Source organism: Burkholderia sp. AU45251 (genome assembly GCF_030482905.1).
In the GTDB taxonomy this organism is placed as follows: Bacteria; Pseudomonadota; Gammaproteobacteria; order Burkholderiales; family Burkholderiaceae; genus Burkholderia; species Burkholderia aenigmatica.
Genome location: NZ_JAUJQH010000027.1, coordinates 1 through 56,759 on the forward strand (window position 1 = coordinate 1; position 56,759 = coordinate 56,759).

The 56,759-nt window shown below is 66.3% G+C and carries 52 protein-coding genes and 2 pseudogenes (1 of these 54 running past the window's edge); 29 read left to right on the plus strand and 25 right to left on the minus strand.

The window, feature by feature from the left end; translation table 11 throughout:
• The 5 genes and pseudogenes from QZM67_RS33225 to QZM67_RS33245 form a co-directional block, all read right to left on the minus strand.
• Positions 1-134, minus strand: a pseudogene (locus QZM67_RS33225) (AMP-dependent synthetase); the annotation flags it as partial.
• A 247-nt stretch (positions 135-381) separates the two neighbouring features.
• Positions 382-2,289, minus strand: a complete 1,908-nt coding sequence (locus QZM67_RS33230) for a sigma-70 family RNA polymerase sigma factor (RefSeq protein ID WP_301809890.1) — start codon at positions 2,287-2,289, stop codon at positions 382-384.
• Positions 2,273-2,587, minus strand: a complete 315-nt coding sequence (locus QZM67_RS33235; RefSeq protein ID WP_301809892.1) for a high-potential iron-sulfur protein — start codon at positions 2,585-2,587, stop codon at positions 2,273-2,275. Before QZM67_RS33235 ends, QZM67_RS33230 begins: the two co-directional genes overlap by 17 nt.
• Before the next feature lie 98 nt (positions 2,588-2,685).
• The gene (locus QZM67_RS33240; protein ID WP_301809894.1) at positions 2,686-3,894 is read right to left on the minus strand and encodes a c-type cytochrome; all 1,209 of its coding nucleotides are present in this window, start codon (positions 3,892-3,894) and stop codon (positions 2,686-2,688) included.
• 80 nt (positions 3,895-3,974) lie between these two features.
• Entirely contained in the window at positions 3,975-5,696 is a 1,722-nt protein-coding gene (locus tag QZM67_RS33245) for a methanol/ethanol family PQQ-dependent dehydrogenase (RefSeq protein ID WP_175021162.1), read from the minus strand.
• A gap of 414 nt (positions 5,697-6,110) precedes the next feature.
• On the opposite strand from QZM67_RS33245, the gene QZM67_RS33250 reads away from it, so the two are divergent.
• Positions 6,111-8,456 (plus strand): TonB-dependent receptor, encoded by a 2,346-nt coding sequence (locus QZM67_RS33250; RefSeq protein ID WP_301809899.1) that lies wholly within the window; start codon positions 6,111-6,113, stop codon positions 8,454-8,456.
• 69 nt (positions 8,457-8,525) lie between these two features.
• Here the strand turns inward: QZM67_RS33250 and QZM67_RS33255 are convergent, their stop codons facing one another.
• The gene (locus tag QZM67_RS33255) at positions 8,526-9,542 is read right to left on the minus strand and encodes an alpha/beta fold hydrolase (protein WP_301809903.1); all 1,017 of its coding nucleotides are present in this window, start codon (positions 9,540-9,542) and stop codon (positions 8,526-8,528) included.
• 314 nt (positions 9,543-9,856) lie between these two features.
• Here QZM67_RS33255 and QZM67_RS33260 point away from each other — a divergent pair, with 314 nt between their 5' ends.
• From QZM67_RS33260 to pqqE, 6 genes are all read left to right on the plus strand, one after another.
• Positions 9,857-11,884 carry a sigma-54-dependent Fis family transcriptional regulator gene (locus tag QZM67_RS33260; protein ID WP_301809905.1) on the plus strand — a complete coding sequence of 676 codons (2,028 nt, stop codon included), beginning with the start codon at positions 9,857-9,859 and terminating at the stop codon, positions 11,882-11,884.
• Between the two features lie 321 nt (positions 11,885-12,205).
• Positions 12,206-12,280 carry a pyrroloquinoline quinone precursor peptide PqqA gene (pqqA, locus tag QZM67_RS33265; RefSeq protein ID WP_175021319.1) on the plus strand — a complete coding sequence of 25 codons (75 nt, stop codon included), beginning with the start codon at positions 12,206-12,208 and terminating at the stop codon, positions 12,278-12,280.
• Between the two features lie 60 nt (positions 12,281-12,340).
• Complete coding sequence (pqqB, locus tag QZM67_RS33270) at positions 12,341-13,264, plus strand: pyrroloquinoline quinone biosynthesis protein PqqB (RefSeq protein WP_175021166.1); 924 nt, start codon at positions 12,341-12,343, stop codon at positions 13,262-13,264.
• A gap of 2 nt (positions 13,265-13,266) precedes the next feature.
• On the plus strand, positions 13,267-13,986 hold the full coding sequence (gene pqqC / locus QZM67_RS33275) for a pyrroloquinoline-quinone synthase PqqC (RefSeq protein WP_301809909.1): 720 nt from the start codon (positions 13,267-13,269) through the stop codon (positions 13,984-13,986).
• Positions 13,983-14,264: a pyrroloquinoline quinone biosynthesis peptide chaperone PqqD gene (gene pqqD / locus QZM67_RS33280; RefSeq protein WP_039369440.1), complete on the plus strand. Its 282-nt coding sequence runs from the start codon at positions 13,983-13,985 to the stop codon at positions 14,262-14,264. The genes pqqC and pqqD overlap by 4 nt, the downstream gene beginning before the upstream one ends.
• 1 nt (position 14,265) lies before the next feature.
• The gene (gene pqqE / locus QZM67_RS33285; protein ID WP_175021168.1) at positions 14,266-15,402 is read left to right on the plus strand and encodes a pyrroloquinoline quinone biosynthesis protein PqqE; all 1,137 of its coding nucleotides are present in this window, start codon (positions 14,266-14,268) and stop codon (positions 15,400-15,402) included.
• Between the two features lie 363 nt (positions 15,403-15,765).
• Here pqqE and QZM67_RS33290 read toward each other — a convergent pair.
• A pseudogene (locus QZM67_RS33290) lies at positions 15,766-15,849 on the minus strand (XRE family transcriptional regulator); the annotation flags it as partial.
• 83 nt (positions 15,850-15,932) lie between these two features.
• Positions 15,933-17,147 carry an MFS transporter gene (locus QZM67_RS33295; protein WP_301809911.1) on the minus strand — a complete coding sequence of 405 codons (1,215 nt, stop codon included), beginning with the start codon at positions 17,145-17,147 and terminating at the stop codon, positions 15,933-15,935.
• A 289-nt stretch (positions 17,148-17,436) separates the two neighbouring features.
• Here QZM67_RS33295 and QZM67_RS33300 point away from each other — a divergent pair, with 289 nt between their 5' ends.
• A complete protein-coding gene (locus QZM67_RS33300; RefSeq protein ID WP_301809913.1) occupies positions 17,437-18,126 on the plus strand; it encodes an alpha/beta fold hydrolase in 690 nt (229 codons plus the stop codon).
• 126 nt (positions 18,127-18,252) lie between these two features.
• A complete protein-coding gene (locus QZM67_RS33305) occupies positions 18,253-19,062 on the plus strand; it encodes a hypothetical protein (RefSeq protein ID WP_301809914.1) in 810 nt (269 codons plus the stop codon).
• A gap of 239 nt (positions 19,063-19,301) precedes the next feature.
• Here QZM67_RS33305 and QZM67_RS33310 read toward each other — a convergent pair whose 3' ends face one another.
• The gene (locus tag QZM67_RS33310; RefSeq protein ID WP_043180557.1) at positions 19,302-19,640 is read right to left on the minus strand and encodes a helix-turn-helix transcriptional regulator; all 339 of its coding nucleotides are present in this window, start codon (positions 19,638-19,640) and stop codon (positions 19,302-19,304) included.
• Positions 19,641-19,718: 78 nt separating this feature from the next.
• On the opposite strand from QZM67_RS33310, the gene QZM67_RS33315 reads away from it, so the two are divergent.
• Positions 19,719-20,618, plus strand: a complete 900-nt coding sequence (locus QZM67_RS33315; RefSeq protein ID WP_043180554.1) for a hypothetical protein — start codon at positions 19,719-19,721, stop codon at positions 20,616-20,618.
• Between the two features lie 207 nt (positions 20,619-20,825).
• Positions 20,826-21,059, plus strand: coding sequence for a hypothetical protein (locus QZM67_RS33320; RefSeq protein ID WP_043180552.1), 234 nt, complete (start codon positions 20,826-20,828; stop codon positions 21,057-21,059).
• A 97-nt stretch (positions 21,060-21,156) separates the two neighbouring features.
• Here the strand turns inward: QZM67_RS33320 and QZM67_RS33325 are convergent, their stop codons facing one another.
• The 7 genes from QZM67_RS33325 to QZM67_RS33355 all read right to left on the minus strand — a co-directional run bounded on the left by QZM67_RS33325 (position 21,157) and on the right by QZM67_RS33355 (position 26,861).
• On the minus strand, positions 21,157-22,164 hold the full coding sequence (locus QZM67_RS33325) for an aldo/keto reductase (RefSeq protein WP_301809918.1): 1,008 nt from the start codon (positions 22,162-22,164) through the stop codon (positions 21,157-21,159).
• A gap of 55 nt (positions 22,165-22,219) precedes the next feature.
• On the minus strand, positions 22,220-22,546 hold the full coding sequence (locus QZM67_RS33330; RefSeq protein WP_301809921.1) for a carboxymuconolactone decarboxylase family protein: 327 nt from the start codon (positions 22,544-22,546) through the stop codon (positions 22,220-22,222).
• A gap of 132 nt (positions 22,547-22,678) precedes the next feature.
• A complete protein-coding gene (locus QZM67_RS33335) occupies positions 22,679-23,572 on the minus strand; it encodes a LysR family transcriptional regulator (RefSeq protein ID WP_175021174.1) in 894 nt (297 codons plus the stop codon).
• A gap of 74 nt (positions 23,573-23,646) precedes the next feature.
• On the minus strand, positions 23,647-24,525 hold the full coding sequence (locus tag QZM67_RS33340; protein ID WP_301810053.1) for an alpha/beta hydrolase family protein: 879 nt from the start codon (positions 24,523-24,525) through the stop codon (positions 23,647-23,649).
• A gap of 109 nt (positions 24,526-24,634) precedes the next feature.
• On the minus strand, positions 24,635-25,375 hold the full coding sequence (locus QZM67_RS33345; protein ID WP_301809924.1) for an alpha/beta fold hydrolase: 741 nt from the start codon (positions 25,373-25,375) through the stop codon (positions 24,635-24,637).
• On the minus strand, positions 25,372-26,178 hold the full coding sequence (locus tag QZM67_RS33350) for a DinB family protein (protein WP_175021177.1): 807 nt from the start codon (positions 26,176-26,178) through the stop codon (positions 25,372-25,374). Before QZM67_RS33350 ends, QZM67_RS33345 begins: the two co-directional genes overlap by 4 nt.
• Positions 26,179-26,429: 251 nt before the next feature.
• Positions 26,430-26,861, minus strand: coding sequence for a YciI family protein (locus QZM67_RS33355; protein ID WP_175021178.1), 432 nt, complete (start codon positions 26,859-26,861; stop codon positions 26,430-26,432).
• Between the two features lie 283 nt (positions 26,862-27,144).
• On the opposite strand from QZM67_RS33355, the gene QZM67_RS33360 reads away from it, so the two are divergent.
• From QZM67_RS33360 to QZM67_RS33380, 5 genes are all read left to right on the plus strand, one after another.
• Positions 27,145-28,308 carry an aromatic ring-hydroxylating dioxygenase subunit alpha gene (locus QZM67_RS33360; RefSeq protein WP_175021179.1) on the plus strand — a complete coding sequence of 388 codons (1,164 nt, stop codon included), beginning with the start codon at positions 27,145-27,147 and terminating at the stop codon, positions 28,306-28,308.
• Positions 28,309-28,415: 107 nt separating this feature from the next.
• Positions 28,416-30,101: a choline dehydrogenase gene (locus tag QZM67_RS33365; RefSeq protein WP_301809932.1), complete on the plus strand. Its 1,686-nt coding sequence runs from the start codon at positions 28,416-28,418 to the stop codon at positions 30,099-30,101.
• A 5-nt stretch (positions 30,102-30,106) separates the two neighbouring features.
• Positions 30,107-31,090: a PDR/VanB family oxidoreductase gene (locus QZM67_RS33370; RefSeq protein ID WP_301809935.1), complete on the plus strand. Its 984-nt coding sequence runs from the start codon at positions 30,107-30,109 to the stop codon at positions 31,088-31,090.
• A gap of 30 nt (positions 31,091-31,120) precedes the next feature.
• Entirely contained in the window at positions 31,121-32,065 is a 945-nt protein-coding gene (locus QZM67_RS33375; RefSeq protein ID WP_301809937.1) for a choline ABC transporter substrate-binding protein, read from the plus strand.
• Between the two features lie 104 nt (positions 32,066-32,169).
• Entirely contained in the window at positions 32,170-32,943 is a 774-nt protein-coding gene (locus QZM67_RS33380) for an SDR family oxidoreductase (protein ID WP_175021183.1), read from the plus strand.
• A 122-nt stretch (positions 32,944-33,065) separates the two neighbouring features.
• Here QZM67_RS33380 and QZM67_RS33385 read toward each other — a convergent pair whose 3' ends face one another.
• Both QZM67_RS33385 and QZM67_RS33390 read right to left on the minus strand, forming a co-directional pair.
• Entirely contained in the window at positions 33,066-33,815 is a 750-nt protein-coding gene (locus tag QZM67_RS33385; protein WP_301809941.1) for a class II aldolase and adducin N-terminal domain-containing protein, read from the minus strand.
• A 24-nt stretch (positions 33,816-33,839) separates the two neighbouring features.
• Positions 33,840-35,303 carry an aldehyde dehydrogenase family protein gene (locus tag QZM67_RS33390; RefSeq protein WP_301809943.1) on the minus strand — a complete coding sequence of 488 codons (1,464 nt, stop codon included), beginning with the start codon at positions 35,301-35,303 and terminating at the stop codon, positions 33,840-33,842.
• Between the two features lie 306 nt (positions 35,304-35,609).
• Here QZM67_RS33390 and QZM67_RS33395 point away from each other — a divergent pair, with 306 nt between their 5' ends.
• Entirely contained in the window at positions 35,610-36,629 is a 1,020-nt protein-coding gene (locus tag QZM67_RS33395) for a GlxA family transcriptional regulator (RefSeq protein WP_301809947.1), read from the plus strand.
• Between the two features lie 119 nt (positions 36,630-36,748).
• Positions 36,749-36,979: a hypothetical protein gene (locus tag QZM67_RS33400; protein WP_041493471.1), complete on the plus strand. Its 231-nt coding sequence runs from the start codon at positions 36,749-36,751 to the stop codon at positions 36,977-36,979.
• 125 nt (positions 36,980-37,104) lie between these two features.
• Here the strand turns inward: QZM67_RS33400 and QZM67_RS33405 are convergent, their stop codons facing one another.
• From QZM67_RS33405 to QZM67_RS33420, 4 genes are all read right to left on the minus strand, one after another.
• A complete protein-coding gene (locus QZM67_RS33405) occupies positions 37,105-37,806 on the minus strand; it encodes an MBL fold metallo-hydrolase (RefSeq protein ID WP_301809950.1) in 702 nt (233 codons plus the stop codon).
• A gap of 206 nt (positions 37,807-38,012) precedes the next feature.
• The gene (locus QZM67_RS33410) at positions 38,013-39,431 is read right to left on the minus strand and encodes an MFS transporter (RefSeq protein ID WP_089451978.1); all 1,419 of its coding nucleotides are present in this window, start codon (positions 39,429-39,431) and stop codon (positions 38,013-38,015) included.
• A gap of 150 nt (positions 39,432-39,581) precedes the next feature.
• Positions 39,582-40,343 carry an ABC transporter permease gene (locus tag QZM67_RS33415; RefSeq protein ID WP_011354149.1) on the minus strand — a complete coding sequence of 254 codons (762 nt, stop codon included), beginning with the start codon at positions 40,341-40,343 and terminating at the stop codon, positions 39,582-39,584.
• Between the two features lie 3 nt (positions 40,344-40,346).
• Positions 40,347-41,294 carry an ABC transporter ATP-binding protein gene (locus QZM67_RS33420; protein ID WP_175021187.1) on the minus strand — a complete coding sequence of 316 codons (948 nt, stop codon included), beginning with the start codon at positions 41,292-41,294 and terminating at the stop codon, positions 40,347-40,349.
• A 423-nt stretch (positions 41,295-41,717) separates the two neighbouring features.
• Here QZM67_RS33420 and QZM67_RS33425 point away from each other — a divergent pair, with 423 nt between their 5' ends.
• From QZM67_RS33425 to QZM67_RS33470, 10 genes are all read left to right on the plus strand, one after another.
• Positions 41,718-42,014: a cupin domain-containing protein gene (locus QZM67_RS33425; RefSeq protein WP_011354152.1), complete on the plus strand. Its 297-nt coding sequence runs from the start codon at positions 41,718-41,720 to the stop codon at positions 42,012-42,014.
• A gap of 617 nt (positions 42,015-42,631) precedes the next feature.
• A complete protein-coding gene (locus tag QZM67_RS33430) occupies positions 42,632-44,245 on the plus strand; it encodes a DUF2957 domain-containing protein (protein ID WP_301809955.1) in 1,614 nt (537 codons plus the stop codon).
• Positions 44,246-44,316: 71 nt separating this feature from the next.
• On the plus strand, positions 44,317-45,570 hold the full coding sequence (locus tag QZM67_RS33435) for a DUF2957 domain-containing protein (protein WP_175021189.1): 1,254 nt from the start codon (positions 44,317-44,319) through the stop codon (positions 45,568-45,570).
• Positions 45,571-45,643: 73 nt separating this feature from the next.
• A complete protein-coding gene (locus QZM67_RS33440; protein ID WP_301809957.1) occupies positions 45,644-46,468 on the plus strand; it encodes an OmpW family protein in 825 nt (274 codons plus the stop codon).
• Positions 46,469-46,589: 121 nt separating this feature from the next.
• Complete coding sequence (locus QZM67_RS33445) at positions 46,590-47,093, plus strand: hypothetical protein (RefSeq protein WP_043180516.1); 504 nt, start codon at positions 46,590-46,592, stop codon at positions 47,091-47,093.
• Between the two features lie 181 nt (positions 47,094-47,274).
• Positions 47,275-47,778 carry an activator protein gene (locus QZM67_RS33450; RefSeq protein WP_175021190.1) on the plus strand — a complete coding sequence of 168 codons (504 nt, stop codon included), beginning with the start codon at positions 47,275-47,277 and terminating at the stop codon, positions 47,776-47,778.
• Between the two features lie 233 nt (positions 47,779-48,011).
• Positions 48,012-49,103: a hypothetical protein gene (locus QZM67_RS33455; RefSeq protein WP_301809960.1), complete on the plus strand. Its 1,092-nt coding sequence runs from the start codon at positions 48,012-48,014 to the stop codon at positions 49,101-49,103.
• Positions 49,104-49,515: 412 nt separating this feature from the next.
• Positions 49,516-50,658 (plus strand): glycosyltransferase, encoded by a 1,143-nt coding sequence (locus tag QZM67_RS33460; RefSeq protein ID WP_043180510.1) that lies wholly within the window; start codon positions 49,516-49,518, stop codon positions 50,656-50,658.
• Positions 50,655-51,149, plus strand: a complete 495-nt coding sequence (locus tag QZM67_RS33465) for a hypothetical protein (RefSeq protein WP_175021193.1) — start codon at positions 50,655-50,657, stop codon at positions 51,147-51,149. Before QZM67_RS33460 ends, QZM67_RS33465 begins: the two co-directional genes overlap by 4 nt.
• 6 nt (positions 51,150-51,155) lie before the next feature.
• Entirely contained in the window at positions 51,156-51,740 is a 585-nt protein-coding gene (locus tag QZM67_RS33470) for a dual specificity protein phosphatase family protein (RefSeq protein ID WP_301809963.1), read from the plus strand.
• Between the two features lie 84 nt (positions 51,741-51,824).
• On the opposite strand, the gene betA is transcribed toward QZM67_RS33470, so the two are convergent.
• The 3 genes from betA to betI are packed head-to-tail and all read right to left on the minus strand — an operon-like array spanning position 51,825 to position 55,637.
• Entirely contained in the window at positions 51,825-53,525 is a 1,701-nt protein-coding gene (betA, locus tag QZM67_RS33475) for a choline dehydrogenase (protein ID WP_301809966.1), read from the minus strand.
• Positions 53,526-53,550: 25 nt separating this feature from the next.
• The gene (betB, locus tag QZM67_RS33480; RefSeq protein WP_301809969.1) at positions 53,551-55,020 is read right to left on the minus strand and encodes a betaine-aldehyde dehydrogenase; all 1,470 of its coding nucleotides are present in this window, start codon (positions 55,018-55,020) and stop codon (positions 53,551-53,553) included.
• A gap of 32 nt (positions 55,021-55,052) precedes the next feature.
• Positions 55,053-55,637: a transcriptional regulator BetI gene (gene betI / locus QZM67_RS33485; protein WP_043180498.1), complete on the minus strand. Its 585-nt coding sequence runs from the start codon at positions 55,635-55,637 to the stop codon at positions 55,053-55,055.
• 720 nt (positions 55,638-56,357) lie between these two features.
• Between betI and QZM67_RS33490 the strand changes: the two genes are divergently transcribed.
• On the plus strand, positions 56,358-56,759 hold the beginning of the coding sequence (locus QZM67_RS33490; RefSeq protein WP_175021196.1) for an alpha/beta fold hydrolase. Its footprint extends 501 nt past the window's final position; only the first 402 of its 903 coding nucleotides appear in the window; it begins with the start codon at positions 56,358-56,360; its stop codon lies beyond the right edge, outside the window.

The following is a 56,759-nucleotide window of genomic DNA, read 5'->3' on the forward strand; positions in this document are numbered from 1 at the left end:
CCTTCGTAATCGTTCTCGGCTTCGGCGGCGAGCGCACGGTAGGCCGGCATGCCGGAAATGGTCGCCGCCTGCTCGAGCGCCGCGGGCGGCGCAAACTGGCGGGTTTCGTGAAGAACCGATTCAATCGTGGACAAACGTGTCTCCTTGCGTTCGTGTGGTGCCTGACGGCGTTCGGGAAAATGCAACATGCATGCCAGTATTGATGTTCGATGCACGCATGTGGCGACAGCCTCGGCAGCCGGGCGCGTGCCGATCGATCCGTTCGAACGGGCGACGTCCCGAACGGTAGCGCGAGGCGGCGGGGCGTTCAGAAATGCAGCACGGTGTGTTGCAGTCCTGAGCAGATGGCGTTCGGCTCGAAAGGCGGCTGAGGCGGTCGCGTCAGGCGAGCAGCGATCGCAGTGCCGGTGCGTGCCTGAATTGCCGGATTCGTTCGAGCGCCGACACCTCTATCTGACGAACGCGTTCGGCCGACAGGTTCAGTTGCCGGCCGATCTCACGCAGCGAATATTCGCTTTCGACATCGATGCCGTACCTCAGACGAAGAATCCACGCTTCGCGTGCGGGCAGGCTGTCGATCAGCGTCGCCACCGCGGTACGAAGCTGGCCGGCGCTCGCGGATTCTTCCGGGGTTGGCGCATCGGGGTCGATCGTGACGTCGCATAACGTGAGGTCGTGATCGGGCGAAATGGGTGAGTCCGCGGAGACGGGCTCGCGCACGATGCTCATCAGTTCGCGTATCTTGTCGACGGGCAGCTGCATCTGTGTGGAGAGTGCGGGCGCGTCGGCGACATCGCCGGTTCGTTGCCGGTGCGTTCGCGCGAGCCGCGAGAGCTTGTTGAGCGAGTCGACCGTATGCGCGGGCACGCGTATCGTGCGGCCCTGATCGGCGAGCGCATGCGTGATGGCCTGTCGGACCCACCAGGTCGCATAGGTCGAGAACTTGAAGCCGCGCCGGTGATCGTAGCGATCGACGGCCTTCAACAAGCCGATATTGCCCTCCTGGATCAGATCGAGGAATGGCAGGCCGCGATCGGGATACCGTTTGGCGACCGATACGACGAGCCGAAGATTGCTCCGGAACAGCTTCGTTCTCGCGGGTTGCATCGCGCGGTCGATCCGCGACAGCCGTGCATCGAGCGCGACCGCGATGTCGAGCGGCAGGGGCGACTGGCCGGCGAGACGGGCGAGTGCGAGACGGGCGTCGATCAGTGCCGGCGCGTGGCGGGCGAGGGCGGCGGCGCATGCCGGATGCGCGGCGATGCATTCCTGCAGCCATGCGCGCGCGTCGTCGCACGGTGCGAAGCGGTCGCGGCACGTGGATCCGGTACGCATGCCCGACTCGACCAGGGTATCGACGAGCCGTTTTTCGATCTGGCGTGCCTGGGTGGCGCGTTCGCCGATCGCATGACCGATACGCTCGATTGCGCGGGAGGTAAAGCGGATTCTGCCGGTCAACGCGGCAGCCTCGCGAATCAGCGCGCGATAACCGGCCGAGGCGAACCCGTCGACGTTCAATGCGAGTCGCATCGCCGGTGCGAGCGCACCGGCGCGCGCGAGCGATCCGGCGACCGCATCGCGCCACGCCGGGCTGTCCGGGGCGAGGCCCGTGCTGCCTTCCGGCGCCGGCGACGCCATGGTCGGATCGGGCGCCGCGTCGTTCCCGGGCGAATCGTGGGGCAGCATCGCCGGCGCTTGGGCGAGCGATTCCGCATCGTCGGCGAACCCCGTCACGTAGACCGATGCCGCGACCTTGCCGGAGCGGACGTCGTCCGCCATCGCCGCGATGCCGGCGAGCGCAGTCGGATCCCGGCTCAACGCGTCGATGCACGCCGCCCGCCCGCGCTCCAGATGGAGCGCGAGCGCGATCTCGTCGTCGCGTTCGAGGAGCGGCGTCGCGCTCATGTCCCGCAGATAGAGCCGGACCGGATCGTTGGTTCGGCCCAGGAGCAGATCGTCGGCCGCGAGCGGCGTCGATGTGTCGGCGAGCGGTAACGTGACGTCCGGCGCCTGCTCAAAATGACGGTCGAGTGTCCACGCAGTACGCGAGCCGGCATGCTCGCGTACCTCGATACCGAGCTCGCGGAGCATCGACGCGGCCGCATTCACATCCGCGTCTTCGGCGGCATCGTCGGGCAACGCGTCGGCGATTTCGCCGTGCGTCACGTATCCGCGATCGATGCTCAGCGCGATCAGCGCATGCAGATGCGCCGCGCGTTCGGTGTCCGTGCCGCGGCGCGGTGCGCTGTCGCGTCCGCGCGCGGGGCCGGGATCAAGCAAGCTTTGCATAGACGTTGCACCAGCCTTCGGCGGCAACCACCTTGCCCGCGAACATCGGACACGTGCCGGAGGATTCGCCTGCGGCGGCCTTGTAGAACCGGCAGTTCGAACAGGTCTGGCCAGCCTGGTACTTCGGGAACTTGCCCGCGTCGACGGTTGTGGCCTTTGCGCGGTAGCCGAGCGTCTTCGCGGCCGCGTCGTTTTCGTCGACGGGCGGTGCGGCCGCGAATGCGCGGGTGCCGGCCGCGAGTGTGGCGCACAGGCTGGCCGCGTGGACGAGGAAGGTTCTGCGATTGGGGGAGGTCATGGCGTTATCCGGCGTGAAATGAAAAGATGAAGTCCGGCCCGCGCGCCGGGCATGCTTCCCGGTGCGGGGGGCGGTCGAAACGAAAGCGGGCGGGAAAGTTACTTGCGCGGTCCGGCGATGAGCGGCGCCTTCGACGCAGTGGCGATATCGGCGGTCAGCTTGTGCTTGGACGCATCGTAGCCATTCGAGTAAAGCAGGAATGCCATCACATCCTCGTATTCCTGTGCCGTCATCTTGCCGGGGCGATCGGCCGGCATGTTGTTCGACAGGTACTGGAAGATGCCGCCGACCGTGATGTGCGACTTGCCCTCCGGGGCGAAGGCTTCTCCGCTCAAGGCGGGGGCGGTATTGCCTTCGAGCTGGTCGCCGTGACATTTCGCGCAGGCGTCGGCATAGAGCTTCTTGCCATGCTGTACCTGTGCCTCGTCGAACGACGGTATCTCGTCACCTTCGCTGGCTGAAACCTTGACGAAGCCGCTCTTTGCCGGGCGCTGTTGTGCGGATGCGACCGCGCCGTCGAGAAACCGGCCGGTTGCACGCGCAGCGGTGGCCTGCGTGACGGTGTCCGGAAGCGCCCACGCGCGCGTGAGCGAAGCGAGGCGGCCATCGCCGTTCATTCGAGACAACGTTGCGTCGACGCGCTTTTGCAATGCGTCCTTGCCCGGGCCGAATGCGAACGACAGTTGCCAATTGGAGTACGGCGACGAAGTCGCCGCAACCTGGAACCGTTGGTGCGGGTGCGCATGCTCGTATGCGACGACGCTCGGATACCAGACGATTGCGCGCTGGGCACGGCCCGCGGCGACCGCGCCGATCGTTTTCTCGCTCGTATTTTCGAGGTCGAAGCGGGCGTTCGGCTGCTGTGCGGCGATCAGCTGCGACGGGCTGCCGTACGTGGCCGCGATCGTTTCCTTTGCACCTGACGAGGCCTGCGTGTCGCGCAACGACACGCTGACGTATCCGGAGCGCAGATAGCCCTGCGAGAACGTCATTCTGGATCCCGACGCATCGGCGATTTCCGAGCGCGGAAAACCCGCGATCACATCACAGTCGCGTTCGAGCGATTTCTTCAGCTCGCTGGCGGAGATGCCGTCGTCGCCGCCATCGTCGTCGACGCCACGCCTGTTGAACGTTGCGGCGATGCCTGCGGTGCGGAAGACTTCGCGCGCAACGGATCGGTCGAGCGCCGTGGTCGGGCTGCCGGGCAGCGTGCAAATGCGCACGCCGGCCGACGCGGCTGCCGGTGTCAGCGCCACGCCCACGGCGAGCAGACTGGCAACGGTAACGGAAGTGAGGCGAGTATTCATGGTCGTGTGTCCGGTTGAAGCGGGTAGGGCGTCGCGCCCACATCGGGCGCATGCGGGCGCGACTCGGGCCTGATGCCTGTTCAGTCGAGCGCGAACACGTAGAGCGTGCCGCCGCGCGGAACGTCCTTGGCGATGTCGGCCATCGGGCCACCCCAGATCGGGTTCGCGCCGCCATAGCCGGCGAGCACGGCGACATATTCCTTGCCGTCGACCTCATACACCGACGGCTGGGAAATGATGCCGCTCGCGAGTTGCGGGCTCTCCCAGAGCACCTTGCCGGTTGCCGTGTCGAACGCATACAGGTGGCCGTCGAGCGAGCCGCTGAACGCGAGACCGCTCGCGGTGGTCGCGACGCCGCCGTTCCAGGGCTTCTTCGACCAGTGGCTCCACAGCTTCTTGCCGGTGTTGACGTCGATTGCCGTCAGTTCGCCGTAGCCCTCGCTGCCCGGTTCGGGCTTGATCTCGAAACCTTCGCCGAGATACGGCAGGCCTTCCATGTAGCTGACCGACTTGCCGGTAAGGCTCATGCACGCATGCAGCGCTGGCACGACCGCGATGTTGCGTTCCTGGTCGTACGAGATCGACCACCAGTTCTTGCCGCCGAGGAAGCTCGGGCACGTTTCAATCGTCGTGCCGGCCTTCGGGAACTTCGATTCGTCCTGGATCGGCTTGCCGTCGGCCGTGTAACCGGTGACTGACAGCGCTTTCACGAACGGCGTCGCATAAATCAATTTGCCGGTCGTGCGGTCGATCGCGTGGAAGAAGCCGTTTCGATCCGCGTGGATGATCGCGTCGTAGTCTTTGCCTTTGTACTTGATGTCCGCGAGGACAGCCGCGTTCACGCCGTCGTAGTCCCACGTATCGTTGTTCGTGTACTGGTAGTGCCACTTCAGATTGCCGTTCTTCGCATCGAGCGCGAGCAGCGAGTCGGAATACAGGTTGTCGCCGGGGCGCAGCGCCGCGAGCCACGGGCCCGGGTTGCCGACACCCCAGTAAAGCGTGCGGGACGCGGCGTCGTACGTGCCGGTGAGCCAGGCCGCGCCACCGCCATGGCTCTGCATGCCGTCGGGCCAGGTTTCCGCGCCCTTTTCTCCGGAAGCTGGGATCGTGTAGCGTTTCCAGACTTCGGAGCCGTTCTCCGGATTCAGCGCGGCGATGTAGCCGCGAATACCGTATTCGCCGCCGGACGTGCCGACGACGATCGCACCATCGATCGCGAGCGGTGCAAGCGAGAACGCGTAGCCGAGGCCCGGCTCGAACATCTGCTTCTTCCACACGAGATTGCCGGTCTGCGCGTCGAGCGCGGCGACTTCGCCACTCAGCATCGCGACGTAGACGTTCTTGCCGTACAGCGCGACGCCGCGATTCACGACGTCGCAGCACGCGGTCTTGAACGACGCGGCGCCGAGCTTCGGCTCGTATTTCCACAGCTGCTTGCCCGTCTTGGCATCGAATGCGTAGACGTTGTCCTTCGGCGTCGTCACGAACAGATAGTCGCCGTTGACGATCGGCGTGGCCTCGAAGCCCTGCTTCAGGTCGGCGGGGAACTTGTAGGCCCACACCTGCTTGAGATCCTTCGCGTTCGACGTGTCGATCTGCTTGAGCGGCGAATGCGAGCGGCCGTCGTAGGTGCGGTAGTAGGTCAGCCAGCCCGGATCGGTGTGCGCATCGGTCAGCCGCTGGTAGGTCACGGCCGGGTAGTCCGCGGCCGCTTCCACGAGGCCGGGGTTCAGCGCGACGGCGGCCGCCACCGCGATTCCGATCGTCGCCAGCCGGCTCGCTGAAGCCGAGAGTTTCTTCATGGTTGTCTCCTGAGTCATTGTGATCGCACCGCCGCGAACGGTTCGTCGCGCCGGCACGGTTGGGATTCCGGGCCGAGTGCACTGCCGGTTACGCAAGTCGCATGCCATCGCGGCGCGAAGCTGGCGCGGCGCGGCACACCGGCGTACTGCGCGTGATGCGCTGTCGGACGCGTCGCGCCATGGCATCCACGAAGGTGTTGCATTCAGGTACACCGCCGCACATGAAGTGTTGCCAAACATGACAGGTGGTGCAGTACGCGGGACAGGCGGGCCGTCGCGCGCTTCCGCGCCGCCGGGAATCGGGGCGCGGCGCAGGCAGCGCTGGCACAGTTCTCGCACGTGCGCTTCGCGACACCACATCGCCGTGCGGTGCATTGCATGAGCCGGCGGAATACAAGCGCGGAGACAAAGGAAATGATCAGGAGGCCATATGCATCCGGGTGGCGCTGTGCGATGCGAGGCGGCCGGCGTGTACGACGCGTCGGCACGGCCCTCGGCACGCTCGCGCTGGTCGGCTTGCCGCCCAGTGGCGCGCATGCGCAGCAGCAGGCGGACGGCGCCGTGCCACCGGCCGCGGTCATCGTGCCGCAAACGTCGGCCGTCATGTTGCCTGCCATCGTCGTCGTCGGTACGACGCCGCTGCTCGGAATCGGCGCGCCGCTGTCGGAGGTGCCGGGGAACGTGCAGACGGTGCGTGGCGCGGAACTCGACCGACAGCATCGTGCGACGCTGACCGACTACTTTGCCGCGAACCTGCAGAGCGTGACGATCTCGGAGGCGCAGGGCAACCCGTACCAGACGGACGTCAACTATCGTGGTTTCACGGCGTCGCCGCTGCTGGGCACGCCGCAGGGGATGTCGGTGTTCGTCGACGGCGTGCGCGTGAACGAGCCGTTCGGCGACGTCGTGAACTGGGACATCCTGCCCGAGCAGGCGATCGATCGGGTGCAACTGATTCCCGGATCCAATCCTGTCTACGGACGCAATACGCTCGGCGGCGCACTCGCGATCACGACGAAGAACGGCAGGTCGAGCCCGGGCGGAGAAGCGGAGGTGTCGGGCGGCTCGTGGGGGCGCAAGACCGTCGGCATCGAGCAGGGCGGGACGATCGGCTCGAACCTCGACTACTATGCAACCGCTAACGTCGCAAACGACGGCGGCTGGGCGGACCATAACGCGAGCCGCGTGCGGCAGGCGTTCGGCAAGCTGCGCTACGTCGATGCGGACACGACGCTGTCGATCGCCGGCGGCGGCGCGGACAACACGCTATACGGCACCCAGACGATTCCGCGCTCATTCCTCGGTAATCCGAAGCAGGCATACACGTATCCGGATCTGAACCGCAACAGCGCCGGGTACCTGACGCTGTCGGGCGACCGGTTTTTCGGTGAAAACGTCGAGCTGAGCGGCAACGCGTACTACCGGCACCTGAGAAACGCCAATACGAGCAGCAACAACAATACGGACTATGGATCCGCCGGCGAGGATGGTGTAGTCGACACGGTACAAGGCAGCAATGCGCAATCGACGATCGTCACCGACAGCTATGGCGGCAGCGTGCAGCTCACGCTGCTCGGCAAGCTCGGCGGGATGGCCAACCGTCTGATCGCGGGCGGCGCGGTCGATATCGCGAACTCGAGCTACGTCGCGTCGTCGCAGGACGCGTACTTCACCGACACCCGCGCGGCGGTCGGCGTCGGCGATTTCGTCCAGCAGACCCGCGCGAAGACGCGCAACGCGAACCTCGGCGTATACCTGAGCGACGCGTTGTCGCTGACGCCGCACTGGACGCTGACGCTGTCGGGCCGCTATGACTGGTCGAAAGCGCAGATCGGCGACGAGAGCGGCGTGCAGCCGCTGCTCGACGGCAGCCATACGTTCTCGCGCTTCAACCCTGCGGTCGGGCTCAACTGGAACCCGGTCGCGGGCTTCACCGCGTATGCGGCGTACAACGAAGGGATGCGCTCTCCGACCGCGATCGAGCTCGCCTGCGCGGACCCATCCGCCCCGTGTTCGCTGCCGAACGACTTCATCGCTGATCCGGCACTCAGGCCGGTGATCTCGAAGACGTTCGAAGCCGGCTTGCGCGGCCGCATCGGCGCGGCGACGACCTGGAGCGCCGCGGCCTACCGCACGACACTGACCGACGACATCCAGTTCATCAGCAGTCCGGCAAGCGCGCAGGGCTATTTCCGCAATGTCGGCGATACGCGGCGGCAGGGTCTCGAACTTGCGGGTCGCACGCGGCTTGGCCCGCTCGCTGTCGGCTTGTCGTACAGCTATGTCGATGCGACCTACCGTTCGTCGTGGACCGAACACAGCCCGGCGAATTCGGCGGCCGACGCGGACGGCAACGTGAAGGTCAAGCCGGGCGACCGCATTCCCGGCATTCCCGCGCACACGGTGAAGCTGAGGCTCGACTACGCGGCGACGCACGCATGGGATATCGGCGCGAACGTCACGTGGCGCAGCGGCGTGTACGCGCGCGGCGACGAGAACAACCAGGACGTGAACGGCAGGATCGCGGGCTACGTGCTCGTCGATCTCGACATGCGCTACCGGATCACGAAACGGTTCGAGGTGTTCGCGAGCGTGACGAACCTGTTCGATAAACGCTACGCGAGCTTCGGCGCGCTCGGCCAGAACTTCTTCAACGGACCGAACCACACGTTCGACGGCACCAGTCCGGTGAACGAACAGTTCGTCGGGCCGGGTGCGCCGCGCGGTGCGTGGGCCGGTGTGCGCTATGCATGGGATTGAGTGTGATGCGGTCGCGCCTGTTGTCGCGTCATGACGTGAGCAGGCGCCGGATTGCGCCCGGCATGAGCGTCACGTACACGGGACAGTAGCGAACATCGCAGCCGCGGCGCGTGCGACGCTGCGTGCCAACGCCGGGTCGCCTGCCAGATGTCCGGCATGCACGCGTTCGATCTTCACCTCGGGCACCGCACGCGCGAGGCGGGCGGCGTTGCCGGCCGGGCAAACGGGATCGTGTATCCCGTGCACGGCGAACAGCGGCACACCGGCCTGTGCCGCCCGGCGCGCGAGCGCTAATACGCTGCGCTCGCCGAGCCAGCAACCGTGCTGCAGGTAATGCGCCTGGATCCGGTATTTGTCGATCAGTCTGCCGACCGTTTTCTCCGAGCGGATCGCCCGCGCGGGCGAGCGGCGCGTCTGCACCGATGCGAGGACGGCGTCTTCGTACGCGTGCCACGCGAGCGCCACTGCGCGCTGCCGGGCTGCGCTCGCGCCGCGGCGCAGCCGCCGCGCGCAGCACGACAGCAGTCGCTCCGGCTGGCCGCCGCCGGCTGCTGCATGCAGGCGCCGCCATTCGCGCGGCGCGCGCGTGCGCGACGTGATGAACAGCCGGCGGACTTCGCGCGGCGACGTCAGGAACAGGCCGCGCAGTACGACGCCGGTCACCCGCTCGGGATGCGTGCCCGCATAGGCGAGCGCGAGCGCGGCGCCCCACGATCCACCGACGACGCCCCAGCGCGCAATGCCGAGTTGACGGCGCACTGCCTCCAGATCGCCGATCAGCCGCGCGGTGCTGTTGTGACGCGTACCGCCGCGCGGTGCAGATGCCCCCGCGCCGCGCTGATCGATCAGCACGACGCGCACGCGCGTCAGGTCGAACAGTCGCAGGATGCCGGCCTGGCTGCCGCTGCCGGGCCCGCCGTGCAGCACGACGACCGGGTGGCCGTGCGCGGCGCCGGCCACGGCGAACGCGATCGATTGCCCATCGCGCCGCAGGCGGTGGGCAGCGGGCGCGGCCGGCGACGCCGGCGGGTCGGGCAAGATCCGCGTCGCGGGCGGCGGCGTGGATCGAATCGGGCGGTGTGTCATGTCGATTTGGCTCGCTGGAATCGGGGCGACCGTCACGCGGCCGTGCGGGTGCCCGGGCGGTCGCAGGGGATGATCTGCGACAAAGCCAGAAACGGGCCAGCCGCGATGATCGGGATTCGCACGGGTATTCACGCGTCCGGAAATCGCGGTATCACGAAGCCGGCCTGTCGCGTGACCCGACACACACGGTCGCGCCCGTGGCGTGCATTACGCATTGCTTTCAACTCGGGCGTGGCGCCGGCGTGGCCCGATGCTTGCTTGCAATGACGGCAAAGAGTCCGGCAAATGACCGGAAGGATCCCCCGGAGGAGACAATGCGCGATGACATGGAGCAGGCGGCCGGATCTCGGGCCGCGCATCCCGCCGGCTGGCCTGCGCCGTCGATCCAGAAGGCCCACGAGCGGTCGGAGACCTTTGGCCTGCAGGTATCGGCACAGCCCGACTACGACGTGCTGCCGAGCTCGGCGCTGGTGCTCAAGCGCGAGCAGAGCCGGGTACTGTGCGTGCATGCGATGCCGGTGATGGAAACGCTGCACGAGCAGATCGTCAACACGCAGAGCATGATCGTGTTGACCGACGCGGAAGGGCTGATCCTGCATTCGATCGGCGACGATGATTTTCTGCGCCGCGCGGAGAAGGTGGCGCTGCGCCCGGGCGCAAACTGGGCCGAGAACCGGCAGGGCACCAATGCGATCGGTACGGCACTTGCCGAATTGTGCCCGATGGTCGTCCATGGCGACCAGCACTTTCTGGCCGCGAACCGTTTCCTGACCTGTTCGAGCGTGCCGATCCTCGATCCGTACGGCGACGCGATCGGCGTGCTCGACGTGACCGGCGATCACCGCAGCTATCACCAGCACACGATGGCGCTCGCGAAGATGTCGGTGCAGATGATCGAGAATCATCTGTTTACGACGACCTTTCAGGAGACGCTGCAGGTATCGTTCCATGGTCGCCCGGAGTTCCTCGGCACGCTGATGGAGGGGATCGTCGCGTTTACCGCCGACGGTCGCTTCCTGTCGGCCAATCGCAGCGCGCAGTTCCAGCTCGGGATGCCGCTCGCCGCGCTGCGTGCACACACGCTGTCGTCACTGTTCGACATTACGAGCGCGCAGCTGATCGACCGCATGCGGGCGAGCACCGACCGGCACCTGACGCTGAATCTCGGCAACGGCGCGGTGGTTTGCGCGCGCGTGCACTTCCGGCGAGCGACGCTCGCCGAAGGCAGTCGGCCAACGGACGTCCACGATGCGCTTGGGTCAACCGCGCGCGCGAATGCGGTGCCTGCGCCGGCGGCGGGCACGTCGGCCGGCCTGTCGCGGCTCAACTATCTCGACACCGGCGATTCGCAGGTCGCATGCGTGATCGCGAAGGTGCGCAAGGTGATCGGCAAGGACATTCCGATCCTGATCACCGGCGAGACGGGCACTGGCAAGGAACTGCTCGCACAGGCGATCCACAACGACTCGCCGCGGCGAGACGCGCCGTTTGTCGCGGTCAACTGCGCGTCGATCCCGGAGGCGCTGATCGAGTCCGAGCTGTTCGGCTACGAGGAAGGCGCATTCACCGGCGCACGTCGCAAGGGGGCGATCGGCAAGCTGCTGCAGGCGAACGGCGGCACGTTGTTCCTCGACGAGATCGGCGACATGCCGTATCCGCTCCAGGTGCGGCTGTTGCGCGTGCTGCAGGAGCGCCTCGTCAACCCGCTCGGTTCGACGAAGACGATCGCCGTGGACATCGCGATCATCTGCGCGACGCATCGCGATTTGCGCGACATGATTGCGCAGAACCGCTTTCGCGAGGATCTCTACTACCGGCTGAATGGCCTCGTGGTGCGCCTGCCGCCGTTGCGCGACCGCACGGATATCGCGGTGGTCGTACAAAAGATGCTGCACCGGGAGGCGTTCGCGGGGCCGGACCGGCCGCCGCTGTCCGTCGCGCCCGACGTGATGGCGCTGTTCGTGCGCTGCATGTGGCCCGGCAACTTTCGCCAGCTCGGCAACTTGTTGCGCACGGCGGCGGCAATGGTCGACGACGATGGTGAAATCCGGCGCGAGCACCTGCCGGACGACTTCTTCGACGACCTGCGCCGCGGCGACGCGCAGGCCGCCCAGGTTGCGCAGGCTGAGCACGATCCGTCTGCCGGATCGTACGTCGCGGACGCGTTCCCGCCGGCCGACGCGCGCCTGCAGGACGTTGCCGCGTCTGCGATCGCCGCCGCGCTCGCCCGTCATGGCGGAAACGTGTCCGCTGCGGCGCGCGCGCTCGGCGTCTCGCGCAACACGATCTACCGGAAGATGCCGGCAGCCGACGTGGAACGCCGCCCGTCGGACGAAAGCTGACGCGCAGGACGCGGGATCGCGGCCTGCGCACAGCGCGCCCTGTCACAGCCGGTGTGTCAAGTTGCAACACCGGTGTTCAACGATTCAACACCTGTTGCTCCCCCCGCGCATCCCGCAGCCGGGGCGGCCGCCCCTATCCGTATGAATCGTGTCGGCTATTCGTAAGGATGTCATCCCGATGCCCGAATGACGGCCCGTTGCCGCCGCCGGGCGGCCAACGTACGGTTTCGGCACGCTCCTTGCTGAAGAGGAACCGACCGCCCGATTTCCGCGGTTGTTCGACTCACCAGGCAACTCATCAACTCAATCAGGAGACACATCATGCAGTGGACGACACCGACTTACACCGACCTGCGCTTCGGCTTCGAAATCACGATGTACATCGCCAACCGCTGATCGCCGCGCGTGCCGCCCGTTTCGCCGTGTCGGCGCGGGCGGCCTCGGGAGCTGACGCCCATGAAGATCAAGATACTCGGCTCGGGAGCCGGCGGCGGCCTGCCGCAATGGAACTGCAATTGCGCGAACTGTCGCCGTGCGCGCAGCGGAAGCGGCCACGTGCTGCCGCGCACGCAGTCGTCGATCGCGGTCAGCGACGACGGCATCGACTGGATCCTCGTCAATGCGTCACCCGACATTCTTTCCCAGTTGCGCGCGGATCCGGACCTGCAACCGGCGCGCGCGATCCGCGACAGCGGCATCGCTGCCGTCGTGCTGTGCGACGCGCAGATCGATCACGTGACGGGCCTGCTGATGCTGCGCGAGCGATCGACGCCGCTGCCGCTTTACGCGAGCGCACCCGTGCTCGACGACTTGTCGACCGGCTTGCCGCTCGTGCCGCTGCTGGGTCATTACTGCGGCGTCGCCGCTCACACGATCACGCTCGGCGAGCCGTTCGAGGTGCCGGCGGCGCGCGGGATCCGTTTCACCGCGATTCCCGTCGACAGCAAGGCGCCGCCTTATTCGCCGCGGCGCGCGTCGGCCGCGCCCGGGGACAACGTCGCGCTGTCGATCGAAGATGTCGCGAGCGGCCGCCGCGCGTTCTATGCACCAGGGCTCGCGGCAGTCAACGACGACGTACGTGCGGCCATGGACGGCGCCGATCTCGTGCTGGTGGACGGCACGTTCTGGACCGGGACCGAAATGATCGATCTCGGCCTGTCGGGCAAGCACGCGGCCGACATGGGGCATCTCGCGCAGTGTGCGGAACACGGGCGGCCCGGCATGATCGATTGGCTCGACACGCTGCCCGCACGTACGCGCAAGGTGCTCACGCACATCAACAACACGAACCCGATTCTCGATCCGCATTCCGTCGAGCACGCGCTCCTGCGCGCGCACGGCATTGACGTCGCACACGACGGAATGCAATTCCAGGTCTGACGATGAACGCACCGATTCCCGCTACGGCGTTGCACGCAACGCCCTGGATCGCGACCGAATTCGAGGCGCGCCTGCGTGCGCTCGAATCGCGCTATCACATCCATCATCCGTTCAACCGACGGCTCAACAGTGGCGCCTGTTCGCCCGCGCAGATCCGCGGCTGGGTGGCAAACCGCTTCTACTACCAGATCAACATTCCGCTCAAGGATGCGGCGATCCTGTCGAACTGCCCCGACCGTGACACGCGTCGCCGCTGGATTCAGCGGCTGGTCGATCACGACGGGCAGGGCGACAACGAAGGCGGCATCGAGGCATGGGTACGGCTCGGCGAGGCATGCGGTCTCGCGCGCGCCGAACTGTGGTCGCTCGAACACGTGTTGCCCGGCGTGCGTTTCGCGGTGGACGCCTACGTGAACTTCGCACGGCGCGCGCCATGGCAGGAAGCCGTGTGCTCGTCGCTGACCGAGATGTTCGCGCCGCAAATCCATCTCGACCGCCTCGCGGGCTGGCCGTCGCATTACCCGTGGATAGAGCCGGCCGGGCTGCATTACTTCCGCAGCCGCGTCCCGCTCGCGCAGCGCGACGTCGAGCATGGTCTGGCCGTGACGCTGCAGCATTTCACGACACCGGAAGCGCAGCAGCGCGCGCTCGGCATTCTGCAATTCAAGCTCGACATTCTGTGGTCGATGCTCGACGCCGTCGAAAAGGCCTACCCCCTATGAACGCGATCGAAGCCGCTAGCGGCGTACCGCTGCGCCCCTGTCTCAGTGGCATGTACCGCCTGCAATGGGAGGCGGCCCAGGATGCGTACGTGCTCCTCTATCCGGAGGGAATGGTCAAGCTCAACCCGAGTGCGGGCGAGATTCTCGCGCGCTGCGACGGCACGCGCGAACTGGACGACATCATTGGCGAACTCGAGCGCCTGTTCCGCCAATCGGACCTCGCGACCGACGTCTACCGGTTCCTCGATCATGCGCGACTGCGCGGCTGGCTCGACTGATATGGTTCCCGACACTTCCCGTCCGTCCGCGCCGCTGTGGCTGCTCGCGGAACTCACGTACCGTTGCCCGCTGCACTGCGCGTTCTGCTACAACCCCGTCGACTTCGCGGCGCACGGCGCGGAACTCGATACCGATGCGTGGCGCGCGGTCATCAACGATGCGCGCGCGCTCGGCGCCGCGCAGATCGGCTTCTCGGGCGGCGAACCGCTGCAACGTGGCGACCTCGAGACGCTCGTCGCGCATGCGCGCGGGCTGGGCTTCTATACGAACCTGATCACGTCGGGCATCGGGCTGAACATTGCGCGCATCGAGCGGCTCAAGGCGGCCGGGCTCGATCACATCCAGCTGTCGCTGCAGGATTCGACGCGCGAGCTGAACGATTTCCTGAGCAGTACCCGCACGTTCGAGCTGAAGCGCAGCGTTGCGCGGCTGATCAAGGCGCACGGCTACCCGATGGTGCTCAACTGCGTGCTGCATCGCTACAACCTGCCGCACGTGGGACAGATCATCGAGATGGCGCTTGACCTGGGCGCCGATTACCTGGAGCTCGCGAACACGCAGTACTACGGCTGGGCGATGCTGAACCGAGACCAGTTGATGCCGACCGTCGAGCAGGTGCGCGAGGCCGAGGAAACGGTCAATCGCTATCGAAAGCTGGTGGGCGAGCGCTGCAAGATCCTGTTCGTCGTGCCCGACTATTTCGAGCGGCGCCCGAAGGCATGCATGAATGGCTGGGGCTCGGTGTTCCTGGGCGTTGCGCCGGACGGCACCGCGCTGCCGTGTCATGCCGCGCGGTCGCTGCCCGGACTCGCACTGCCGAACGTGCGCGACCGGTCGCTGCGGGAAATCTGGTACGACAGCGATGCATTCAACGCGTTTCGCGGCGACGACTGGATGCGCGAGCCGTGCCGCACATGCGACGAACGGCATGCGGATCACGGCGGTTGCCGGTGCCAGGCCTATCTGCTGGCCGGCGATCCGAAGGAGGCCGATCCGGTGTGCGAGAAGTCCCCGCACCACGGCCAGGTCGAGCAGACCGTGCAATTCGCGCGACGTCGCGAGCCGCGCGACGAACAGCCGATGGTTTTTCGCAGCCGGGAGAATTCGCTTGCGCGATGTGGGACAGCGAGCGACTGATGACGGAGTACGGTGAAGACGACGACGAGAAGGCGCGGGGCAGGGCAAAGCGATGAAGATCGTGGCAGTCGATACGCTGTCCTCTTCATGGCGGCGGCGTGTTGCGTCCGGGCGAGGTGATGGAACACCGGATGGAGGGCGTGTTGAGCACGGCTGCCTTCGATGCGCGAGGGACGGGCGAGACATGCATTTACGTCCGCGATCGTCCTGTTACGACAGCGTCGCGAAGTTGCTGTCGGCGGCGCGGGCAGGCGGCCTTGCGAAGGTCGGTTTCGTTACCGATCCCGCACTCGGCCGATCGCGCGCGGCGCTCCGCTGCTGCGGCCGCACGACGCGACCTGACGGCGCCGCCCGGCCGCGACGTTACCCATCCTCCGCCTTCGCCTGCAGCCCCTTCAAGCCCTGGATGACAACCAGCAGCGCACGCCGGTGCTCGTCCGACTCATATCGCGGGCGTAGCGATCAGCGGCCGCTGGCAGTCGGGTTGGAGCAATAGGCGCTGTATCTGTATCCGTAGCGCGCGTTCGCGGTCAGCGTGTCGCGATCTGCGCGTTTTCGCGGCGAAGACTCGTGTGAGTGAGCATCAGCAAGTTGATGACGACGACGGCGATCGTTGCGACGATCATCCAGTTCACCCCGCCGTGGGTCACCAATACGCCCGCTACGTACGGAAACCCGAACAGGCCCATGAAGTAGGCGATCGTGAAGACTTGCGAGCTTGCCGATGCGGACAAGCCCTTTTCGCTGGCGAGATTGACCGCCATGCCGTTCAAGGTGGAGTAGCTGAGTCCGTAGCCGATCGCGAAGATGAACGAGCCGATCACGTACAGGATTTCGCTGCCCGGATTGGACACAAAAATGACCAGCGCCACGAGCGTCATGGCGAACAGCGTGAAGGCGAGCTTTCGGACCGGCAATCGGCTGATCGTCTGCGCCAGCGTGAATCGACAGAAGACGGTCGTCAACGTGAATGTCACGAAAAAGAGATCGGGCGACAGATGTCGCGACTCCGCATAGATCGCCTGAAAATTCGATAGCGCGGAAAAGACACACGCGGCGAGTCCGATCATGATGATCGGCAGCCGGGTGGCATGGCGCAGTATCTCGGCAACCCGCGCGGCGGTCAGGCCGGTTGCATCTGCGGGCGGGTGGGGTAGGCGTTCCGTCCGTTTTCGGACAATCGAAAATGCGATGGCGGCAATCACGCAGAGACATGCCAGGCCTGCGTAGACGATGGCGTACGAACCGGAGCGGCTGGCGACGAAATGGCCGATCGGTGATGCGAGACCCAGCCCGACCATTTGACCGCCGGACAGCAAGGTCAGGTATTTGATCCGCGCGGAGGGCCTGAGGTGATGAATGATTTGAAGCGGCGCGAGTATGTAGAAAGCCGACCATCCCATTCCCAGAAGCAGGCCGCCGATGAATGCGATCCTCAAATCGTGCGCTGCCAGGCTGAACGCGAGCATGGAAAGGGCCATGACGGCAGCGGCGGCCACGATGGTCGACATCAAGCCGATTCGTTGTGCTACCCATCCGGCGACAAGGGAGCTGACGATCATGGTCAGGATGCCGGTCGAAATCACGGCGCCGGCCATCGACGAATCCAGGCCGCTCTGACGCAAATGCTCGGAGAGGAGAAAGCTGGCGCCGTAGGCGGCGGCAAGCGCGACGCTCGCGATGAGGAATGGAACGAACGTGGCAGCGGCGAGCGAAGACGGAAGCGGGGCAGCGGATGGTTTCATCGAGTTGGCATCCAGTTTTTATCGCCGCCGTGATGCGTTGAGCGGGCCGGATTTCTTTGATCGTCTTATACCCACGGTTGGCATGCAGAAGGCCCGTCCGGATTTTCTGATCCTGAGCTTGACGGGCATTGTGTTTTAGGTAGAAGCGGGATGAAATGTACAGTGAAGCCGATTTTCTTCTGCACAGTTCCCGCCGTTGCCGATGAGCTTGGGCTCAGAAACTCGAAGTCGATCGAGATTACGTTGGATGGTTTCGAAGCGTGATCAACTACCTGTCTGAATCACTCTGATGTTGCTGCCGCTGATATTCCTACCCGCGATGCCGTGCGACGGCCGCATGTATGCCGACCAGATCGAAGCGCTGAAGGATCTTGCTTCGCCGACCGTGAAGATACTCGCGCATGCAACCTTTGCGGAGAGTGCGGAGCAGCTCCTGGCATCGACAAGCGGTGCGTTCATTCTTGCCGGCACGGCATATGGCGGGTGTCTCGCGATGGAAGTGCTCGCGAGAGCGCCTGATCGCGTTCGCGGACTCTGGCTGATGAATTGTCAGCCGGGCGCTCATCCGGATCCGGACGCCGTTCGTGCCACCAGCCGGCGAATTCGCGCCGGAGAGCACGAGCGGGTGATTGCGGAGTTCGCCGAGCAGGCGATTCCGGCGCACGACGGCGGGTCACGGGCTGCGTTCGTGCAGATGGCCCACGATGCCGGGGCGGAGCTGTTTGCGCGACAATCCGATGCCACGCTGACGCGCTCGGATCATTGGTCGACGCTGGCGTCGAGCCAGGTTCCTGCGTTGCTCGTCTGGGGGGCTGCGGATCGCTTCGTCCCCGTCGACGTCGGTCGGCGCATCGCCGGCCTGATGCCGCATGCCCGATTCGAAGCGATCGACGGATGCGGCCATTTCCCGACCCTGGAGCGGCCGTCGCTATGCACGGCGATCGCGCGTGAGTGGTTGAGAGAATCGGTGCTTGGGTGAGTCGTGCGCGGGAACGGGTTACATGCGCAGATTGCGCGGGGCTGCATTCGGCCAGTTGCAGTCATCACGACGAGAACGATCTAGTCAGCCGTTGCTGATCGATGCAGTCCACTTATGAGGCATCTAATGGATAAGAAGGCAAGAAACATCCTGGTCAGCACCTATTGGAGCAGCAATGGATGGGTAGACAGAAAGAACAGGAACATCAGCGAAGCCGATTTTGCCTATGCAAAGGAACACGGCGTGATGTTTTCGCCCGTCACGCTGACGCACGACCAGAGCATTACGGCAATCAAGGACATTCTGCCCAAGGTTGCGCAGGATGCCGTAGCCAGGGCATTTTTAAGCAGCCTCTCGACGCGGCGGCTGGAGTGGCGTTCGGCGCTGGCTTCTTTCGTGTGTGCACAACGATTGTCGCCGCCGCATGGATACGTGCCGAAGGTGAGCGGACACGGGTACACGAACGGTGTCATCACACACACCTCTTATCGCTGCGGCGTCTGCGATGGATCCCTGGAGTATGAGGATGTGGATTTGAGCGTACTGAATTTCGAGCGCATCAAATGGGGAGGTGTGCGTCTCGGCGACCGGATGTATACCTTGTTCGATTTGCAGCAATTCCTGCGCGAAGAAATTTCGGAGCCCACGCAAGCCGACATCGACATTCTCAAGTCGATGCTGTCAGTGATCGCTCATAGTCAGTCAGATGACTACCCGAGTGCGCTGAGGGACAACCTGGCGCCGGTCATCAAATCGTCGAAACACGAGCGCGACGTGTTGATGGAAATTCTGGCTTGCGTTGATATTCTGAGACCGTCGTCTTACGACAGGCCCTCGCGAGGAAGGCACGATTGGCATTTCGTGGAGCACTGGCGCGGCGAGGACAAATACAACGAAGCTGCCGTGAAGCAGTATTTCGGCAAGTATCTCGATTGACAAGCGGGCGCAACTTGCCTGGTTTGCAGGTCGAGATGGCAGCACCGATTCAGCCTGCCTCTATTGCTGATGCCGCGCATCGAAGCCAACGCAGGGTTCGGCCGAATGGCGGCTTTCAAGAATGCTGCGCGTCTCTTGCGGGGCGTCAAGCAACATCCATTGCAATCTCCGACGCGCGTTCTCTTCTTCTCTTCCGTTGTTGGCCGTAGCCGCGGGCACGTCACGCCCCACCCGCACGATTACCCATCATCCGCCTTCGCCTGCAGCCCCTTCAACCCCTGGATCACGACCAGCAGCGCGCGCCCGTGCTCGTCCGACCCATCCCACGCGTCGACGATCGCTTCGCGCAGCAGGTCGTTGTACTGGCGGCGCGACGGCCCGGTATCGACACCATAGAAACTGCATAGCTTATTGAATGGCGCGCTGCGGCGCAGCCGGTGCCCGTTCGACAGCCTCAGGCGCGATACGGTCGGCTGGCTGACCCCGGAGAGTCGCGCTATTTCGCTGGACGAGCGTGTATCTGCCATCAGGCGGCGCAACAGGTCTTGAACGGGAAAATCTTGGTCCGGGGCTTCCATGCGATGCATTATACCTATACAGTTACGGCTGTTGAATGGGCTTGCTGTCACCAGCGAGGCTGTATCCCGAGAAAGTTGATGACACTGAAACACCTCCCACCCACGTTCTGCTGGACCAAGATCGGTACCGAGTCCGGCGAGGAACTGCCGACCGTCGTGCTCCGCAAGGAATGGGAGCGCCGGCTCGGGGGCGGGCGTTTTCTGTGGGGTATCAACCAGCCGCTCGGCAGCAGCGCGCAAGTCGCCGCGCATCGCACGGGCTCGCTGCTCGCGCTGTTTTCGCCGGTCGCGTCGCGCCCGCGCGCAGGCGAGCGGAAAGACATGCTGCTGTGGAATGCATGGGTCGACGCGAGCGGGCAGGTGCGGCCGTTGCCGCCGCACACGTTCATCGCCAGTCGCGCGACCTTGCCGTCGGGTCGGCGTCGCGAACAGCACTACGCGCTCGTGTGCGCGTCATCCACCGCGCTGACGGTCGGCACGCAATTGCGCGTGTTTCCCGATCACCTGCGCAGTGTGAGCACCGGCCAGCCGCTCGGCGCCGCACAGGGTGCGGCCGTGGTCGATTGCGTCGGGCGCGCGAAGGAGCAGACGGGCAAGAGCTATCCGCTCGCGCTGTCGGTCGAGCTCGAAGCACCGTATTTCGTCCGGCTCGCACAGCCGTGCGTGCTGAAGGCGCGCGATCTCGCGGAAGTGAACAAGGCCACGCGCGCGGGCGATTTCGATCGCTTCGTCGAGCTCGTTGCGCGCTTGCGCGGCCGTTCGCCGACGGACGCCGAGCGCGGCGTCACGCGTGATCTGTTCGACGTGCCGCCGATCGAAACGGCGGCTGCGTACGTTGCGCCCACGCACGTGGCGCGCTTGCGCAATCGGCCTGCGGCCGAGCATCCGCGCGATCTCACCGGCGACCTGTTCGACCTGTCGCCCGGCGAAGCGGCCGCGTTCGCGGGTCTGTCGCATCCGCGTATCGGGCGCGCGTGACGCATCGCGCGCCGCAGATCGCGCAAGAATTTGTTGCAATCTCGCCATAGCGGAGCGGCGAGCGCAGAGGGACAATCGGCACGAAGCGCGCTGCGCGGCGGCCGATGCGTCGACACTCGATGGGTCGTGGTTCACGCCGCCGACATGCGCACCACGCACACTGAGCGTCGGCGTGCTTCACACTGCAACCCTGAGGGAGGAGTGTCGATGTCGACCCACATCTGTTCGCAGGAAGCCCGGGCCGCGCAACGCTTCGTCGAAGCCACGCGCAACGTCGATCAGGCCTTTCGCGCCGTGCGCGGCGAAAGCGACGACGACGGTTCGTCAGCCGAATACGCACGCGCGATGTCACGCCTCGATCGCGCACTCGACGAACTGGCGCGTGCACAGGAATTCTTCGATCGCGTCGTCAGCGCCGGCACAACAGCGCACGACAACTGATCCCGGCGCTACCCCGTGTTCGCGCGTCGGGCGACGCGCGTTCATCATCTTGCCGGGCATCGCGCCCGGCATGTCATTCAATCATCCCGTTCCGACTTCAGACCTTGCGGCCTTCGACCGGATAACCGGGATCGGTATAGCCGTGCGTCGATGCATGCCCGGGCGGCACGAGCGCATCGACGAACCGTTCGTCGTCCGGGCCGAGTTCGAGCGTCAGCGCATCGATGTAGCTGTCCCAGTGCGCCTCGGTGCGCGGCCCCGCGATCGTCGAGCTGACGATGCGGTTCTTCATGACCCACGCGAGCGCGAAGGCAACCGATGTCGTGCCGCGCGCGGCCGCATGCGCGGCCACTTGCTGCGCGATGTGCAACGATTCGGGCCGCCATTCCGTTTGCTGGATGCGCCGGTCGCCGCGGCCGGCGCGCGAATCGGCGGGCGGCTGTGCATCCACCGCGTATTTGCCGGTCAGCACCCCGCGCGCGAGCGGGCTGTACGGCACGACGCCGATCCCGTAATGCGCGGCGGCCGGCAGTTGTTCGACCTCGGCCGTGCGATCGACGAGGTTGTACAGCGGTTCGCTCGCGACCGGGCGATCGATGCCGAGCTGGTCCGCGAGCCGCACGATCTCGGCGATGCGCCAGCCCTTGAAGTTCGACAGCCCGAAGTAGCGCACCTTGCCTTGCCGGATCAGGTCGGCGATCGTGCGCATGCCTTCGTCGAGCGGCGCATCGGTCAAGGTGCGATGGAAATAGAGAATGTCGACGTAGTCGGTGCCGAGCCGCTTCAGGCTCGCGTCGACCGATTCGACGATCCATTTGCGCGACTGGCCCTGCCGGTTCGGGCCGGCGTCCGGCCCGGCCGGAAAGCCGAACTTCGTCGCGACGACCCAGCTGTCGCGACGCGGCGCAATCGCGCGGCCGACGACTTCTTCCGAGCGGCCGGCGTGATAGACGTCGGCCGTGTCGATGAAGTTGACGCCCTGGTCGAACGCCTTGTCGATGATACGCGCCGAGGTCGCTTCGTCGGTCTCGCCGCCGAACATCATCGCGCCGAGACACAGCGGCGACACCTTGAGCGCACTGCGCCCGAGATAGCGGTAATCCATAGAGACTCCATGCGGGCGCATGCCCGCCGGTTGAATGAGGGGACGCCGCGCTCGCTCACACGCCGGCTTCGTCGAACACGCGCTGCGCGATCGTCAGCGCCGAGCTGGCGGTCGGCCAGCCCGAGTAGAACGCGAGGTGCGTGATCGCTTCGACCAGCTCGTCGCGCGTGAGGCCGTTGTCGAGCGCTTTCTTCAGGTGGAACGGCAGTTCGTTGATGCGATACAGCGACACGAGGCTCGCGACCGTGACGAGGCTGCGATCGCGCGGCGACAGGCCGGGGCGCTGCCAGACGTCGCCGAACAGCACGTTGTCGGTGTAGTTGGCGAGGGCGGGGGCGATGGCGCCGAACGCTTTGCGCGCGGCGGAAGTCGGTTCGGACATCGAGGGCTCCGGGGAAGGTAGGGAACACCGACGATGGTAGCCACCGGGGCGTCTATCGATAATCCCCGGCAATGCGCATGCACTTATCGACCGGATTCATGAATCGCGGCGCAAGAGCCGCGCGCCGTCGGCTCAGGCGCGATAGCGCAGCGCGTCGACGATCACCGCGAGCGCGCGCGACGATTGCCGCCGGCTCGCGTAGTACAGGTGATGACCGGGGAACGTCGGGCACCAGTCGTCGAGCACGCTGTCGAGGCGGCCGGCTGCGACATGCGGCGCCGCGAGTTCGGCGGGCACATAGGCGAGCCCGTAGCCCGCGAGCGCCGCGTCGAGCGTTTCGTACGTGCCGTTGAACGTGACCTGCCCGTCGACGCGCACCTGCAGCATGTCGTCGCCGCGTGCGAGTTCCCACGCGTACAGCGCGCCGTGCGTCGGCAGGCGCAGGTTGATGCAGTCGTGCGCAACCAGATCCTGTGGCGACACCGGGCGCGTGCGTTCCGCGAAATATGCGGGTGCGCCGACGATCGCCATTTTCATGTCGGCCGAGATGCGCACGGCGATCATGTCCTTCGCCACCTGGTCGCCGAGCCGCACGCCGACGTCGAAGCGTTCCGCGACGATGTCGGACAGCCCGTAGTCGTTCACGAACTCGACTTTCAGGTCGGGATAGTCGCGCAGGATCGGCGCGAGCTTCGGCCACAGCAGCGTGCGGATCACGAAGTCGGTCGCGTTGATGCGCACGGTGCCCGCGGGCTGGTCGCGCAGTTCCGCGAGCGCCGTCAGTTCGGCCTCGATTTCGTCGAAGCGTGGCGCGAGGTTGCGCAGCAGGCGCTCGCCGGCTTCGGTCGGCGCGACGCTGCGTGTCGTGCGCGTCAGCAGCCGCACGCCGAGGCGCGTTTCGAGCGAGCGGATCGTATGGCTGAGCGCGGATTGCGAGACGCCGAGCTGTGCGGCCGCACGCGTGAAACTGCGCTCGCGCGCGACGGCGATGAAGGCGAGGAGGTCCGCAAAGTTGTCGCGCGGCATGGAAGGTGTCGGGTGGTCGATGCCAGCGCATCGTACCACCGGGTTCACCGGGCCGCGTTGCGACGCGGCGCGCGTCAGCCTGCGCGCGTCATGCCCGGCGCATGGGGCGCCGGATGGGACGCATAGCCGCCATGCTGGAACGACGTCGCGAAGAACCGCATCTGGTAGCGGATCGCATTCGCCCAGTAATCCCACGTATGGCCGCCTGGCCGCTCCGCGTAATCGTGCGGCACGCCGAGCGCGACGAGCCGTTCGTGCAGCGTGCGGTTCGAGCCGACGAACGCGTCGTCGCGGCCGCAATCGATCGTCAGGTCGAGATGCGCGCGCACGAACGCGCTGGCGCTGGCGACGATCACGTTGCGGTTCCAGAACGACGGATGGCGGCCGGGGTCGCCGAACACGTGGTCGATGCCCGGCTCGTCCTCGCAACAGCGCGGATCGACCGCGCCGCTGATGCTGCCGACCGCGCCGAACGTGTCCGGCCGGTCGAGTGCGATGCGCAGCGCGCCGAAGCCGCCCATGCTGAGCCCGGTGATCGCGCGGGCGCGTTGGGTTGCGATCGTGCGGAAGTGCGAATCGACGTACGACACGACTTCGTCGCCGATGAAGGTCTCGTAGCGGCTGCCCGAGTCGAACGGGCTGTCGATGTACCAGCTCTCGTGCCCGCCGTCGGGCATCACGAGGATCACGTGGTAACGGTCGGCCAGCGCGGCGATGTGCGTGTTCGACGTCCAGTCGGTATGGTCGCCGCCGGAACCGTGCAGCAGATAGACGACCGGATAGCGGTCGCCGTCGCGGCTGCCGCGCGCGTAAGCGTCGGGCAGCACGACGGTGGCCTTGAGCGTCTCGTTCATCGCGGCGCTGGGAATCGCGACGACCCGCGCGTGGAAGGCGAGAGCAGGGCCTGAAATGGCGAGCAGCAGAAGCAGCCAGAAGGCGCGTGCCAGGTACATCGATCCTCGCATGTGTCGACCCCGTCCGGCGCCGGGCGCCGGGAAACCCTGTTCGGGCGACTCTAGCAACCGCGCCTTTCAACCATATTTCGGCGAATCCTACGGGTTGTCAGGCGGGCGCTGCATACGCGATGCGCTCGACCGCCGCGCGAAACGCATCGGGCTGCTCGGCCGGGATCAGATGCCCGCAGTGCTCGATCGTATCGAAGCCGGCGCAGCGCGCGAGCGCCCAGTCGGGCACGTGCCAGCCTGCGCGCGACCGTTCGCCGGCGACCAGCCAGACCGGGTGACGCTCGAACACCTGCGCGAGCGCCGGCAAATAGCCGGGCTCACCCGTCGTCGCGACGACCGAGCGACCCATCGCGCGCAGCGTCGAGGCCGGCTGATGCGCGAGCCAGCGGCGGGCGTCGTCGAGCAGGCCTGGCGACGGCATGTCGATCGCGCCACGCAGCCAGCCGGGCGGATCGGCGCGCAGCCCGTCGAGCATCGCATCGGCTTCGGCGGGCGTCATGCGGCCGACCGATGCCGACCAGAACGCATCGTCGAGCGTGAAGTTGCCTTCGACGTTGACGATCCGTCGCACGCGTTCGGGATGCGCATGCGCGAACAGCATCGCGATTGCGCCGCCGACCGAGTGGCCGACGACATCGACGGGCTGCGCGCCGAAGTGCGTATCGACGGTATGGCGGACATGCTCGACCTGCGCGGCGAGCGTGATCGCATCGAACGGTACCGCGCGATGCGCGCCGTAGCCGAGCAGGTCGGGGGCGAGGTGCGGGCCGTTCCACCCGCGCACGTCGAGCGTGCCGATGAACCCGTGAATGAAGACGGCGGGCGTGGGCGAGTTCATGCGGCGGGCGCGGAAGGAAGGGGCGGCAATTCGAGTTCGGCGAGCAGTTCGTCGAGTTCGAGCACGTGCGTGCGGTCATGGTCGAGCAGCTCGCGCACGAGTTCCTCGAGCGACATGCGGCGGATGCCGTCGCGCAATCCGCAGCGTGCGAGTTGCGTGGGATCGAGCGCGGCCGCGGTTGCGCGCAGCGTGGCGCGCCCCGTGCGGAATGCCGAGACGGCAGCGTCAAGCGGCTGGGCGAGATAGTCGCGTTGCGCGGCGAGCACGGTGCCGTCGACGGACGCGATCACCGGCAATTCGAGCGTGCGCACGGCGTCGATGCGTTCGGCGAACACCGCGTCGAGATCGCGCAGGTGGCACGCATGCTCGACCAGCGAGAAGCCCGTGCCGTCGGGGCGGCGTGTCCACAGCGCGGCTGGCACGTGCGCCGCATACGCGGCGAGCCGATCGGGCAGGCGGGCCAGCGCGGCGACGACGTCGGCGAACGGCAGCAACTGCGGATACGCGCTGAACACCGCGCCATAGCTGAACAACGTGCCGCCGAGCCGCCCGCGTGCCTGCACGACGTCGTGGCCGTGACGACGCATGACTTCCGCGACCATCGCGCCGCAGAACTGACGGGCCGTCGTGTCGGTTTCGATTTCGGGGAATTTCAGTGCGATCTCGTGCTGGATCGCGCCGATCGCGGCGACGCCCACGCGCGACAGCGCGGCGAACTCGACGTAGTGCCCGGGTTGCACGATCAGTGCTTCGAGCTGGGCGCCGAGCGGTGTGATGCGAAAGCGGTCGAAGCGGGAATGCATGACGGAAGGGTCTTGGCGAGTAACGTGTCAAAACGATACGTTACTCGCCAGGCAGTGTCAACGGGCGGAATCGGGCAATGCGTTGCGTCACGCCTTGCCGGCGCCCTTGGCTGCCTGTTCGATCAGCTGCGCGACTTCGGCGGGGCGGTCGAGCGGCTCGCGGTGCCGCGCAAACGCGCGTCAGCCGCGCACGCGTCAGCGGGTAGGGGCGGCGCCCGGCGAGTATGCGAAACCGTCGGACGCGGCCGGACTTACGCGTGCTTCCCGGCCTCGGCTTGCGCGCTCTGCCGTGCCTTTTGCTCCTGCAACGCAGCCGTGAAGGCCGGGCTGAAGTCTTCAGCCTCGAACAGCGGGCGGATCTCGATGTCGGAGTCGCCGGGCATCGGGTTCGGGCAGCGCTTCACCCATTCGACTGCTTCTTCCATCGATTTCACCTGCCACAGCCAGAAGCCGGCGACGAGTTCCTTCGTTTCGGCGAACGGGCCGTCGATGACGGTGCGGTTCTTGCCGGCGAAGTGCACGCGCTTGCCGCGCATGCTCGGGTGCAGCCCGTCGGCGGCGAGCAGGATGCCGGCTTGCGCCAGTTCTTCGTTGAACCGGCTCATTGCGCCGACCATTTCAGGGTCGGGCATCCGGCCGGATTCGGAATCGGCGGTGGCCTTGACGATTACCAGGACGCGCATGGTCGTTTCTCCTTCGGTGAATGGATGAGGGGCATGCAGGCCGCGCAACGCGGCCTTCTCGGGTTTGCAACGATACGACGGGCGGGCGGCGCCGAAATCGACATCACGAAAAAAAATATCCGTGCGGTTGAATCGCGACGGTTCGCCCGGCGGCGGCGACATCGCGACGTCGCGAACCATCAAGTGCGGGCCGGCGGGGCCTCATAAAGTTCGCTTCAAGGCGGACGGCCAGCAGACCGGGCCGCCGCTCCTTCGACGAACGACAGAAACAGGAACTCCGCCCATGCAACCGATCTCCGTTGTGAAGAAGCAAGACATCGTCACCGCCGACCGCTGGAAGCAGCAACGGCCGGAACGCGCGCTTACGCTGCCGTCGCGCTATTTCTATGACGACGCGGTATTCGCGGCCGAGCGCGATCGCATTTTCATGTCGGCCTGGCATGTGATCGGACACACTTCGGAGCTGAGCACCCCGGGGCAATTCGTGATGACCGACGTGTTCGACCAGAGCGTGATCGCCGCGTGCGGCCGCGACGGCCAGGTCCATGCCTTCCACAACGTGTGCCAGCATCGCGGCAATCGTCTCGTGGAAGCGCGGCGCGGCGAGCAGAAGGGCCTGTTCCGCTGCGCGTACCACTCGTGGTGCTACGGCGCGGACGGCAGCCTGCGCGGCGCGCCGCGTACCGATCGCGTCGAAGACTTCGACCTCGCGGCTCACAACATCCCGAAGGTGCGCATCGAGGAACTCGGCGGCTTCTACTATTTCAATCTCGATCCCGATGCGCCGTCGATGCGCGACCTGTTCCCCGGCGCCGACGCGGAGATGAAACGCGTGTTCCCGAAGCTGGACGCATACCGGCTGATCGAGGAGAAGGACGTGATCGTGCCGGCGAACTGGAAGGTCATCATGGACAACTCGATCGAGGGCTATCACTTCTCGCTGTCGGGCCCGCATCACGTCGAACTGGCCGGCCTGATCGATTTCGCCGGCTACCGGCTCACGCAGCACGACAAGTGGTGGACCTACATCGCGCCGGCCAACCGCGACGCGACCTCGGCCTACGGCGTACCGCTCGGCGACAGGAATCCCGACGAGTGCTTCTTCAACATCGGCATCTGGCCGCACAACACGTTCTATACGTTCCCGTACTCGGATTTCCTCGCCACGTTCCTGATCATCCCGCTGGAACCGGAGAAGACGCTGCTGCGCTTCGGCTACTACTCGACGCACGACGCGGTGCCTGCGGTGACGAAGGCGTGCATGGACTGGATGAACACCGATCTCGGCCCGGAAGACATCCGCCTGAACATCTCGGTGCAGAAGGGGCTGCATTCGATGGGCTACAACCAGGGCCGCTACGTGATCGATGCGCAGCGCAGCAACGAAAGCGAGCATCTGGTGCACCACTTCCATACGCTCGTGCACGACGGCATCCACGGCGCATAGCCGGTGGGGAGCGCCGCTCCCCACACCCCGTTCCGCTTCCGGCGCCGGGACGGCGACGCCGTTTCGCGCACTCGTGTTCCATGATCTCGATCAACTGCATGCAAGCGATGAAGAAACCACAGGGAATCGACGCCGTGCGTCGCGACTACGACTACGTGATCGTCGGTGCGGGATCGGCCGGCTGCGTGCTGGCCAACCGGCTCGGGCAGGATCCGGGCGTAAGGGTGCTGCTGCTCGAGGCCGGCCCGACGAATCGGCACTGGTCGATCGACATGCCGTCCGCGATGGGTATCGTGGTGGGCGGCAACCGTTTCAACTGGCAATATCAATCGGAGCCCGAACCGTTCCTGAACCGGCGGCGCATCGCGACGCCGCGCGGGCGCGTGCTGGGCGGATCGTCGTCGATCAACGGGATGGTCTATATCCGCGGTCACGCCCGCGACTATGACGGCTGGTCCGCGCAGGGCTGCACCGGCTGGAGCTATCGCGAGGTGTTGCCGTATTTCATCCGCGCGGAGCGGCACGAGCTCGGCGCGGATCCCTATCACGGCGACAGCGGCCATCTGCACGTCACGGCGGGCCGGACCGACACGCCGCTCGCCAGTGCGTTCATCGCGTCCGGTGTCGATGCGGGCTATGCGCACACCGACGACGTGAACGGCTTTCGCCAGGAAGGCTTCGGCCGCGTCGATCGCACGACGTGGGGCGGGTCGCGCTGGAGTACCGCGCGCGGCTATCTCGCGGAGGCGCTCGGGCGCGGCAACGTCACGGTCGTGACCGGCGCGCTCGTGCTGCGCGTGCTGTTCGACGGCAAGCGCGCGTCCGGCATCGAGTACGCGTGCGACGGCGAGACGCGGCAGGTTCGCGCGAGCGCCGAAGTGCTGCTCTGCGGTGGCGCGATCAATACGCCGCAGTTGCTGCTGCTGTCCGGCATCGGGGCGGCGAACGAGCTGGAAGGCCTCGGCGTGCGTGCGCGACACGACCTGCCGGGCGTCGGGCGCCGGCTCTCCGATCATCCGGATACGGTGGTGCAGTATCTGTGCCGCAAACCCGTCTCGATCTACCCGTGGACGGTCGCCCCGCGCAAATGGTGGACCGGCGCGAAATGGTTCGCGAACCGCGCCGGGATTGCCGCGAGCAACCATTTCGAGGCGGGGGCGTTCATTCGTTCACGCGCGGGCGTCGAGCATCCGGACCTGCAACTGACCTTCATGCCGCTCGCCGTGCAGCCGGGCAGCGTCGAGAGCGTGCGCGCGCACGCGTTCCAGGTGCACATCGACCTGATGCGCCCGACGAGCCTCGGCGCGGTGACGCTGGCGTCCGGCGACGCGCGCATCCCGCCGCGGATCCTGTTCAACTACCTGAAGACGGAGCGCGATCGGGCCGACATGCGCGCGGGCGTGCGGCTCGTCAGGGAGATCCTCGCGCAGCCGTCGTTCCGCGCGCTGTGCGGCGACGAACTGTCGCCGGGCGCGGGCAAGGCCGACGATGCCGCGCTCGATGCGTGGGCGCGCGACATCACCGAAACGGGCTATCACGCGGCGGGCACCTGCAAGATGGGCCCGGCAGACGATCCGGAGGCGGTGGTCGGCCCCGACCTGCGCGTGCATGGCATCGAACGGTTACGCGTGATCGACGCGTCGGTGATGCCGACGATCGTCAGCGGCAATACCAATGCGCCGACCGTGATGATCGGCGAGAAGGGCAGCGATCTCGTGCTGGGGCGCACGCCGCTGGCGCCGTCGGCGGCGCCGGTCTGGGCGCAGCCCGACTGGCGCACCTGCCAGCGGTGAACGCGATGGCACCGATCATCCCGTTCCCGCCCGGCGATCGCATCGCCGCAGTCGTGGTCGAGGCGGCCATGCTGACGCCGGAGATCCGTGGCATCGTGCTGGCGGCAGCCGACGGTGCGGCGCTGCCCGCCGCCGAACCCGGCGCACATGTCGAAGTCCGCCTGCCGGGCGGCATCGTGCGTCATTACTCGATCGTCGAACGCGTGGCCGACGGTTCGACCTACCGGATCGCGGTGCTGCGCGAGCCGCGCTCGCGCGGCGGGTCTGCGTATCTCGTCGAACGGCTTGCGCCGGGCGATGCGCTCGACGTGAGCACGCCCCGGAATCACTTCGCGCTCGACGAGCACGCGAGCGAGTACATGCTGATCGCGGGCGGAATCGGCATTACGCCGATTCTGCCGATGGCGCGGCGGCTCGATGCGCTCGGCAAGTCGTTCACGCTGCTGTACCTGGCGCGGTCGCGCGAGCGCATGGCGCTGCGCGACGCGATCGAATGCGGCCCGCTGCGGGAGAACACCCGCCTGCATTGCAGCGAACAGCACGGCGAAGCGGACCTGCGCACGCTGCTGGGTGTGCCGCGCGCCGGTGCACAGGTGTATGTGTGCGGGCCGGGCCGCCTGATCGACGGTGTGCTCGACGCGGCGCGTGACTGGCCGGCCGGCGCGGTGCGCTTCGAGCGGTTCGGCGCCGCCGCGGTGCCGCGCGAGCCGGAGGCGGGCGCGCAGGCATTCGAAGTGGAACTGGCCCGCACCGGCCGCCGCGTCGCGGTGCCGGCGGGCCGGTCGATCCTCGATGTGCTGCGCGACGAGCGGATCGCCGTCGATTCGGTGTGCGGCGAAGGCGTGTGCGGCACCTGCGCGGTCACGTTGCTCGACGGCGAGGCGGAGCACCGCGACTGCCTGCAGACCGACGCCGAGCGGCGGGCGAACAACCTGATCTACATCTGTGTGTCACGCGCGAAATCCTCGCGTCTCGTTCTCGATCTTTAGTCATCCTTTCATTTATCAGGAGAAGTCACGATGAACGTCAGAAACACGCTCGGGTGCATCGCACTGGCTTCCGTGTGTACGGGCCAGGCCGCCGCGCAGGAAGCGGCGACCTGCCGCGCGGTGCGGTTTGCCGACATCGGCTGGACCGACATTGCCGCGACGACCGCGCTCGCGTCGACCGTGCTGTCGAGCCTCGGCTACCAGCCGACCAAGACGATGGCCTCGATTCCGATCGCGCTGGCCGGGCTCAAGGCACGTCAGATCGACGTCTACCTCGGGGACTGGCGGCCGTCGATGGACGCCACGAGCGCGCCGTTCGTGAAGAGCGGGGCCGTGAAGGTGCTGGACCGGCCGAATCTCGTCGGCGCGAAGTACACGCTCGCGGTGCCGGCCTACGCGTACGACGCCGGACTGCGTTCGTTCGACGACATCGCGAAGTTCGCCGACCGGCTGCAATACCGGATCTACGGGATCGAGCCGGGGAACGATGGCAACGAACTGATCCACAAGGCGATCGCGGGCAACCAGTTCGGCCTCGGCAAGTTCAAGCTGGTCGAATCGAGCGAGGCCGGCATGCTGGTCGAGGTGCGGCGCGCGATCCGCGATCATGCGTGGGTCGTCTTTCTCGGCTGGGAGCCGCATCCGATGAACCTCGACTTCAACATGCGCTACCTCGCCGGTGGCGACAGCCTGTTCGGCCCGAACTACGGGGAGGCGAAGGTCTATACGATGACGTCGCCCGATTATGCGGCGCGCTGCCCGAACGTCGCGCGGCTGGTTGCCAACCTGCAGTTCACGACCGAGATGGAGAATCAGGTGATGAAGGCGATCGCCGGCGGCAAGCAACCGGAAGTCGCGGCGAAGGCGTGGCTGCAGCAGCATCCCGACGTGCTGAAGGGATGGCTGGCCGGGGTCAGGACGGTCGACGGCCGCGATCCGCAGGCGGCCGTCCAGGCCGCGCTGAATCTTCACTGAGCCGGCTGAGCGCAACAACCGCCGCCATACCGGCGGCGTGAGCGCTGTGCATCCGGGGGCCGGGCGCGATATGCTCGGCTCGATCCTTTTCGGGAGAAACGACGATGAGCCACAACCGCACCGGCCGGCTGGCCGGGAAAGTTGCCGTGGTGACGGGCGCCGCGAGCGGCATCGGCAGGAGCATTGCGCTGCGATTCGCGAACGAAGGCGCCAGCGTGGTCGCGACGACGAGCCGCAACACCGCGCAACTCGACGAGACCTGTCGCCTGGCACGCGACGGGGTCATCGTCGCCAGGCAGGCCGATGCCGGATCGGCGGAGCAGGTCGAGGCGCTGATCGACTTCGTGGAGCGCCGGTTCGGCCGGCTCGACGTCATGTGCAACAACGCGGGCGTCATTCGCGAGGCCCCGCTCGTCGACACCACCGAAGCGGACTGGGATGCCGTCATGGACGTCAACCTCAAGGGCGTGTTCCTCGGCTGCAAGTACGCGATTCCGGCGCTGATCCGCGCCGGCGGCGGGTCGATCGTCAATATCGGCTCGACGAGCAGCTTCGTCGGCGAACCGCTTCATGCGGCCTATTGCGCATCGAAGGGCGGGGTGCTGATGCTGACCCGCTGCGCGGCGATCGAGCACGCGAAGGATCGCATCCGCGCCAATGCCGTCTGTCCGGGCTGGATCGATACCCCGATGAATACGCCGTTCATCGACGCGCTCGGCGGGCGCGGCGCGATGGACGCGCTGCTCGACGAGGTTCAGCCGCTCGGGATGGGGACCCCGGAGCAGGTCGCCGACGTCGCGCTGTTCCTGGCCTCGGACGAAAGCAGTTTTGTCACCGGGACGTCGATCCTCGTGGATGGCGGCTTGACTGCGCGGTAGCACGCGTGGCGGTGGGTGCGGTGTCGCGTTGACGCGAGTCGCGCTGCGCGGCCCCCCGGCACGCCGGCGATGCACGCGTTCGCACGAACGGCGCAGCCCTGCCGGGCCGCGCCGTTCGGCGGCTACCACGCGTACGACGGCGCTTCCTCGTCGAGAATGGCCCGGAGCTCCGCCAGATGCTGCTCCGCGAACCCCGCATAGTCGTCGCGCCACTGCAGCATGGTTTTACGCGCGACGGCGTCGGTCGCGAACCGCAGCGGCTGGCCGGTTTGCAGCGCGGTCACATACGTCTCGCATGCCCGCTCGAAGTAGTACAGGTCGTCGAACGCCTGCGCGACCGACGAAGCGACGACGATCACGCCGTGCTGGCCCATCAGCAGCACGGGCTTGTCGTCGAGCGCGTCGGCGACGCGGCACGCCTCGTCGCCGAGCCCCATGCCGTCGAAGCCGGTGTCGATCGCGACCCGCTCGAAGAAGCGCATGCAGTTCTGGTCGAGCGGCGGGAGCGAGGGCTGCGCGAGACACGACAGCACGGTCGCGTACGTCGAATGCACGTGCAGCACGCAGCGCGCGTGCCGGTGGCGCTTGTGGATTTCCGAGTGAAGCGCCCACGCGGTGATGTCGGGCGCGTTTTCGCGCCGGACCGTCTCCGGGTCGTCGGCATTCACGAGCAGCAGTTCGCTCGCGCGGATCCGCGAGAAATGGCGCCCACGCGGATTGATCAGAAATTGCCGGTTGTCGTCGGAGACGGCGGCGCTGAAATGGTTGGCGATCGATTCGTGCATGCCGAGGCGCGCGGTCCAGCGGAACGCGCAGGCGAGGTCCGCGCGGGTCGCGCGATGCGCCTGATCGGGTTGCGTGGCTGTGAGCATGTCGGGCTCCCGTTGCGAGAGGGATCAGAACCAGCGTTGCGGGCTGGCTTCGAAGTTGAGGTACGCGTGCTTGAGTTCCGTGTATTCGTCGAGGCCGCTGCGCGACAGTTCGCGGCCGATGCCGCTGGCCTTGTAGCCGCCCCACGGCGCGCCCGGCAGCGTGACGTTGTAGTCGTTGATCCAGACCGTCGCCGCCCGCAGCCGGCGCATGACCCGGTTCGCCCGCGCGAAGTCGCGGGTCCAGACCGCGCCTGCAAGCCCGAACGGCGTGTCGTTGGCCAGTGCCACGGCCTCGTCTTCGCCGTCGAACGCCTCGACGGTCAGCACCGGGCCGAACACTTCCTCGCGCGCGATCGTCATCGTCGTCCGGACGTTCGCGATCAGCGTCGGTTCGACCCAGAAGCCGGTTGCGAACACGTCGCCCACTGGTACTCGGCCGCCGCACACGATGCGCGCGCCGTCGCGGGCGGCCTCGCCGATCAGCGCCAGCACGCGGTCGCGTTGCTGCGCGGAAATCACCGGGCCCATCCGGGTGGCATCGTCGTCACCGCGACCGACGCGGATGGCCGCGATGCGCGCGGCAAGCGCATCGACGAACGCATCGTGCAGCGTGCGTTCGACCAGCAGGCGCGAGCCAGCCGAGCACATCTGGCCGGCGTTGAAGAAGGCCGCGTTCAGCGCGTAATCGAGCGCCGTGTCGAAATCGGCGTCGGCGAACACGAGGTTCGGATTCTTGCCGCCGAGCTCCAGCGACACGCGCTTGAAATTGCCCGCGGCCGCGCGCATCACGCTGGCGCCGGCGGCGTTGCTGCCGGTCAGGGAAATCAGGTCGACCTGCGGGCTCGCCGCGAGCGCGTCGCCCACGTCGGCGCCGCCCGTCACGAGATTGAGGACGCCACGGGGCAGGCCCGCGTCATGCGCGAGTTCCACGAGCCGATGCGTCGACAGCGGCGTCAGCGACGCGGGCTTGACGACGACCGTATTGCCGGCCACCAGCGCCGGGGCGAGCTTCCATGCCGCCTGCAGCAGCGGGTAGTTCCACGGCGTGATGAGACCGCAGACGCCGACCGGCTCGCGCAGCGTGACGCTGAGCACGTGCGGCTTCGCCGCATTCATGCTGCCCGTCTCGGTAACGGCGAGGCTCGCGAAGTAGTCGAATGCCGCCGCGGCGTCGTGCACGTCGGACGACGATTCGGCGAGCGTCTTGCCGGTGTTCGCGGTTTCGATGCGGGCGAGTGCGGGCGCTTCGTCACGCAGCGCGTTCGCGAGGCGGCGCAGACAGGCCGCCCGTGCTTCGGCGGGCAAGTGCGGCCACGCGCCCGCGTCGAAGGCCGCGCGCGCCGCGTGAATCGCGTGCCCGGCGTCGGCGGCCGAGCCGTAGGCGACCCGTGCGATCGTTTCGCCGGTGGCAGGATCGACGATGGCGCGCTGCCCGCCTGCGGCGGCGGGTTGCCAGGCGCCGTCGATGTAGAGCTGTTTGATGTGCATGTGCTGGTTCCACGGAGTCGGAAGATCGGCGTGCCCCGCCCGTGCGGAGCGGAACGCGAGCTGAATATAAGGTCGGCCGGCGCCGCTCGCTTGATCGAATGCGACGGCGTGCGACGCGCGTGCACGGCCATGACGGGCCGATCCGGCCGGGACGCAATGGGGTGGCGGAAAGCCGGCACAAAGCGACATGGCGATGTCGCTTTTCATCAAGTTCCGGCCCGTCGCGCGCGGCAGAGTAATGGTTCGCGAGGGCCGCGCCCGCGCGCCCTCGCTCAATCGGCCGGCCCGGCCTTGATCGGTATCGCGATGACTTCACGGAACATGCAAGCGGCGGCGGTACCCGCGCCGCATCGGGTGGGGCTGCTGGTGATGCCCCAGTTCTCCCACCTCGGGCTAGCGCTCGTGATCGAGGCCATGTCGCTCGCGAACTGGCTGGCCCAGCGCGTGCGTTACGAGTGGACCGTCCTGTCGATCGACGGCGAACCCGTGGATGCCACGAACGGCATGTGGACGCCGACGCGGCCGATCGGCGATGCGCGCGGCGGATTCACGACGATCTTCGTGATCGCGAGTTTCGACGCGCAACGTCACGCGAAGCATCGCGGCGTGAAGACCTGGCTGCAGAACCAGATGGCCTTCGGCACGCAGATCGGCGGTATCGAGACGGGCACCGAACTGCTTGCGGCGGCCGGCTTGCTGCAGGGCCGTCCGTCGGCCGTGCACTGGGACAACGTCGAAGGCTTCCAGGAGGCTTATCCGAAGGTCGGCGCCACCACGCGGCTCTACACGATCGAGCCGCGCGTCATCACCTGCGCGGGCGGCACGGCGATCATCGACATGATGCTCGAATGGATCGGCCGGTCGGAGGGCGCCGAGCTCGCGCGGGAGATCGCCCGTCACCTGCTGCATGCGAAGCTGCGCGGCGCGGACGCGCTGCAGCTCGCGGAGGGCGAGGCCGCGCCGGCCTCGACGAGCATGACGGTGGCGAAGGCAGTCAGGCTGATGCGCGAGTCGGTGGCGGAGCCGATGTCGTGCGAGTCGCTTGCGCAGGCGGTCGGGCTGTCGAAGCGGCAGCTCGAGCGTCACTTCAAGCGGCATATGGCGACCGCGCCCTTGCAGTACTACCTGAGCCTGAGGGTGGCGACCGCGCATCAATTACTGCAGCAGACGGAGCTGAGCGTATCGCAGGTGGCCGCGGCGACGGGCTTCGAATCGATCGAGCATTTTTCGCGCGTGTACAAGTCGCGGTTCGGATGCCCGCCGAGCCGCGACCGGTCGCAATCGTGGGCGGCGCCGGTGATGCGTCACCGGGCGCCGGCGGCCTGACGCGTGTGCTGCCGGGCGGGCCCGTTCCGGCGGCGCGCGGGATTGGGGCGCAAACGCCGTTCCGGGTCCACGGCCAAAGCTGGTATCCTGACCGCACCACGTTCACGCGGGAGGATGCCATGGCAGCCAAGGAAGTCTCGAAGAAAAAGTACTTGAAGATCCTGAACAAACGCCTGCGCGCCGAGCCGGATGCCCCGGCCGGCGCGTCGTTCGCTTTCTACCCGCTGGGTGCGAAGGCGAAGCAGGCGACGGGCGTCGCGTCCAGCGAGCCGCGCAGCAAGCGCGAACTCGCGAAGATGGCCGCGATCCAGCGCAAGGCGGCGGAAGAGTTCGTCGTCACCGGCGCCTAGGCCGCGCCATCGTCGTTTGCGCGGCCGCGTGGCGGGCGCGCAAACGGCTTTTCCTGTCGATATCGATTGGATGCCGCGCGGGCGAACCGGCCCGCGCGCGATGGTTTTTGCCGGCTTTTTTCCCGTTACGCGGCCGCCGCCTCGCAATGCGCGATCGCGCCGGCGAGCACGCGCGGGATGTCGTGCGTGATGGCAGGGCCGTGCATCGGCAGGATCACGTCGAGATCGAGCGCCTGGATCCGGCGCAGCGCACTCGCCAGATGGGCGAGCGACGGCAGGTAGTCCGAGCGCCGGATCGAATCGAGAATCGCCGGCAGCGGGTCGTCCGCCGCTTCGTCGCCGAAGCGCATCAGGATGTCCGACGACAGCAGCGCCTGGTACGCCGGCAGGTACACGACCAGCGCATCCCACTGATGGACATGCTTCGTGAAGATCGGCACGACGTCGACACCGGAAATCGTCGTCGGCTTGCCGTCCTTCAGCGGCTGCGCGCGCACACCGAAGATATCGGCCAGCCCATGCGTGCAGATCGGATGCGCATACGCGACGAGCGCCGGATTGGCCGCGAGGAAGTCGGGCAGGGCGCCCATCTCGTCGACTTCGAAATGCGGAACGATCACGCTGCTCACCATCGACGGCGTGATGCCGACGGTCGCGAGGCTCGCGGTCAGTTGCGGAAAATTGGAACGCGTGCCCGTTTCGATGCAGACGACGTCGCCGTTCGGCGAGCGGACGAAGAACTGGCTGAAGCCGAGTTTCAGCGTGTCGATATAGGTCGTTGCGCGAAACAGGCCGCTGCGGATTTCTTCGATACGGGCGTTGTCCATCGATGCAATCCTTGCGCGGGCAGTGGGGGCCGGACACCACCGTCGCGCGATCGCCGCGATGCGCCGGGCAGGCGCGCGACCCGGTGCCTCGACTCAGTCTAGCAGTGTCGGTCCGGCCGCGAATCCTGTCAGTTCACGCAGCAGCCGGCCGGGCGTAGCGCTGAACGCCGTCCCGGCCGTCATGAACACCCAGGCTGATCCGGCGCTCAGGAGATCTTGTCCGCCGCCGCGTATTGGCCGCTGCCGCCCGTTTCGTCGCCCGCCGCGAGCTGTTCCAGCGCGAGACCCTTCGTCTCGATCCCGAGCGTCCACACGGCGAACGCGGCCGCGACGAACGACAGCGCGCCGAGCGTGAATACGCCGCCCTGGCCGAACACGGGCAGCACGACACCGACCACGTAAGGCCCGATCAACGAGCCGACGCGCCCGATCGCCGACGCAAAGCCCGAGCCCGTCGCGCGCGCGCCGGTGCCGTACAGCTCGGGCGTATACGTGTACAGCGCGGCCCACATCCCGAACAGGAAGAACTGCATCGCGAGGCCCGTGACGATCAGCAGCGTCGTGCTGCCGCCGTACAGCGCACTTTGGCCGTATGCGTAGGCCATCACGCCGCCGCCGAGCAGCGACGCGATGCAGGTCGGCTTGCGCCCCCAGCTTTCGACGAGCCACGCGGCGCACAGGAAGCCCGGCACGCCGCCGAGCGAGATCAGCACCGTGTAGAACACCGATTTCGTGACTTCGAAGCCGGCCTGCTGCAGCAGCGCGCCGAGCCACGACGTGAGGCCGTAGAAGCCGAGCAGCGCGAAGAACCACAGCAGCCACACCATCACCGTGCGGCGGCGGTACGCGCCGCTCCAGATCTCGCGCAGCGCACCGCGCCCGCGGGCGACGACCGGCTCCGCGAGCCGCGACGGCGGCGGCAGCGTCGTGACGCCGGCCGAGCGCATCACCTTCGCCTCGATCGTGTGCATCACCGTGTCGGCTTCCGTGTGCCGGCCCGCATGCTCGAGCCAGCGCGGCGATTCCGGCACGATGCGGCGCACGACGAGCACGAACACGGCGGGAATCGCGAGCAGCGCGAACACCGTGCGCCAGCCGAACTGCGGCAGCACGAAGTACGCGACGATGCCGGCCGTGATGAAGCCGAGCGGCCAGAAGCCGTCCATCAGCGCGATCAGGCGGCCGCGCTTCTCGGTCGGCACGAATTCGGACAGCAAGGTTTGCGCGACCGGGAATTCCATGCCCATCCCGATCCCGAGCAGCACGCGGTAGACGATCAGCGCGTCGACGCTCTGCGCGGTTGAGCACAGGTAGGACGCGGCGCCCCACAGCACCATGCTCCACTGGAACACGGGCCGGCGGCCGAAGCGGTCGGCGAGCAGGCCGGCGACGGCCGCGCCGAGCACCATCCCGAAGAAGCTCGCGCTCGCGACGAGGCCGGCGGCCGCGGTCGACAGCCCGAACTCCTTGCGGATCGAGCCGAGCACGAAGGTCATCGTGCCGAGGTCGACCGAGTCGAAGAAGAACGCGATCGCGATGATGAAGAAGATCCGCTTGTGATAGCCGGAGAACGGCAGGCGTTCGAGCCGGGCGGCGGCGGAGGCGGGAGCGGTGGCGGCGGGCATGGCGTCCTCTGAAATGAAAAGGGGCCTCGCAGCGCATGCTCCAAGGCCCCGATGCTTCGGTATTCAGTAGACGCGACCACAAACTGCCGCATCAGAGGAAAAGCGCCGCCTGCTTGCCCAAATGCGTCATCGGCGGCGGCGCGTGCGGCTTCAATTCTTCAGCTTGTAGCCGGTGCGGAACATCCACGCGACGATCGCCAGCAGGATCACGAGGAACAGCGACGTCGCGCCGAGGCTGACGCCCACGTGCACGTCGGCGATCCCGTAGAACGACCAGCGGAAGCCGCTGACCAGGTAGACGATCGGGTTGAACAGCGTGACGACGCGCCACGCGGGCGGCAGCATGTCGACCGAATAGAAGCTGCCGCCGAGGAACGTGAGCGGCGTGATGATCAGCAGCGGCACGAGCTGCAGCTTCTCGAAGCTGTCGGCCCAGATGCCGATCACGAAGCCGAACAGGCTGAACGTGATCGCCGTCAGCACGAGGAACAGCACCATCCAGAACGGGTGCAGGATGTGCAGCGGCACGAACAGGCCGGCCGTCGCGAGGATGATCACGCCGAGCAGGATCGACTTCGACGCGGCCGCGCCCACATACGCGATCACGATCTCCCAGTACGACACGGGCGCGGACAGGATCTCGTAGATCGTGCCCGTGAAGCGCGGGAAGTAGATGCCGAACGACGCGTTCGAGATGCTCTGCGACAGCAGCGACAGCATCACGAGCCCCGGCACGATGAACGAGCCGTAGCCGATGCCGTTTACGTCGCTGATGCGCGAGCCGATCGCGGAGCCGAACACCACGAAGTACAGCGACGTCGAGATCACCGGCGCGATGATGCTCTGCATCAGCGTGCGGCGCGTGCGGGCCATTTCTGCGCGGTAGATCGCGCGGATTCCATGCAGGTTCATGCGTCAGGCTCCTTGCTGCACGCCGTTGCGGCGGTTGTCGATCAGGCTGACGAAAATGTCCTCGAGCGAGCTCTGCGTCGTATGCAGGTCGCGGAAGCCGATGCCGGCCGAGCCGAGCGCGTTGATCAGCGTCGCGATGCTCGCGTCGTCGCGCTGCGAGTCGTACGTGTAGACGAGCGCGGCGCCGTCGTCCGCGCGTTCGAGCCCGAACGGCGCGAGCGCGGGCGGCACGTCCGCGAGCGGATGCTCGAGCTGCACGGTGAGCTGCTTCTTGCCGAGCTTGCGCATCAGCTCGCGCTTCTCCTCGACGAGCACGAGCTCGCCGCCGAGGATGATGCCGATCCGGTCGGCCATTTCCTCGGCTTCCTCGATGTAGTGCGTGGTCAGCAGGATCGTCACGCCGCTCTCGCGCAGCGAATCGACGAGCTTCCACATGTCGCGGCGCAGCTCGACGTCGACGCCGGCCGTCGGTTCGTCGAGGAACAGGATGCGCGGCTCGTGCGACAGCGCCTTCGCGATCATCACGCGGCGCTTCATGCCGCCCGACAGCGTCATCAGCTTGTTGTCGCGCTTGTCCCACAGTGACAGCGCCTTCAGCGTCTTCTCGATATGGGCGGGATCGGGCGCCTTGCCGAACAGGCCGCGGCTGAACGACACGGTCGCCCAGACGGTCTCGAACGCGTCGGTCGTCAGTTCCTGCGGCACGAGGCCGATCATTTCGCGGGCCGCACGGTATTGATCGCGGATGTCGTGGCCGCCGACCGTCACGCGGCCTTCGGTCGGCGTGACGATGCCGCAGATCGAGCCGATCAGCGTCGTCTTGCCGGCGCCGTTCGGCCCGAGCAACGCGAAGATCTCGCCGGGGCGGATGTCGAGGGTCACATGCTTCAGCGCCTGGAAGCCGGACGCGTAAGTCTTGGAGAGGTCGGAGACGGAAAGGATCGGTTGCATGCTCACGGATGGCACGGCCGGCCGGCGTGACGGCATGCGCCGCGCGTGCCCGGTGCCGCCGCCGCTGTGCAGCGGCCGGGACCGGGGACGGCATGGCGAACGGGCGTCATGTCGAACGGCGTTGTGGTGCGGGATCGCGGGATCGCCATATTAGCAATCGATAGATGGAAATGCATGCTGGTGGAAAGGACGCGCGTTGCCGGTGTCCGATTTGCGCGAATTGCCGCGGCATTATTTAATAAAACGCTGTTTTATTTGCGCCAGGTGAACAATTTGTGCCGTTTTCGACGAAGCGGGCGGCGATTGCATTCCGGCGCGGCTGGCAGGCCGACTGTGCCGCCCGAACGCCGTCGCGCCGTACCGGGACGGCATGCGCGGCGCTCGCGATAATGCGTTCCTTTCATCGTTCATGGAGCGGGGCGCATGTCTTTGATCGATTTCAAATCTGTGGCGGCTGCGCAGGCCGTCGCGTGGAAATCCACGATCGTTGGCGAGGTCGGGCCGGCCAGGATCAAGGTACTGCGCATGGATGCGCAGGCTTACGAGGCGGAAGTGCACGACTACAACGAGGGGCTGCTGGTGCTGGACGGCCGGATGATGCTCGAGGTCGCGGGCGAGACGGTCGTCGTCGAGGCCGGGCAGATGTACCTCGCGCTCGCCGGCACGCTTCACGCGGTGCTGCCGGGCAGCCACGGCACGCTCGCGATCATCGACGTGTAAGGTTGCGCTGCAGCATCGATACGGCCCGTCGCGGGCCGGCCAGCAAGGCCGGGCGCGGGTTGGGCGTCGTTGTTCAAACGCGCGTTGGATGGGGCAGGTATTTGTCTGAGCAAATAAATCGAAGGCTGTTTGAAAAACTGTCAAATCCCCTGCACGCGCTAGGATTGCGCGGTTTCGGTCGTTTGGAACTCTGCATCCATTTACTTGTGGGTATCGTCCGATCATAGTTTCCACAAACGACGCATCACGATAACGAATCAAGCGTACGTACGGAGACCAATTCATGAGACGCCTATCCGCGGGGCCAGTCGGACTGCCGTTTCCCGTTTTTTCGCTGAATGCAGGCGCGATGCAGATCGCGTCCCTGCGTTGTCATTTCGCCGTGTAGCGGCGAACCACTTCCCGTTTCGATCGTTCCGACGGCGCCGTGCCGCATGACGGCGCTGCGGGAGCGCGCTTGTCTGCCGCCGCGGCGTATGCCGCATTTGCCTGACCGGCATCGCGGCCGCCTTGCGCACACCGTCATGCGCCGCGCGTTCGTGCGGCGGCGCGATACCAACCGGCGGGCCATGCAGCCTGTCCGGACGAGACTTGTCGTACCTGAAAAGGAGGGGTTGATGATTTGCATTCCTGAATGGCGGAAAGCGATCCTGTCATGCGCGGTCGTCGTTTTGCCGTTCGTCGCCGGTTGCGGCGGCGGCGACGACCCGGGGCCGATCACCGTGCCGCAGTGCTCGGGGAGCGCATGCGGGCCGAGCGGTGCCGAAACGACGCCGCCTGTCGTGACGAAGCTGTGTCCGGACGCGCTCGATTACACGACGACCTACACGGGCGGCGCGGGCAGCGGCGAGTACGTGAAGGTGAAATTCGACACGACGAAGCTCACCTATCAGATGCAGTTCCTCGAATCGTCGGTGCCGACGTCGGCAGGGCAGGTCAACAATACCCGCGCGGGCCTGACGATCAGCGGGTCGTTCCATCATCCGACCACCCTCCCGACCGCCGAGCAGAACCGCTGCGCGTTCGTGCTCGACAACGGCGCGACGAGCAACGGCGCGTATGCGGTGACGATCAACCGCGCGGATCCGCCGATGCTGTTCGTCGGCAATGGCGTGGTGGGTGGCGGGATTCCGGGGGCGACGATTGCGTACAAGGGTATCGACCTCGGGACCCCCACGCCCATCGGCTACGTGCCGTCGCGGACGTTCGACTTCTATCCGTTCATCGGCTTCATCGAAACGGAAACCGACTTTTCGAAGGTCGCCGGCAATTACAACGAGGTCGGCATTCATCTGTCACCGCTCGGCGGGGGCGGGCAGAGCACGGCCGGTCTGGTCGGCTGGGAGCCGGACGTCGTCAACTGGAACCAGACGCTCAATGCGGACGGCTCATGCACGATCACGCAAGGCAGCGACTACTCGTGCCAGACGACCGGGACGCCGTGGACACTGCGCAAGAACGCGGACGGGTCGGCCGACAATGTGTTCGTGAGCAACGGGCTGCCGAACGCGTTTGGCGTGGTCTCGTATCCGATGGCGGGGCAGGGGGCGTCGGTCATCCTCCTTGCATCGAGCCAGGCCAAAGGCATCATGATCGTCGGCAAGCTGAACGGCGTGCGGATACCGGTCGTGATTCGTGTCGGCTATACGTATGTCGATACGGCCAATCCGCTCGTGTCGGTCGCCGATGCCGAAGTCGGGATCTCGATGCTGTCGTCGGCCACCGCGATTGCCGCCAATTCGCTGAAGGGCGGTTACATCGGCGCGACCAGCGCATCCGCCTGCGGCGTCGTGACGTCGCTCGGCGTTACGAGCTTCTACCCGGCGGCAGGCCCGAGCTTCGATCCCAAAGTGCCGCACCCGGAGTTGCCCGGCAAGTTCATCGACGGCAACTTCATGTCTGAAGCAGGAACCTGCAACGACGGCACTGCCGTGTCGACGATGGCCGCGAACTATACGTCCACGCTGTTCCAGGGCAATACCGCGGCGTTCATCGATCCGCAGACGTCGTCGGTGACCTCGCAGTTCGCGCTCGACTATACGCAGGCCACGCCCGGCAAGATCAAGGTCACGGCCACGCAGGACTTCAACGCGAAGGGGGCGAGCGGCAACGTGGCGATCTTCAGCAAGGGCGACACGGGCTGGCTCGTGACGGCCGGCAACGTCTACGCGATGGTCGTCAACAACAACAAGGTCAACCCGTTCTTCACGGTCGGCGCGTTCGTCCAGTGACCCTGCATTGAACACGTAACACCGGCGGCGCATGCGTCGCCGCCGGCGAATCGAATTTCAAGAGGATTCCTATGAATTTGAAACAATGGATGGCCGCGGCGTCGCTCGCGCCCGTGCTGGCCGCGTGCGGCGGCGACGGCGACCCGCCGCCCGCGCCGGTGGTCCGGCTGTGCCCGCAGACGATCGACTACAACACGGTGTTCATCGGCGGGTCGGGGTCGGGTGAGCTTGTGAAGGTGCAGCTCGACACGACGAAGATGACGTACCGGATGACCTACCTCGCATCGCCGGTGCCGACCACCGCGGGCACCGTGCAGCCGACCCGCGATATGGCCCCCGCCAACGTGGTCGACGGCACGCTGGCCGACGAAACGGGGCTGCCGACGGTGAAGCTGAACCAGTGCACGTTCCGGATGCAGAACGCGAGCCTCGACCCGAGCCGGCCGGCGCGGCTGTTCCTCGGCGAAGGCGTGCTGGGCGGCGCGATCCCCGGCGCGACGATCCAGTTCGACGGCGTGATCGGCGTCGGCAAGATCCCGAAGACGACATTCCCGTACTACCCGTTCATCAGCTTCTCGTCGCTGGAAACCGACCTGACGAAGATCGCCGGCACGTACAACCAGCTCGGCTATCACCAGGTGCCGTCGCAGAACTTCCAGCCGGTGGCGCTCGACCAGAAGGTGACGATCAACGCGGACGGCAGCTATACGGAAACCGACAACTTCGGCAAGAAGAACGGCGGGCAGCCGCTTGCGTCGAGCGCAACCGTGAACCAGCCGTTCACGCTGCGCCCGGATGCGCCGGCGTTCCAGTCGCTCAACTATCAGCCGCAGATTCCGCCGACGCTCGCCGCGCTCGATCCGGCGAAGGCCGGCAAGGGGATCCTGATCGTCGGCAAGCTGCGCAACCAGCTCGTGCCGATCTTCATCCGCACCGGCGCCGCCAACGCGGACCTCACGCAAGGCCCGCCGAGCGCGGACGACGAATCGGGCATCTCGTTCCTGAGCCCGCAGACGGCGATTACGCAGGGCTCGCAGGACGGCGAGTACACGGGCGTCGACAGCGCGTTCAACTACCGTGCGACCGCGCTCATCGGCGCGCAGGCCACGCTGCTCGATCCGTTCAACGCGTCGCAGGCCGCGCTGACGCGCGCGCTGAACCTCGACTACACGCAGAAAGTGCCGGGCGTCGTGACGACCGTGCATGCGGACGCGGCGTCGGGGCCGGCAACCGGCAAGTTCGTGTTCACCGGTGGCGTGTTCGGGTTCCTCGACATGGTCGATACGAGCAACCCGTACTTCACGGTCGGCGCGTTCGTGCAGTGACCGCATGTGGATGGAGACACGGCGGCGCCGCGCGCGGATGCGCGGCGCCCCGACAGAATGAGGGGGAGACTTCATGAAGAAGCTGATTGTCGCGGGTGTCGTCGCAGGCGTGTCGACGCTCGCATCGGCCCAGCAGGCGGGCGACAACGTCGCGACGCTGGGCTGGCTGCACATCATGCCGCAGGATTCGACCAACGGGCTGACGACGAATCTCGCGAGCATGCCGATCAACGGGCCGCTGCGCCTGCCCGGTTCGTTCACGTCGCCGGGCACGAGCCTGACGGTCAACAACGCCGATACGGTCGGCCTCACGCTCACGCACTTCTTCACCGACCACATCGCGGTGACGTCGGTGCTCGGCGTGCCGCCCGAGTTCACGCTGACCGGCCACGGCGTGATCAAGCCGCCGGGCCCGGCCGGCGCGCTCGGCAACGTCGACATGGACAAGTCGGCGAACCAGCCGGCCGTGAAGAACGCGCGGCAGTGGAGCCCGACGGTCATCCTGCAGTACTACTTCAACGCGCCGACGGCGCGGTTCCGCCCGTTCGTCGGGATCGGCGTGGCCTACAGCTGGTTCAGCAACATCGAACTGAACGGCAACTTCGCGAAGGACATCAACGAGAACCTCGGCAGCGTACTCGCGGCCGGCGCTGGCAAGCCGGGTGCGACGTCGGTGGAGGGCAAGGCGTCGTCGTCGTTCACGCCGGTCTACAACGTCGGCGCGAGCTATGCGATCGACAAGCACTGGGGCGTAACGGCGACGCTGACCTACATGCCGCTGAAGACGTACTCGTCGCTCGTGATCAAGGCGGCCGACGGCTCGACGCTCGCCACCACGCGCACGCGGCTGAAGGCCGATCCGCTGATCACGTTCGTGGGGATTTCCTACAAGTTCTGAGCCGTCCGGCGCGCATGACGCGCGCCGGCGGTTTCCTGCGACCGGCTGGCCGGACCCTTCCGGCCGGGAGATCGCGTTCCTGGCGGCGTGCCGCCATTTGTGAAGAGAGGGGGCAGTTCAAATGAGCATTCGCAAAATCGTATCGCTTGTTGCTGCAGTGGCTTTCACCGCGGTTTCGGCCGCGCCTGCTTTCGCAGTCACCGTTACGCGGGCCGATGGCCAGGCGATGAACCCGAACGGCGAGCCGTTCTCGGCGACCGGGCTCACGAACCTCAGCAAGGGATCGATCAGTGCGGCGTGTAACGCGACCTTCAACGGCACGATCACGTCAACCGGCATCGTCAACATCACGTCGACGACGTTCTCGGGCGGCGCGACGTGCGGGCTGATCAGCGGCAGCGCGAGCAGCACGTCGCCGTGGACGGGTCAGGCCGACAGCACGACGCAGCTGACGATCAACAACGTGAAGGTGAACGTCACGCTGCTCGGCGCCTGCGGGCCGAGCAAGGTCGTGACGGCGTGGAGCGATACGAACTCGTCGCTGACGTTCAACAGCGCCGTGCTGACGCCGGATTGCACGGTGGGCGGCACGGTCCTGACGTCGCCGAAGTTCCACGTGCAATAAGCGTCGCGGATCGAAGCGGGTACCCGCCGCGCGCGAGGGCCGTGCGGTATGCGCGGCGGGTTTCCGCGGTTTCGATGGGTTCGTGCTGTCGCGTGTATCGGCGCGGCGGCCGGATTCGTTCGGCAGAGCGGTCGTGTTTCTCGTGTAAGGCCGCCACATATCAAGAGAGAGGGCCGTACAGATGAACATTCGTCAAATTGCATCGCTTGTTGCTGCAGTGGTGTTCACCACGATTTCGGCTGCGCCCGCTTTTGCGGTGACCGTGTCGCGCGCGGATGGGCAGCCGATGAATCCGAACGCCGAAGCGTTTTCTGCGTCGGGGGTGATGTCGCTGACCAAAGGTGCGATCAACACGGTTTGTACCTTGACGTTTAACGGGACGATTACGCCGGCAGGTATCGTCAATGTCACGTCGGCGCAGTTCAACGGGGGCAACTGGTGCCCGTTTGTCAGCACTACCGCGAGTAGTGCGTCGCCGTGGACGGGGCAGGTGGAAAGCGCGACGCAGATTTCGATCGACAACGCACAGGTGAGTATCAAGTTGCTCGGAACCTGCGGGCCCGGCAAGGTTGTTGAGGCATGGAACGATTCGAAATCGTCGCTGACGTTCAACAATGTCGACTTGACACCGGATTGCAGGTTGGCCGGCGAGCTCGTGACGTCGCCGAAGCTCCACGTGCAGTAAGCATCGCGGAGCGAAGCGAGGTGCACGCCGTGCGCGAGGGCCGCGCGGCACGCACGTGTGTTCCCGCTTTCTCGACGCATTCGTGTCGTCGCGCGTATCGGCGCGACGGCCGGCTGACCGCCCGTGTCGCAATCCGATCCGGGTGGACATGCAGGGCTGGCGCGGCGTGCCGCGCTGCCCGATTCGATTGAAACAACACCATTCCAATTGGCCGGAACTATCCCGGAAGACCCATGCTTACCGATCCAGCAAAGTATGGCGATGCCCGCGGCGCGACGCCTGACCGGCTGCGCACGGCCGCGTGGCTGCAGTACCTGATCGAGCGACTCGACGCTGCCGCGCGCGCGGCGGAGGCGGGTGACGCCGACGACACGACTGTCCTCGCGTCATACGCGCTGCGCGTGCGAGCCGGCACGACCCTGTCCCGAGAAGCAACGGCGATGCTTCACCGGCTCGCGCCGTGGACTGCATCGGACGGCGGCGCCTGCGCATGCGACCTGACCGACCCGTTCGGTGCGTGCTCGCACGTGCCTTCGATGCAGCAACTAGACGAAGCCGAACGCAGCTGCCCCGGCTCGCGCGCCGCGTTCGACACCGCGTACGGTGTGATCGATGCGTGCGCATTCGACGATCCCGATGTCGGCTGGGCCGCGCTCGAGCGGATTGCCGGCGGTGTCGAATGCTGCGGGGGCGATGACGGTGAATGTACTGAACATGAAAAGAGCGCGCAGGGCGACACGCCGCCTGCGAAGAACCTGAGAGAGAGGTTGGCCGTCGCCGCGGCGGCGAGTGGGGAAACGTCGGCCATGCCTGGCGCCGTCATCGACGCGATCGTGCTGCGCGCGTGCGGGCCGCGTGACGATGCATCGCGCATCGACGAGATGGCGGCGCTCGTGGCGTTCTCGGCCGCGCTTGCTGCCGGCGACGGGACCTCCGTTGCCGCGTATGGCGGTCAGCACAACCTCGTTGCGCGGGCGATCCGCATGCATCGCGCGGATCTCGCGTCGGTGGACGGGCTGCTCGCGGCGCTTTCCGTGTGCAGGCTCGATCAACTCGTCGGTGGTGGCAGTTTCTGGGCTTGCTACCTGCTGGCGGGCATCGTGATCGCGGCGCCGGAGGCCGTGCGGGAAATCGGTGGCCGCTTTCATGGCGACGAGTGGCAGGCATGGCTCGATCATGTGCTCGCCTGGCCGGCAGTGAGCCGCTTCGGGCCGAAGGAGGACGCCGCGTTCGAGCGCCTGCGTGGCGCAATGAGCCTGACCTCGCGATGGAATCCGATCGTCCGCGGGAAACGGATGGGGAGGCGGGCCGTTGTGACGTCATGATTCGGCGAACAGGGGGCCAAGGCGGGCGGATGCACCGCCTGTGCCGAACCAATACGCAAGGATTCCAAACGATCTGTGCGCGAGCCGCCTGGTTCGCGCCGAAATGCCGGGCCCCGTTCGCACGTGCGAGCGGGCGTCAGGCGGCGGCACGCCAAGACGTCATGGCGTCGGTGTGTACACTGGCCACGCGCCTTGCCACGCCATCTTGACCGCGTGCGTGTCACCCCCGATCCGGGCGCCATCGACCGAACGCAGTATGATTCCGCAGACGATGCCGGCGATCGCGTTGCTGTAACCGCCCGCACCGCCGAAGATCTGCCAAGCTTGTTGTACGCCGGACGCGAACCGCCGCCGCGTGAGAGCGTCGCCGCGAACCCACGTCCGGACCACCTTCATCGAAACGGTCAGTCAGATGTCAAAGCAAAACAAGAAGATTCTCCTCCTGAGCGTGAGCGCCGGCGCCGGCCATACCCGAGCGGCCGAAGCGATCCGCGCGTTCGCCGACCACCATCCCGCCGGTGTCGACGCCACCCACCTGGACGTGATGGATTTCGTGTCCACCGGCTTCCGCAAGCTGTACACCGATCTCTACATCAAGCTCGTCAGCAGCCAGCCGGCGCTGTGGGGCTACCTGTACCAGAAGACCGACGAAGTCGATCCCGCCGCGCCGTCGCAGAAGATCCGGCGCGCGATCGAGCGGCTCAATTGCCGGCCGCTGCTCGCGGAGATCGAACGGCAGCGCCCGGACGCGATCATCTGCACGCACTTCCTGCCCGCCGAACTGCTGTCTCGCGAGATTCGCAAGGGGCGCGTCGACACGCCGGTGTGGGTGCAGGTCACCGATTTCGACCTGCACAGCATGTGGGTCGTGCCGAACATGCGCGGCTATTTCGCGGCCAACGACGAGATCGCGTGGCGCATGCATGCGCGCGGCATGTCACCCGACACGGTGCACGTCAGCGGCATCCCGATCATGCCGGCGTTCGGCCAGCCGCTCGATCGCGCGGCCTGCGCGGCCGAATTCGGCCTCGATCCCGCGCGCCCGACCTTCCTGATGATGTCCGGCGGCGCGGGCCTCGGCGGGCTCGACGTGCTGGCTGCGCGCCTGCTGGAGATGGATGCCGACTTCCAGCTGATCGCGCTGGCCGGCAAGAACCAGGCGATGCTGGCGTCGTTGCAGGCACTGGCTGCGCAGCATCCCGGCCGGCTGTTTCCGCAGGGCTTCACGCAGCAGGTCGAACGCCTGATGGCCTGCGCCGACCTCGTGATCACGAAGCCGGGCGGCCTGACGACATCCGAATGCCTCGCGATGCAGCTGCCGATGATCGTCAATTCGCCGATTCCGGGCCAGGAAGAGCGCAATGCGGATTTCCTGCTCGAACAGGGTGTCGCGCTGAAGGCGATCGACGACGATGCGCTCGTCTACCGGATCCGCGCGTTGCTGCAGACGCCCGAGCGTCTCGCCGACATGCGCCGCCGTCTCGCGCCGCTCGGGCGGCCGCTCGCCGGCCGCTTCGTGCTCGATCGCGTGCTGGGCCTGGAGCCGGCTGCATGAGCGTCGCGCGTTTTGTGCCGACGCGCCATACGGTGTTCGTCGTCGCGTGGGTCGTGTTGCTCGCGTACTTCTTCGCGAACGTCGAGATCCAGATCGAAGGCAGCGCGGGCTGGGCCGCCAACCTGCCGACCTGGCGCATCGAACATCACTGGCTGCTCGACATCTTCTGGGGCGGGCGGCCGATGACCGGCTACCACGCGTGGGTGTTCCCGTTCGTCGCGCTGTTCTTTCACCTGCCGGCCGTGTTCAACGGGCGCTGGTCGTGGCGCATCGAGGCGCGCATCGTCGCGTGCATCATGGTGTTCTGGCTGACCGAGGATTTCCTGTGGTTCGTGCTGAACCCGGCTTACGGTCTGGCCCGCTTCAATCCGGCCAACGTGCCTTGGCATATCCACTGGCTCGGCGTGGCGCCGACCGACTACTGGACGATGAGCGCCGCCGCGATCGTGCTGTTCATTCTTTCCCGCGAGCGCAAGCGCGCATTTTATTGAACCGACATGAAACTCGCCATCATTGCCGCGATCGCCGTCACGCTTGCCGGGCTCGCTCAGCCGGCAAGCGCGGACCCAGCCTCCGAGGTATCCGCCCGGCCGATCAAATGGGCGCAGAGCGTGACCGATGCGCATGTGAACAACCTGCATCGCATCACGCCGTCGCTGTACCGCAGCGCGCAGCTGTCGCGCAGCGACGTGCCGGAGTTGCAGAAACTCGGGATCCGCAAGGTCATCAGCTTCCGTTCGTTTCATGCGGACGACAGCATCCTGGCCGGCACGCAGATCAAGATGCAACGCATCCGGATCAACACGTGGGACATCCGCGACGAAGACATGGTCACCGCGCTGAGGGCGCTGCGGACGGCCGACCAGGACGGCCCGGTGCTGATCCACTGCCAGCACGGCGCCGATCGTACCGGCCTCGTGTCGGCGTTGTACCGGGTGGTGTACCAAGGCTGGACACGCGAGCAGGCACTCGATGAGCTGCAGCACGGTGGTTACGGGTTCCATCCGATCTGGCAGAACATCACGAACTACTTGAAAAACGTCGACGTCGAGCGTTTGAAGCGAGAAGTGAACAGCGGCTGACGATCGCATGCAAAACGCCGCCGACAATGACTGTCGGCGGCGTTTCGTCGGCACATTGATGAGCGGGCAGCAGGCCCGCCGTTATCAGACCGTCTCCGGCTGCCGCACAGCTTTCGCGACATTCCTCGCCATCGCCCCATTCGCAACGAAATAGGGCACCTCCACCCGCGCAAGCGCCTTGCGCCCGCGAATCCTGTCCGCGATCTTCTCGGCGATCATGATCGTCGGCGCATTGAGGTTGCCGGTCGTGATGATCGGCATGATCGACGCATCGACGACCCGCAGGCCCTCGAGCCCATGCACGCGGCCTTCTTCATCGACCACGGCCATGTCGTCATACCCCATCTTGCACGAGCACGACGGATGGAACGCGGTCTCCGCGCGGGCCCGCACGAACGCGTCGAGTTCCTTGTCGGACTTGCAGTCCGCACCCGGGTTCAGCTCGCGGCCGCGATAGCGGTCGAGCGCGGGCTGCCGCATGATCTCGCGCGTCGCGCGGATCGCATCGCGGAACTCGCGCCAGTCGAGCGCTTCGGCCATGTAGTTGAACAGGATGCTCGGATGCTGGTTCGGATCGCGCGAGCGCAGCTTCACGCGGCCGCGGCTCGGCGAGCGCATCGAGCCGACGTGTGCCTGGAAGCCATGCATCTCGATCGCGTTCGAGCCGTTGTAGTTGATCGCAACGGGCAGAAAGTGATACTGGATGTTCGGCCACAGATCGTCGTCGCGCGTGCGGATGAAGCCGCCCGCCTCGAAGTGGTTGCTTGCGCCGAGGCCCGTGCCGTTCAGCATCCATTCGAGGCCGATCTTCGGCTGGTTCCACCACTTGAGCGCCGGATACAGCGATACCGGCTCCTTGCACTCGTACTGGATGTACATCTCCAGGTGATCCTGCAGGTTCTGGCCGACACCGGGCAGATCGAGCACGACCGGAATGTCGAGTTCCTTCAGCCACGCGCCGGGGCCGACGCCCGAGCGCTGCAGCAGTTGCGGCGACGCAATCGCGCCGCTGCACACGAGCACTTCGCGGCGCGCATGCGCGGTCGCGCGCTCGCTGCCGCGCAGGTACGTGACGCCCGACGCGCGCTTGCCGTCGAACAGGATGCGGTCGGCGAGCGCGTGCGTGACGATCTCGAGGTTCGACCGGACCTTCGCCTGGTCGAGGTAGCCGCGCGCGGTGCTCGCGCGGCGGCCCTTCGGCGTGACCGTGCGGTCCATCGGGCCGAAGCCTTCCTGCTGATAACCGTTCAGGTCGTCGGTGCGCGGATAGCCGGCCTGCACGCCCGCGTCGACCATTGCCTCGAACAGCGGGTTCACGCCCGGCTTGCTGGTCGTGACCGACACGGGACCGTTGCCGCCGTGATAATCGTTCGGGCCGACGTCGCGCGTCTCGGCTTTCTTGAAGTACGGCAGGCAGTCGAGATACGTCCAGTTCTCGAGGCCCTTGTGCGTCGACCAGTTGTCGTAGTCGAGCGCGTTGCCGCGGATGTAGCACATGCCGTTGATCAGCGATGAGCCGCCGAGCCCCTTGCCGCGCCCGCATTCCATCCGGCGGCTGTCCATGTGCGGCTCGGGGTCGGTTTCGTATGCCCAGTTGTAGCGGCGCCCTTGCAGCGGATAGGCGAGGGCGGCCGGCATCTGCGTGCGGAAGTCGAAGCGGTAGTCGGGGCCACCCGCTTCGAGCAGCAGCACCGTCACGTCCGGATCTTCCGTCAGGCGCGTTGCGAGCACGTTGCCCGCGGAACCTGCGCCGCAGATGATGTAGTCGTATTCGCGTGTCGTCATGACGGTCAGTCTCCTTTCGTGATTCTCAAAACACCGGGTTGTAGCGGCCGAGCTCGACCTGCACCGACTTGATTCGAGTGTAGTGTTCGAGCGTCGTGATGCCGTTCTCGCGTCCGACACCGGATTGCTTGTATCCGCCAACCGGCATCTCGGCCGGCGATTCGCCCCACGTGTTGATCCAGCAGATGCCGGCTTCGAGGCGATGGATCGTGCGGTGCGCGCGCGACAGGTTCTCGGTCACGACGCCGGCCGCGAGGCCATAGTGCGTGTCGTTCGCGCGGGTAATCACTTCGTCCTCCGATTCGAAATCGAGGATGCTCATCACCGGCCCGAAGATTTCTTCGCGGACGATCTTCATGTCGTCGCGGCAGTCGCCGAACACGGTCGGCGCGACGTACTGGCCGTTGCCGAAGTGGCCGTCGGTCAGGCGTGTGCCGCCCGCGAGCAGCTTCGCGCCTTCCGCCTTGCCGCTTTCGATGAAGCCGAGCACCTTGTCGAGCTGTGCGGCCGACACGAGCGGGCCGAAGTTGGTATCGGCATCGGTCGGTTTGCCGACGCGGATGCGCTTCACGCGTTCGAGCACGCGCTGCGTGAACGCATCCTTGATCGAACGGTGCACGAACACGCGCGTGCCGTTCGTGCAGACCTGGCCCGAGCTGAAGAAGTTGGCGGTGACCGCGATGTCGGCCGCACGGTCGAGGTCCGCATCGTCGAACACGATCAGCGGCGACTTGCCGCCGAGCTCCATCGTCACTTCCTTCAGCGACGACGCGCCGGCCAGCGACATCACCTTCTTGCCGGTCTCGACACCGCCCGTGAACGACACCTTCGCGATGTCCGGGTGGACCGTCAGCAGCGCGCCGACCGAGCCGTCGCCCTGCACGACGTTGAACACGCCGGCCGGCACGCCGGCTTCCGTATAGATTTCCGCGAGCTTGAGCGCGGTGAGCGGCGTGACCTCGCTCGGCTTGAACACCATTGCGTTGCCTGCGGCGAGCGCGGGTGCCGTCTTCCAGCATGCGATCTGGATCGGGTAGTTCCATGCGCCGATGCCCGCGCACACGCCGAGCGGCTCGCGGCGCGTATAGACGAACGACTCGGCGCGCAGCGGCACCTGCAGCCCTTCGATCGCGGTCGCGAGGCCCGCGTAGTACTCGATCACGTCCGCGCCGGTGACGATGTCGACCGCGAGCGTCTCGCCGATCGGCTTGCCCGTGTCGCGCGTTTCCAGTGCGGCGAGTTCGTCGTTGCGCTCGCGCAGCAGGTCGACGGCGCGGCGCAGGATGCGCGAGCGCTGCATCGCGGTCATCGCGGCCCATTCACGCTGGCCTTCCTGCGCGGACGCGACTGCGCGATCGACGTCGGCGGCGCTCGCCTGCTGCACTTGCGCCAGCAGTTCGCCGGTGGCGGGATCGAAGGTGTCGAAAGTCTTGCCGCTCGTGGCGTCGACGTAATCGCCGCCGATGTAGAGGCGCTGCAAACCGTATACGGACATGAGGATCTCCTTGAGGGCGACTGCGTGGCGCGTCAGGCGGACGCGAGCAGCAGGTCGATGTAATCGTGGGTGAGCTTCAACGCAGCCCGGGTGTCGATCGGGCCGCCGGCGAGCGCGCCGCGCAGCCACAGGCCGTCGATCAGCGCGGCGAGGCCGCTGGCGGCTTCGCGCGCCTTCGCACGCGGCAGCGCCTTCGCGAATTCCGCGCACAGGTTCGAATGGAGGCGCCGCGTGTTGACGTGCTGCAGGCGCTTGAGCATCGGGTCGTGCATGCTCTGCGACCAGAACGCGAGCCACGTCTTCATCACGGGCGCACTGACCTGCGTGTCGTCGAAGTTCGCGGCGGCGATTGCACGCAGCCGCGAACGCGGGTCCTTGCGTGTACCGCCGCGGCGGCGCGTGGTGGCCGACCACAGATCGCGCAGCACATGCCGCATCGTCGCTTCGAGCAGGCCGTCCTTGTCGCCGAAGTAGTGGCTGACGATGCCCGTCGAGATGTTCGCGCGTTGCGCGACCGAGGCGAGCGTCGTGCCGGGCAGGCCCGCCTCGTCGATCGAGCGCAGCGTGGCGTCGATCAACTGTGCGCGGCGAATCTCCCGCATTCCGACTTTCGGCATCGCGACTCCCTTCGCCCGGACGGGCCGTCCATGGAAGTCGAGAGCTTAGCGGTTTTTTATTGATCGTTCAATCAACAAAAAATCGGGGTCTGACGGCGAAGGCGGGTGTGCGGCGGTGAGCGCGGCCCCCGCTCGCGCGTTGTGCAGGTGCGGAAAAATAATTGAAAGATGATTAAAAAAGCTGGAGTTTGTTTAAAACGCATTCTGAAGCGAGCGATCAATCTGGTTAATCGTTGCGGGTGCTGAAGCGATTACGGAATGAAAGAGTATTGAGCTATGTGATATTCGATGAAACAGGGAAGTCGGCCTGCGAATCGGCGTCACGATTCATTCATGAAAATCCGTTTTAAATAAGCGAATTAAACGGAGCAATACATTGATTTTAAAGGGATGCAGGTCAGTTTGTCGGGTGTCGGGCACCGTTCCGCAAACGATTGCGCTCACCCTCGAAAGCATTCCGCTTACCATAAAAAATGCGGGAATAATTTGAATCTGCCGAATTTCCTAATGGAGTAGAGGGTATCGTTGGAATGACTTGAGTCAGTAATATTGTCCGTATTAGTATGGCGCCGCACTACGAGGAATGAATCGATGCCGCCGGTATTGCCGCGGTGCATTGGCCAATCGCGCGATTCGGATTGCGCGCAAACAACCGGCGCAGTCATTGCGCACCTGCAGCATGCCGCGACGTCGAGACGCCGCATCCACCGGAGAACGACGATGCTGACCGAAAAACACGTGGTCCCGCTGCCGAATGGTCTGAAGGTCTACGTCGAACGGAACGTGTTCGACCCGGCGTTCGACACGGCGATGCTCGTCAACGGCGCGCTCGCGACGACCGCGTCGTTCGGGCAGACCGTCCAGTATCTCGGCGAGCGGATCAACACGATCTGCTTCGACCTGCCGTATGCGGGGCAGTCGCGTCAGCACAACCCGGGCTGCTTCATCCTGACGAAGGATGACGAAGCCGCGATCCTGCAGCATCTGGTCGAACGCTTCGCGCCGTCGTACCTCGTATCGGTGTCGTGGGGCGGCGTCGCGTCGCTGTTCGCGCTTGCGCGCGGCTGCCCGAGCGTGCGGCGCGCGGCGATCTGCTCGTTCTCGCCGTTCCTGAACGATGCG

Coding starts and splice junctions, on each gene's coding strand:
- QZM67_RS33230 (WP_301809890.1), bottom strand. CDS start 2,289: ATGCAAAGCTTGCTTGATCCCGGCCCCGCGCGCGGACGCGACAGCGCA.
- QZM67_RS33235 (WP_301809892.1), bottom strand. CDS start 2,587: ATGACCTCCCCCAATCGCAGAACCTTCCTCGTCCACGCGGCCAGCCTG.
- QZM67_RS33240 (WP_301809894.1), bottom strand. CDS start 3,894: ATGAATACTCGCCTCACTTCCGTTACCGTTGCCAGTCTGCTCGCCGTG.
- QZM67_RS33245 (WP_175021162.1), bottom strand. CDS start 5,696: ATGAAGAAACTCTCGGCTTCAGCGAGCCGGCTGGCGACGATCGGAATC.
- QZM67_RS33250 (WP_301809899.1), top strand. CDS start 6,111: ATGATCAGGAGGCCATATGCATCCGGGTGGCGCTGTGCGATGCGAGGC.
- QZM67_RS33255 (WP_301809903.1), bottom strand. CDS start 9,542: ATGACACACCGCCCGATTCGATCCACGCCGCCGCCCGCGACGCGGATC.
- QZM67_RS33260 (WP_301809905.1), top strand. CDS start 9,857: ATGCGCGATGACATGGAGCAGGCGGCCGGATCTCGGGCCGCGCATCCC.
- pqqB (WP_175021166.1), top strand. CDS start 12,341: ATGAAGATCAAGATACTCGGCTCGGGAGCCGGCGGCGGCCTGCCGCAA.
- pqqC (WP_301809909.1), top strand. CDS start 13,267: ATGAACGCACCGATTCCCGCTACGGCGTTGCACGCAACGCCCTGGATC.
- pqqD (WP_039369440.1), top strand. CDS start 13,983: ATGAACGCGATCGAAGCCGCTAGCGGCGTACCGCTGCGCCCCTGTCTC.
- pqqE (WP_175021168.1), top strand. CDS start 14,266: ATGGTTCCCGACACTTCCCGTCCGTCCGCGCCGCTGTGGCTGCTCGCG.
- QZM67_RS33295 (WP_301809911.1), bottom strand. CDS start 17,147: ATGAAACCATCCGCTGCCCCGCTTCCGTCTTCGCTCGCCGCTGCCACG.
- QZM67_RS33300 (WP_301809913.1), top strand. CDS start 17,437: ATGTTGCTGCCGCTGATATTCCTACCCGCGATGCCGTGCGACGGCCGC.
- QZM67_RS33305 (WP_301809914.1), top strand. CDS start 18,253: ATGGATAAGAAGGCAAGAAACATCCTGGTCAGCACCTATTGGAGCAGC.
- QZM67_RS33310 (WP_043180557.1), bottom strand. CDS start 19,640: ATGGAAGCCCCGGACCAAGATTTTCCCGTTCAAGACCTGTTGCGCCGC.
- QZM67_RS33315 (WP_043180554.1), top strand. CDS start 19,719: ATGACACTGAAACACCTCCCACCCACGTTCTGCTGGACCAAGATCGGT.
- QZM67_RS33320 (WP_043180552.1), top strand. CDS start 20,826: ATGTCGACCCACATCTGTTCGCAGGAAGCCCGGGCCGCGCAACGCTTC.
- QZM67_RS33325 (WP_301809918.1), bottom strand. CDS start 22,164: ATGGATTACCGCTATCTCGGGCGCAGTGCGCTCAAGGTGTCGCCGCTG.
- QZM67_RS33330 (WP_301809921.1), bottom strand. CDS start 22,546: ATGTCCGAACCGACTTCCGCCGCGCGCAAAGCGTTCGGCGCCATCGCC.
- QZM67_RS33335 (WP_175021174.1), bottom strand. CDS start 23,572: ATGCCGCGCGACAACTTTGCGGACCTCCTCGCCTTCATCGCCGTCGCG.
- QZM67_RS33340 (WP_301810053.1), bottom strand. CDS start 24,525: ATGTACCTGGCACGCGCCTTCTGGCTGCTTCTGCTGCTCGCCATTTCA.
- QZM67_RS33345 (WP_301809924.1), bottom strand. CDS start 25,375: ATGAACTCGCCCACGCCCGCCGTCTTCATTCACGGGTTCATCGGCACG.
- QZM67_RS33350 (WP_175021177.1), bottom strand. CDS start 26,178: ATGCATTCCCGCTTCGACCGCTTTCGCATCACACCGCTCGGCGCCCAG.
- QZM67_RS33355 (WP_175021178.1), bottom strand. CDS start 26,861: ATGCGCGTCCTGGTAATCGTCAAGGCCACCGCCGATTCCGAATCCGGC.
- QZM67_RS33360 (WP_175021179.1), top strand. CDS start 27,145: ATGCAACCGATCTCCGTTGTGAAGAAGCAAGACATCGTCACCGCCGAC.
- QZM67_RS33365 (WP_301809932.1), top strand. CDS start 28,416: ATGAAGAAACCACAGGGAATCGACGCCGTGCGTCGCGACTACGACTAC.
- QZM67_RS33370 (WP_301809935.1), top strand. CDS start 30,107: ATGGCACCGATCATCCCGTTCCCGCCCGGCGATCGCATCGCCGCAGTC.
- QZM67_RS33375 (WP_301809937.1), top strand. CDS start 31,121: ATGAACGTCAGAAACACGCTCGGGTGCATCGCACTGGCTTCCGTGTGT.
- QZM67_RS33380 (WP_175021183.1), top strand. CDS start 32,170: ATGAGCCACAACCGCACCGGCCGGCTGGCCGGGAAAGTTGCCGTGGTG.
- QZM67_RS33385 (WP_301809941.1), bottom strand. CDS start 33,815: ATGCTCACAGCCACGCAACCCGATCAGGCGCATCGCGCGACCCGCGCG.
- QZM67_RS33390 (WP_301809943.1), bottom strand. CDS start 35,303: ATGCACATCAAACAGCTCTACATCGACGGCGCCTGGCAACCCGCCGCC.
- QZM67_RS33395 (WP_301809947.1), top strand. CDS start 35,610: ATGACTTCACGGAACATGCAAGCGGCGGCGGTACCCGCGCCGCATCGG.
- QZM67_RS33400 (WP_041493471.1), top strand. CDS start 36,749: ATGGCAGCCAAGGAAGTCTCGAAGAAAAAGTACTTGAAGATCCTGAAC.
- QZM67_RS33405 (WP_301809950.1), bottom strand. CDS start 37,806: ATGGACAACGCCCGTATCGAAGAAATCCGCAGCGGCCTGTTTCGCGCA.
- QZM67_RS33410 (WP_089451978.1), bottom strand. CDS start 39,431: ATGCCCGCCGCCACCGCTCCCGCCTCCGCCGCCGCCCGGCTCGAACGC.
- QZM67_RS33415 (WP_011354149.1), bottom strand. CDS start 40,343: ATGAACCTGCATGGAATCCGCGCGATCTACCGCGCAGAAATGGCCCGC.
- QZM67_RS33420 (WP_175021187.1), bottom strand. CDS start 41,294: ATGCAACCGATCCTTTCCGTCTCCGACCTCTCCAAGACTTACGCGTCC.
- QZM67_RS33425 (WP_011354152.1), top strand. CDS start 41,718: ATGTCTTTGATCGATTTCAAATCTGTGGCGGCTGCGCAGGCCGTCGCG.
- QZM67_RS33430 (WP_301809955.1), top strand. CDS start 42,632: ATGATTTGCATTCCTGAATGGCGGAAAGCGATCCTGTCATGCGCGGTC.
- QZM67_RS33435 (WP_175021189.1), top strand. CDS start 44,317: ATGAATTTGAAACAATGGATGGCCGCGGCGTCGCTCGCGCCCGTGCTG.
- QZM67_RS33440 (WP_301809957.1), top strand. CDS start 45,644: ATGAAGAAGCTGATTGTCGCGGGTGTCGTCGCAGGCGTGTCGACGCTC.
- QZM67_RS33445 (WP_043180516.1), top strand. CDS start 46,590: ATGAGCATTCGCAAAATCGTATCGCTTGTTGCTGCAGTGGCTTTCACC.
- QZM67_RS33450 (WP_175021190.1), top strand. CDS start 47,275: ATGAACATTCGTCAAATTGCATCGCTTGTTGCTGCAGTGGTGTTCACC.
- QZM67_RS33455 (WP_301809960.1), top strand. CDS start 48,012: ATGCTTACCGATCCAGCAAAGTATGGCGATGCCCGCGGCGCGACGCCT.
- QZM67_RS33460 (WP_043180510.1), top strand. CDS start 49,516: ATGTCAAAGCAAAACAAGAAGATTCTCCTCCTGAGCGTGAGCGCCGGC.
- QZM67_RS33465 (WP_175021193.1), top strand. CDS start 50,655: ATGAGCGTCGCGCGTTTTGTGCCGACGCGCCATACGGTGTTCGTCGTC.
- QZM67_RS33470 (WP_301809963.1), top strand. CDS start 51,156: ATGAAACTCGCCATCATTGCCGCGATCGCCGTCACGCTTGCCGGGCTC.
- betA (WP_301809966.1), bottom strand. CDS start 53,525: ATGACGACACGCGAATACGACTACATCATCTGCGGCGCAGGTTCCGCG.
- betB (WP_301809969.1), bottom strand. CDS start 55,020: ATGTCCGTATACGGTTTGCAGCGCCTCTACATCGGCGGCGATTACGTC.
- betI (WP_043180498.1), bottom strand. CDS start 55,637: ATGCCGAAAGTCGGAATGCGGGAGATTCGCCGCGCACAGTTGATCGAC.